Source organism: Okeania sp. KiyG1 (assembly GCF_014132355.1).
GTDB lineage: Bacteria > Cyanobacteriota > Cyanobacteriia > Cyanobacteriales > Microcoleaceae > Okeania.
In genome coordinates, this window is sequence record NZ_BLZO01000084.1 from 1 (window position 1) to 55,724 (window position 55,724).

Consider the following 55,724-nt stretch of genomic DNA (forward strand, 5'->3'; position numbering starts at 1 on the left):
GAAAGATTTACTGTTGAAGCAAGAGGATAAGTTTTTTGGTCGCGTCAGCGGAACGGAGTTCTATCGCTCATTATCCGGACATGATATTACATATTACAAATAAAGATTATTTTTTGTGCTTTTTTTCAGAAAATTTCTTGCCTGTTGTCTACTTCTGCAAAAAGTCTATTCTTTTTCAGAGATATCTAATAGCTCAAAAAGTTAGCATTTTGAGCAGACAAGGGTAGAAAAATTACCAAAAAATTGGGTTTAAAGCTTCGCCCTTCTAGGGCGACTTTTTAGTTGTTTTTTTTAATAAAAATGTTATCATACTGTTAGTTCAGATAGGAATTATGAAAGCTAGATTTAAGTATCGTATCTATCCAACACCAGGACAAAAATACCGAGAGCGCAAAGCTATTTGGTTCGGTCCGTGTAGTTTGGAATGATAGTCTAGTTTGCTGCCAAGAAAAGTATTCTTCAGGAGAAAAGAAACCCACTAATTCAGAACTACAAAAACAGTTTATCACATCTGCTAAAAAGACTGAACACAGAGAATGGTTATCAGAAGTTTCTGCTATACCATTACAGCAATCTTTGAATGATTTAAACCGTAGGGGCGATTTCCTGCGGAATGCTGCGCAAACGCGAATCGCCCCTACTAGGTATTTCTTGAGTTTTGTAGTAGAAATACAACCAGAAATCTTACCTCAAACTGATAATTCAGTAGGTGTGGATTTAGGTATCAAAACCTTTGCTACATTTAGTGATGGTACGAAGGTTGATGCACCAAAACCACTCAAAAACGAATTAAGAAATTAAGAAAGTTAAGTAAGTCATTATCTCATAAAACTAAAGGATCTAAAAGGTATGAAAAAGCAAGGGTTAGAGTTGCTAAGTTCCATGGCAAACTGAAAGATACGCTTAACAGATTTTCTGCATAAATTATCTACTAAAATAATTCGTGAAAACCAAACAGTTGTTTTAGAAGATTTGTTTGCGTTTGCGTAGCATCCCGTAGGGAAGCATCTCCGTTGGAAACGTTTCTGGTATGGTTAAGAACCGTAACCCACCCTCACCTCCCGGGAGGGGAGCAAGAGGGGTGGGTATCCGATTTAGGATGGAGACAATTCAGAACATTCCTAGATGGAATTGCTGAAAAATATGGTCGTGATTTTAGAGTAATTAATCGTTGGGAACCAACATCTCAAACCTGCTCATGCTGTGGGTTTAAAGAACACAGCAATAAATATATTAGTCGCGGGCGGGCAGTCCGAGACAAAAACGGACGTGGAGGCAAGTGTAACCCACCCCCATCCTCCCGGGAGGGGAGCAAGAGGGGTGGGTGCAGCAGCCTGTGAGACGTCAATCCGCCGAGGAGTTACGGCTCGGTAGAAATCCCCGTGCCTAACAGCCGGGGAGGATGTCAAAGGACTCTCATATCCGACCACATCCTCTGTAATTCCCGTGTATCCTGTCTCTCCTCCTCCACGGTCGGGGGGAGGGGCTAGGGGTGGGTTGGGAGGGGAGGGGCGAGGGGTTAGTTGTCTCCTGTCTCCTGACTCCTACCCTCACCCATAAGACTTATTGAGCAAACCCTATTTAAGGAGATAATTTTGTGAAAGCTTTTGAAATTCAGGAATTTGGTAATTTAGTTTTAACAGAAAAACCACAACCACAACCAAAATTTGGAGAAGTTTTAGTCAGGGTAAAAGCAGTCTCGGTTAACTATCGAGATATTTTAATGGTCAAAGGTCTTTACCACCCCCATCTACGTTTGCCTGCTATTCCCTGTTCGGATGGAGTGGGAGAAGTTGTGTCAGTAGGAGAAGGTGTGACTAAATTTCAACCTGGAGATAGAGTCGCGGGTATTTTTATGCAGAAATGGCGATCGGGTAATTTAACTAAGGAGGGATTTAAGTCAGCTTTGGGTGGTGAAGTTGACGGAATGTTGGCAGAATATGTGGTGCTGTCTGAAGATGGTTTAGTAAGTATTCCGTCTCACTTATCTGATACAGAAGCAGCTACTTTGCCTTGCGCTGCAGTAACAGCTTGGCACGCTTTAATGGAAGCAGGTTTAAAACCAGGGGAAACAGTGTTAGTGATGGGAACAGGTGGAGTTTCTTTGTTTGCTTTACAGTTTGCAGTTATGGCAGGAGCAAGGGTGATAGCAACTTCCAGTAGTGATGAAAAGTTGGAAAGGGTAAAGCAGTTAGGTGCATGTGATGTAATTAATTATAAGTCTGTACCGAAGTGGGAAAAACAGGTATTGGAGTTAACTGAGGGAGTTGGAGTTGATTATATTGTGGAAGTTGGTGGAGCAAATACTTTGAGTAAGTCTTTAAAAGCAGTCAAAATGGGAGGGCAAATTAGTTTAATAGGTGTATTAGCAGGAGCGCAAGCAGAATTTAATCCTTTACCTGCAGTGATGAAAGGAGTTCGGATACAAGGAATTTTTGTCGGTTCGCGCCAGATGTTTGAAGCGATGAATAAGGCCATAAATGTGAATAAATTGTATCCTGTATGCGATCGCGTTTTTCCATTTGAGTCAGCTCCAGAAGCACTAAGTTATATGGAAACAGGTTCCCATTTTGGCAAAATTACAATTCAACTTTAGGAGAGAAAAATGAAAGCATTGGTATTAGAAAAACCAGGAATTCCTGATAGTTTACTTATGGCAGAAATGCCCTTACCACAGCCAGAAGTAGATGAAATTAGGGTAAAAGTCCATGGGGTCGGGTTAAACCCTGTTGACTATAAAGTGGCTGCTTCTGGGTCTTCGAGGTGGAGCATTAACTTAATCAGAGAATAACGATATAATAGCTTTAAAAGCATACTATTTAGACTGGCTGCACTCACGCATACATGAAATCCATGATTAACAAAGCTCAAACTTAATAATAAACAGAAAACTCTGATGGCTCAACACGCGGGCTACTCTCGATGGTGCTATAACTGGGGTAAAAGGTCTGTGGAATGCTGCATACATTGATGGTTACAAACCCAATGCTTCCTGCGGAATGCTGCGCAAACGTAAGCTTAGAGAAGTATTTACTAATCACACAAAACCACTTTATCCTTGGATGAAAAACTTGTCATCTAAAGTTTATCAATATGCTTTTCCTTCGGAATGCTGCGCAAACATTAACTTGGGTGAAGCATTTAAGAGGTTCTTCCAAGGGTCCTTGTAAACGCCCAAAATTTAAGAAGAAGGGTAAATCTGATTCTTTTCCTTCGGAATGCTTCGCAAACACAATTGATAATTGTGGAAAGCCAATAGAGTTAAACGGATGGAGCCACAAGTTACCTTTTATTGGTATTGTCAAAACTTATGAACCTATTGAGGCAACAGTAAAAAAAATAACTATTAGCAGGCAAGCAGGAGATTGGTATATTAGCTGTGTGCGACTCGTTGGCTAGTAAAAATCGCCGTAATGCAGGTATAGCAAGCCTTTTAAGTCAAGACATGATGTAAAAACATCGACTTGAAAAACTCAGTAGATGGAAAAGTTTTTATTCAACAGCGATCGCTCAAAATTTAGTATTTTTTAATACAAAAATTTCAGGGAGTGACGGCTAATGAATTAGTAAAACTTATCATCGGATTCAGCAAAATATTGTTGTTATCAACCTGATGGAAGATAAATTGCATCAACAACATGGTAAAATTTATCAATAGACTGTTTAAGAAAAGCTAACATCTGTTTAAAAGTAAAGATTTCTTGATAAATTAATCTGCCTCCACGTCTGGTTGAACTAACTTTTTGCGCCTAGGAGATTGACCCAGATATTAACAAGAAGAAAGGAAATTCCTAGTAATAGTAATCTAATGATTGGCTTTTTATTAGTGGTTTTAATACGACAGATATTTTTAATTCTATAGCTGCTCTCAATCCCAAAACGTTTTCGGTAATCAGTCTGAATATAATTTAAGCTAACATCAGCTTTATAGACAACATAGACTAAATATTCAAGGCCATATTTATTTCTTTTTCCTTTCCTATATTTAACAATTATCCAGAGATCAAAGGTGACATAATCATCCAGACTTTTTTTCATGGTATAAGTCGTTTGATAACTTTTTCTCCCTTGAAGAAACTGATTAATTCCTCCTTGCTTACCCCGTCTGATTGCTGGCATAATAAAAGGAATATTTAAAGCTTTTAAGCATCGAATCACAGAAATACTAAAAACCTCTGTCTAAATAAAGAGTTTTAATTTTAATTTTTAGCGGTTCAATAAAAGCTAATAAATAAGTGATAATTGCTACATTTGTGTCTTGACAACGAATACCTTTGATGGCTAAGGTAAGACGTTTTCCTTTTTTTAAAACATATAGACTAGCATAAGCATAAAAGGAACAAGTCCCCGCCATACGCTTGACTTCTATAGATATAAGGTTTTTCTTCTTCTGTAGGATTCCCACACTGAAGGAATCAAGTTTAAGTCGATAGCAAATTTCAGTTTACCTTTTTTGATTCCTGGTAATTTTCGACTTCTTAAAGCTGAGTTAATTTGAACTTCTAACTCTTCAAAATTATCAATCTTGTCTAAATGATACCTAATATTTTTACCAGAAGGGGATTTCTTTAAGATTTTAGATGTGTTTTCAATACTATCACAGTTACTGGCTGCTCTTACTAATATTTGGAAGAGGTCTGATGAACTAAAAGCCCCTTGTGTTGATAGGGGAATATATTCGGTTAAACAATTAATGGTTTCTTGCAAGGTTTCTGATTCACTTAAAAGAATCTGATTTTCAACTTTAGCCAAAATTTCAACTTTTATCAGAATTTACTATCTTATATTTTAGCTTTTCTATTACTTTTTTGCTCTTCTGTTTTGGTTTGACTAATTAACATAAGTAAATCTTATTAATTTGCCTAGATTAGAACTTATGTATTGAGTAAAAGCTCCCTTTTTTGGTTTAGCGATCGCTGTTGAATAAAAACTTTTCCATCTACTGAAACTCTTATGACCTTGTAGGTGAGATTCCTACTGCCTCGTTGTTGGGTTGACAGCATAAGCCACAAGGTAGAGACTGAACATCAATCCCTGAAGCTGGCTTAAATGGGGTTAAAGCTTTAACTACCAAATAAGTGAGACCCCTAGCAAAGGCTGACAAGTGGACGAACAGGAAGGCAATCTAAACTCTCGTCAGATACAGCCATTCCAAAGGTAGCTATGGAATGTAGGACAAAAGTCAGGGGGTCAATGGATAATCTTATTGCAGCTGAGATTATCAACAACCATACCGAATCCTCCGAGGGATTTTGCCTCACTAAATCAGTCGCAATAAAGGCATAAGGGAACGAGAAAACCTCTTTAAGACACCTAAGAATACAGGTCGATTAACGAAGGTGCGCCATTCAAGGTCAATCTGCACAACGGTTGCAGGTCTTAAGGAGAGTAGGATTAGGTCCCAAGGTGGAATTTTAAGGATGTACCCATGACAAGGGACGTTTAGGAGAGGAGCCGATTTGGAGGTGAAAGTCTCACGTCCGGTTCTGAAGACGAGCAGACCCTATAAAGGATTACCCGGAAATGGGTTTGCTTAGTTTAACAGCTTTGAATTTCATCCTCACACCATACCCAAAAAAACTGATGTTATCGGTGTAGATTTAGGTGTAAAAACCTTAGCTACTTTAAGTGATGGCAAGGTGTTTCCTAGTATCAAACCATATAGAAAAGCTGAGAAAAAACTGACTAAGTTGCAACGTCAAGTTAGTAGAAAAGTCAAGTATTCAAATAATTGGTACAAAGCTGTAATCAAGTTAGCGATCGCAGCATAGACGAGTAGCTAATATCCGCAAAGATGCACTTGATAAACTGACAACTTACGCAAGCTTTGAACCACGGCAGTGTTGTCATTGAAGTATGACAATGTGTCTGGAATGCTAGCCAACCATAGGCTAGCTAAATCAGTTAGCAGATAGTGGTTTTATGAGTTTCACCAGACAGCTTAAATACAAGTGCCAATGGTACGGAAGTGAATTAGTAGTAGTAGATAGATTCTTTCCATCATCAAAGACTTGTTCTAACTGTGGTCATGTTCAAGACATGCCCTTGCATCTGAGAACTTATGACTGCAAGAAGTGTGGGTTGTCAATCTTCGCCAAGATTTAAACGCAAGTATAAATTTGAGAGATGCGGTCGGTTTGCTCCGCAACGCTAACGCGTTTCGCTCTAGCGTTGCGAAGCAAACGACCGTGAATGCCTGTGGATGAGTAACCGCCGACGGTAGGGACGTTGCATGCAACGTCCCTACAGCAGGAAGTAAACCTCAATTTGTAACGCTATGTAACGCTTTGTATCAGTTTTATAGAGCAGTTATCCATTTATTTTGGGGTTAGATGTGGCGGGAGTTATCGTTTAAAAGGCCGTCATGTCCGGGGTAAAATAGTTGCTAAAGTTGCAGAATAAAGTGTATTAGAGAAAAAAATACCTTTATAATATCATATCCTGATAATAGGGCGATGAAAAAAAATAAAGTTCCATATTTCAAGCCTCTGAATTCAGGCAAAGATACTGATAACTGATAACTGATAACTGAAATGACTCCTGACTCCTTAGAGATTACATTCTTGAACTTTAGAATATAATATCCGACGCAAACGTTTAGTAATCATAAATTCGGGAATATTCACAGTAGCATCTAGCTCTCTTAAAGCTATTGGCAAATGACCTTGAGGAGCATTTTCTGAAAAATTTAACTGCTCATATTTTTTCCATTTTCTGGCTTTTCTCCAACCTAATTGGTCACCGAATAGTTGGTAACTTTGTGGGTCGTATGCTTCCAAGTCATTGCCAGTTTCTAAGTAAATTGACATTTGAATACTAAGACCAAATTTATCTTCAGAATATTTCCGCCATAGTCTATCTATATTGCTAATTTCTTCACAAGAAATTTTTTCTTTTATTGCTCTTGTATTGATACCTCCTCCTCTCTTTCTTTGAGTTAAAGTTAAAATCAAATCGTATGTTTCTTCGTCTGCTTCTTGCCATTTATTATCTGCTAACAGATTTTCTAACTTAGCATAAGGAGAATTTTCTTGCTCTGGTGAAGTAATAGTTTGAGATTGAGAAATATCTGATTTATTGTGGGTTAATATTTCTAGATTATTAGAGTTCGCTAATGATGGGAGTGCTGCGAAAAAATCCATAATAAAATAGTTAAATTTTTTAATTTATACTTAATCATAAATTAACCTCCAAATTATTTATCATCATATTCTATAATTTATTCAATATATAGTAATCCTATTTAATGAAAATTTTAGAGAAAATATATTGGAATTAGCAGCCAACCCCTAAATATTTAGACTAAAATCCTCTGAATGCTTACAAATCCTCCTCTGAGATAGAGGGGGACTAATACCAATTTGAAAAAAGAATGTTACGAATAGTAAGAGGAATAAAAAGACAAATGCAGGATATGTCCTTTGACAAAAGAATGATTTATGACCTAAAAAATGGTATTAAAGCTATTAATTATGACTCCTGACTCCTGACTCCTGACTCCTAAGAAATATCCTAGCTATTTGTAGCAAATATTTATCAATTTGGTATAAGTTACGATAAACATTATCATACATTTTTAAATTGACTAACTTTTTGAAGTCAAATAATCGTAACCATTCAGCTATTAATAATAAAGTTTAAGGCGTTTCAGCAACATCAAGTTGAATTTTGCTTTAACTTATCAATCGCTTTTACCGAAAAATCGTGGTCTAAAGACTGCCCTTTTAAGGAGATAAAAAAAAAGAGAATTCCGTATTTTAAGCATCCTTATTACAGAGGTATTGATAACTGATAACTGATAACTGAAATTACCTCCTACAAAGCAATAGCTGATAGCTGATAGCTTACAAATAATCTTTCCACAAATGAAAATTAGTTGTCCTACCAAGTAAAAATACACCTTCTCCTTCTTTTCTTGATTGCCTCAATAAATTACACGCATTTGCTATAACATAATCTAGACAATCTCGATCTGCCAACAATACATCTTGTTCAGTTTCATACAATGAAACGCCTTCATTTCGCAAACATCTTCTTGCATAAAATACTGTCATATCTCGTCCTAATATTTGTTTAATCCATGCTCTTGCTCCAATGGCAAATCCTTGATTCGGATGACACATAAATACTAAACCACAAATACTGCTAATAATAGGTTTGATAAGTTCTCCCTTTTCATTAAAAGCCTGCTCTAATGGTAAATTTTTAAGTTCTAAATCTTTGGTAGTATAAATTTTTCCTTAATCTTTTTCAACTCTTCATTTGATAATTTAGTCCAAGGTATTGTAGCAAATTTTGATTTTTTAAATATTCGACCCACTCAGAATCTAAATTACATTCTTGAGCACCATAAATTAGAGTTTTTAAATATCTTTTAGAAGGCGGTATACCCTCTTTAATTATCAGACCTGGGAATTTAATTTTTTCTCTGTAAGCTATATATGTTAGAGCAGTAATAGTAGTATTTGAACCATAAGGCAAAACTCCTACAATTTCTTCTTGATATACTTGACCTTTACCTTCTAATCCATCAATTACTGCTTTACATTCTGGTGACATTTCATATAAACAACCATGTACAGTAGAATTTTTTGATAAACTAAATTAGCGTAACTTGGATCGACATTATTCGTCGGCACATATAAATTAAATTTCAATTCAAAATCTTTTAATATAGCGGGTTGAGAATGTAAAATCAGTGAGTTAGGTTCTGTATTGTATTTCTCCTTCGTTTGAGGATTTGATGATAATTTGAATTCTAGTAATGATTTAGATAAGTTGGAGCCATAAGCAAAGTATTTAATATTAGAAGTAGAGCTGGAAAATTGTGCCGAACTTGATTGCATATAGCCTCGATTAGTGAGTAATTAGTAATTTTCATTTTATCAATTTTTCTGAGTTAAGTTAAACTACTAATGTAATATAATTAAGTAATTTTGTTTGTAGTTTTGCTCTAGCAATAAGACAAGTATTAGGGCTAGAGCAAAACTACTATAAAAGTTGCACATCGCGTTACCGAAAAATTCAGGTCTAAAGCCTCTTCACAGGAACTCCGATCAAGAGTTTAAAAATCGCTATTGACCTGCTAAAGAATTAATATAATTCCAAATATTTCCCCCTGGGGAATAGTAAATAGTAGAGATAGGAGTAATTAGTTACTTAAATTTGAATTATGGTCGTGATTAATTACGCCATTCTCTACATAACATTCCACAGGATTTTTACCTAAATCCCAAATAGAAGGTGTTTTTTGATGCTGGTGATAATAATTTTCCCATTTTCTTGAATAATCTCAAATTCTTGGCTTTCTCCTAACAATTCTTTAGGTATTAATAAACCTTGTTCTGTTGCTGTTAATTTAATGTTTAATTACCTCAATTAATTTTGTAGATTAATTCATTAAAATTACTCATTCTCAGAATTGCAATACTTATGCTAAATTTTCAATTTCCTGCAATACCTCTATCAAAGAAGGAGCATTTGAGGATATAATATTATCTTCACTTCCATCATGTTTATGATGAGGAAAGTTTGGCAAATTTAGCTTTTTATGATGTCTAGTATTGTCATAACGAAAAATTATATTTTTGGAGGCAGTCATATATTGATATACGTACATACCACGATTGATGATTGTTTTTACATTTACAAATTCACGCCAATAAAGAATAGAACCATCTATAAAATTTATTTCACCTACAAGAAAACCTCGATCATCTGTTCGTTAATCAGATGTAATACTGAATGAAGTGACTAATGAACAAGAGTTAATTACTTCACGAATTTCCTGAACATAATCCTTAATTAACAAACTCAACCACCTTTAAATTTTCTACTTCTTCACAGAGATTTTTCAGCATCCAAGATTCTCCAATCCATTCGTCTAATTCTAGAGTTTCTGTAAATTCATCATTTTCATATCTTCTGAGAAATTCTTCTGTAGATAACTGATATTTAGTCTCAAATTTCTACAATCTTTGTTTGGTTCGTTCAATACCATCAGACAAAGACTGTAATTCTTTTTCTACTGCTGCTTTTAAAAAGATTTTTAATGATTCTGGGTGCTGGCATTTAATTTTGAGTTCTGGCATATTTATTATTTCCTTTAAAAATGATTTAATCTTGTACTAATCAGACTTCTCCTCTTTTCAGATTATTCATTTTCTGTTTCCCAATCTTCAGCAATCCTAACTAATAAAGGCAGAAGATCAAAATCTTAATACTGTCGCGATTTCTCACAAACAGCACAAAGCCTGCTGAGGTTATTGTCAGTTAAGCTATTAGAGCGAATAAATATTTTTTGGTGATGATATAGTCCTTTTGAAACCAGACTAGAAAATTTGTTTGCTAGATTGCCTTGCAGTGGCTGGATTGGATTTAGTATCTATGAATTGCACACAATCAAAAGTATTAATCCACAGATGAGCGCCACAACTTGCTGGTTTGTAAGGTCGATAGACTATTTGGCAAGGACCTGAAATATATAACTCATAACCATAATAGTTATGACCGCCGTGCTTAACTGACACTACAGCTTCCAATTCTGTTGGAGGCTTATTTTTATTACTTTGAATTTTGTTTTGATTGACATGAATCATTTTTGGTGTGGTAGATTCTCTCTTGCGCCATATACCTTTCGGACCGCGCCGAGCCGGAATTATTACAGGCATTCCACTTTCAGAAACTGGTATTTCCCAGAATCTACCTTTTTTCTGTGCTCCTTTGACTCTTCCTTGAGCTAATAAAACTAATAAACGTTGACGAGACATACCTAATAAAAAAGACGCTTCTCTAGTACCCATGATTTTTTCCTTAACTGTTGGACAATAGTTAAAAATTATAAAATACCTACTATTTATAAAGTTATTAGGACTTACACAGATACGCTATATATAGTACTCATAACTATTGTCCAATAGTTACTGGACTCTATACACAGTGTCTTTGCGTAAATCCTGGTTATTTAAAAACGAATATAAACAAAATTATTGGTTTTGTCTACCTAGAATTTGCTAAAAAAGTATGAGTGGTTAGCGTAGGAGTCAACTGAGACGGCCCAAACCTGAACCGAGAGGTTTCAAACCTCAACTTCTTCAAAAGATGTCAAATGGGTTCTATAGAATGAACAATGAAGAAAGGTGATCATATTGTCAACCTAAATTAAACTATCTCAAACTAGGCGCTAAGGTATTTGCCAAATGATTCTGGGTTCTGGCATTTAATTTTAAGTTCTGGCATATTTATTATTTCCTTTAAAAGTGATTTATTTTTGTACACTAATTCATTGAAATTGCTTTTCCGATAAATCTCTAGCAATATCTTTAGGAATCACATCATCACTTAAGCCAAAGTTTTCTAATGATATTCCCTCAGATTTTAAAGTGGGTATCCGCAAATTAAAAGCAATCACTAATTGATTATTTTCAATGTTGATATTAGTTACATTAACTACACTTTTTCTGTTAACAAACTATCAAGTGGTACTTGAGGAGATGACCGACATCTATATCCATCTATTTCCAACCATTCAGAAATATTTCTCCAATTTTCGATTCTGCGATCGCGCCTATCGACTAAACTTTTGACATACTTATATATGGTTGCACATAAATCAGTTTCTACACCTTTAGGATTTTTTTCTAGCTTTTCTGCTATTTCTCCAGGACTGTAGCCACAGAGTAAACCTCGTAGATGTAGCTTTTCAGTAGGAGTCAAACGCTTTCCTTTAGCAGAAGCAAGGTCTGTATAGAGGGTTTCTAAGTCCCAATTTTGGGCTGCTTCTGCAAATTGTTTGTCGATGGAGGCCATAGTTGAAAGAATTTTGAAAGTTCCTGATGTGATTCTAATATAAGTTCTAAGTTTTATCAGGTGTTAGTGTGAAATTGATTAAGCTATTATCATTATTATGATTGGACACTTTTTTTCAATCAAGTTAACTTCAGTAATTACTGATAATTATTAGTGGAGTAACCAACTAATGGCTTGGGATATTTTAATACAAGCTGCTGCTGGATTTCTTATCGGCGCTGCTGCTGTTTATGCTTTTGCTGCAATAGTTGAAGCTTTATCAAGAGCTTTTGCTAATGTGTGGGAACAATTTGTTGGTGGGATTAAACAGATATGGGGGTATGTAACAGAAGCTACTAAATATTATTTGGCCTTAGTAGCTCAATTCTTAGACAAAAACTGGCCAGAGATTGAATCTTATCTAAGACAAGAATTTGGCTATCGTAGCGAGTGGTTGCTAGCAGTTTTCAGGGATGGATTAGATGTAATAGTTGCATTTGTAGATCCAAAACGCTCAGATGTGCAGCCAGTTATGATTTCTCTAAAACCTTTAGAAGACCAAGATGTTCAGTTGCCAACGGTGCAAAACAAACCGATAGTTGCTGTCTTAAGTAGTTAGTTAATAGGAGGTAAAATAAATGGGTTTTTTTACATGGGTGGGTAGTCTAATAGATCAGTTTTTAGACTGGTTAGGAGAAGTTTTTAGACGCTTTATTCAAGCTTTGGTTGATGCTCTGCAAAAAATCTGGGAAACTTTCGTAGTTGCTGTTCTAATAGCAGCTTTTGGAGCTGGAGCAACTTTATACGTTATTTTTTATGCTGGTGCAGTTCTTGGGGAAACAATTATGGAAATTTGGGACCCCAGATATGCAAATAGTAAACCTTCAGAAGTTTTCAAACTACAGCAAGCGCCTCAAGATTCGCCTTTACCTGAATATCGTTCAGAAGCAAAGATACTGAAACTAGAAGATTGGAATTAATTCCAAAAAGGAGTCAATAATTATGTCACGAACACCACAAGAGAAAATCTATCTAGAAATTGGTTTTCGTTCTCCAGAAACCTATGGAAATTTAAAGACTATTGAGTTGTTAGGAGTTCCTGGGCAAAGATTAAACAATGGAGAGTGTATTGTTAATGAAAAAACACAAAAATTCTTTGATAAATTAATCATCAGAGAGCTATTTCGCCAGAATCGTTTCCTACCTAATTGCAATTTTGAATATCTCAAAATATGGCTGTATGACACAGAAATAGAAAACAATGAAAGAGGGTACAGTGTTCCTACAATTGATAGAGGTGATTTAGAAATTAGGTCTAATATTCCAGGTTCTAAGTTAGAACGAATTTATGTTCTAGATAATGAGTTAAGTGGTCAAGAATACCAAAGTTGGAAAAGAGATACTGAAAATCTTTTCAACCCTTTATTTAGAAAATTTATTGCACCACCAGAATTTCCATCACTTTTAACTGAAGAATCAATAGCTGACAATCCTTTGATTCAATTATTTAAGCCATTGGTAGAAGGGATAGACAAAATAACTGAAACTGCCGACCAATATGCCAAAATGAAACAAAGTTTGTTTTTTAATGCTTTGATTATTCAGATAGATTGACTGTTGAAATAGAGAGAAAGTTACTTGTTAATTTGAAGTAAAAATTTAGAGGTAGTTATAAATGCCACGAAACGATCCGCCTAGAGATAGAGAATCACAGTTCCGCCAATATAGTCAGGATAATTCTATGCCAAAAAGAAATAAGAGAAATTTTTTTGATTCGTTAAGTAAATTTTTTGGTGGTAATAGAAGTTCTACAACTGAAATGTTGTATAGAAAATTGGAGCCAATTTGGGATACAAATATTGCTCCAGTTTTAATTGAAGCATTTGGTAAAGGAACAACTTTACATTTGATACTTTACTTGGAAGGTTATTCTCACGAACTAACTATGGAAGTGTGGGACCCAAAGCACGTTGAAAGCAAACCATCCCAGGTGTTTAAATTATCAGGAATAAGTGGTAATGATATTAATAATTTTCCCAAAGATAGGTCAAAAGCCAAAATAATGACTTTGGAAAATTGGCATGACTAATTTCCTGAATACAATTTCAAGACCCCAGAAATAAACAGAGTTAAATCAGAGTAATTTATTTGGAGTATAACTGTTAGTTGCAATTTATAACTTAAAGGAAAAATTGTCATGCCAAGAGCTGATAAAATAGGAGCATTTCGGCAAGCAGGAGGAGAAAAAAACACCTCAGCTAATAATGCTGTTAATGATACTCTACACTCTCAGAATGATGTAAAATCTAGCGATTCAGAAAAACCAGAATCAAGTATAGATTATACCTCCTATCTAAGAGAGCCAAAATATACTCTTGAAGATGTTATTTTGCCTCAAACAACTAAAAATCAAATAGACTTAATTCTAGCAGAAATTGAGTATCAGGATTTAATCTACGATGAGTGGGGAATGGGTGAAAAACATAAGTTGGATAAAGCTCTTTCCATTAATTTTTCTGGTCTCCCAGGAACAGGAAAAACCTTGACTGCTGAAGCACTTGCTCATGCACTAAAACTGAAAATTCTAGGTGTTCCTTATCAGCAACTTGAATCTAAATATGTTGGTGAAACACCAAAGAATATTGCTAAAGCATTTGAATTTGCTAGTAGCAATAATGCAGTTTTATTCTTTGATGAAGCAGACTCTTTTTTAGGTAAACGTTTAGAAAATGTGACTCAAGCAACAGATACTGCAGTTAATTTGACTCGTAGTGTGATGTTGATGCAGCTTTCTTCTTACGAAGGAATAGTTATTTTCGCAACTAACCTAATTCGTAACTACGATCCAGCTTTTATTAGCAGAATTCGATGGAAAACTCAATTTGATTTACCTGATGAAGAGGCGAGGGCAAAAATTTGGCAAGCTCAAATTCCTAATAAACTTCCATTAGATAAAAATTCAGTAGATTTTTCTGAACTTGCGAAACAGTTTGATGAAATATCTGGTAGAGACATCAAAAATGCTGTGTTTAAAGCTGTAGTTGCTGCTGCTAGGGAAGACAAGCCTAAAGAAGAAAAATGTGTTACTCAATCTCACTTTGCTCAGGCAATAACTGAGATTATTGAAGCTAATAAGGCAGCATCTAAACAGGAAGTAAAATTAACGCCTGTTGATGGTACGGTAGAATTACCTCCTCCACCAAAGACAGAAGTTGATGGTACGGGAGAATCACCTCCTCCATCAAATACAGAAAATGATAGTTATACCATGAAACTTTAGGGAAATTTACAAGCGATCGCTTCTCCATCTCACAAAACAAATGAGGAGCATCGCTATTTTTTGCTACTGATACTTCAATATTTTAATGACATATTTATATATCTATAATTCAACTATCAACATGATAATCTATGCAAATAATTAAGCCTGCTAGTAATTCTTCAAGGATAGGATTGGAAACTTGCCCAAGATATTTAACAAATCTTTCATTCGCAATACTACGAACTTGAAGCACATTACCCGCATAGTCGTTATCTAAACTATTTTCATCAGTTTTCGGTATCGAAATCATACAAGGGCGGTTTTGAAATTTAGATTGCCATTTGGCTACAGGAATAATAATTCGGACACTGACTGAGCTAAAAAGGTTTGAGCTAATCACAACTGCTGGGCGAGTTTTTTTGATTTCTTGACCTCTAGTCGGGTCTAGTTGTACTAACCAAACTTCTCCTCTTTTAGGATTATTCATCTTCTGTTCCCCAATCTTCTCCATCAAGAATAGAAAACTCTGTTAATTCTGGGTCATTTAAAAAATCCTCAGCAGTTTTAGCTATTGATGCTGTTAATAATTTATGACGCTCTGCTATAGGCAAACGAGCAATTTATTTGAGAGATAACTTATTTTTAGAATCAACTTGAGATAGCTTCAATTTATGTTGAATAAACTGAATAAAGTCTAGCACTTCCTGTTGTTTTTCAGGTGGTAATAATTTCAGATTATCTAAAATTTCTTGTTGAATTTTATTATTTGTTATTGCTGTCATAAAAGTCATCTCCAACTCAGATAAGAAGTCATTTTAGCAAAAATATTAAGTTATCATGGTAACACTTCAAATCCAGCTTGAAGAAAATGGTTATCTAAAGTTAAAGCTGTAACTATCTTTCTTTCTTTCATAATGATAAATGATAAACAATCAGTAAGAGAATAGGATTTGTCTTGATGCTTTTGAAAATATTGCCATCCTTGATTAAATAGACTTTTATCAATATTAATCAATTCTATATCAGGACTTTCCAATAGTTGATTACCAACTTCAACTGCTTTATAATGAAGGTTTCTACTATTTAAGAAAGTTACTACTTCATCAAAAATATATGTTGTTGTTACTAACAAAGGCTGAGATTTGGCTAAAAAATTCCAATTTTGTAATACTTGTTGATGAGCATCTTCATTTTTTATTTCTAGAGCCAAAATATAGCTAGTATCCAAAAAATAGACTTCTCTCATTGTTGATTATACAGATAACGGTCGTGATTAATTGCGCCATCCTTTACATCACATTCCACAGGATTTTTACCTAAATCCCAAATAGAAGGTGTTTTTTTAATGCTGGTGATAATAATTTTCCCATTTTCTTGAATAATCTCAAATTCTTGGTTTTCTCCTAACAATTCTTTGGGTATTAATAACCCTTGTTCTGTTGCTGTTAATTTCATGTTTAATTACCTCAATTAATTTACAAAATTAATTCATTAAAATTACTATATTTCAAAATTGGAATACTTATCTCAAATTTTCAATTTCCTGTAATACCTCTATCAAAGAAGGAGCATTTGAGGAAATCACATTTTCTTGACTTCCATCATGTTTATGATTAGGAAAGTTGGGCAAGTTTAGCTTTTTATGATGCCTAGTATTGTCATAACGAAAAATCAAGTTTTTGGAAGCAGTCATATATTGATAGGAATACATATCACGTTCTACAGTTATTTTTACATCTACAAACTCGCGAAAGTAAAGAATTGAATTGTCTTTAAATCTAGCTTATCCCCGAATAAAACCTTGATAAGTACCTTGTTTTTGGGATTAAATGTAAAATTTTGAATTATTGAAAATGTCTGAAGAGCTTCATTAAGTAGTTGAAAATATTCTTCAATCAGCAAAATCAACTCCTTTATATATTTCTAATTCTTTCCTTAATCGCTCTAACATTATTGATTCTCCAATCCATTCGTCTAATTCTAAAGTTTCTTCAAATTCATCATTTTCATATTTTTGTAGAAATTCATTTGTGGATAAATGATATTTAGCTTCAAATTCTAAGAGTCGCTTTTCTGTACGTTGAATGCTACTGGATATTAAGTTTAATTCTTTTTTACCATATCCTGAAAAAATATCTTTAATGATTCTGGATGTTGACATTTAATTTTTAGTTCTGGCATATTTACCTCCTATAAAAGTTATTTTATAGAACCGATCGTCAATTTAAAAATTAAAGCGATCGCCAACTGATAACTGATTTTATGGTTCAATCCAACCTAGACAAGCTGCAATTAAAATATTAGCAACTGGATGATCGATAGCTTCTTTGAATGCTTCTGTTCTTCCTGATTTTAACTTATCTAATACAATAACGTTGTTAACATTATTATTAAACTTATCAGCTTCTAAAACTAAATGTCTAAGAGCTGAAGAAGCCAAAGGAATTTTTTTAGTAGATCGGTTCATAAATCCCGTCCAGAGAAAAGAGTTGTAGTAATTAAGACCACTCAACCGTTCAAGGAAACTTGGTCCTTTTCTAAGGAGCTTAAGACCATTTGCTCGAAGTTTACTCTTTTGTTCGATATTAAATATAGTACCAAATGTGAGACCACTACTGCTGCCAAAACCACGAATAGGAGGAGTGAGAAATTTAACTTCTTTCCAACCCATCAGCTCTATAATAAAATCATCGCTAATAAAAAGTTGTTTTGGATCGTAAGTCATAAAAATCAGCCTAAAACTAATAATTTAAAAACAGTTTATACCATACCAAATAGATGCTTTTTTTTACAACTTAAAGCTGATTTATAAAACAAAGATTTAAGATACCTAGAGTTATCAGCAAGTAGTAGCGCGTCAAGCTTGAAATAGTGTTTTAGAAAAATCCTCCAAAGCTTAGTCATAGCAAGAATTATACTAAAAAATTTAATACACCATTTTCAGCTTGACACGCCAGTAGGGTGGGTTACGCTGGCGCTAACCCACCAAAAAATTATAGATTTGGCGGTGCGTTACACTTTCCTGCGGAATGCGGAGCAAACGTTAACGCACCCTACTACTGACTCCTTCTTCCCTCCTGTCTCCTGACTCCTGTCTCCTGACTCCTTCTTCTCTAACTACGCACTAAAATATTTCGCCACTGGATGATAAGTAATGATCGCTGTCGTAGACTGTTCTGGATAAAGTTGCTCGCTCTCATCCATATACATATCAATTCTATCTACTTGCAACAAGTCTAACTGCTTAAACTGGTCCTGCATATTCGGACAAGCGGGATAACCAAAACTATAGCGCGACCCTTGATAACGCTGTTTCAGAATATCTTTAATATTGTCTGCATCTTCTGCACCGAAACCTAACTCCCGACGAATTCGAGCGTGTAACCATTCCGCCATTGCTTCGGCAGTTTGTACCGCCATACCGTGGAAATACAAATAATCTGTATACTGATCGGCAGCAAATAATTTCTGAGCAAACTCAGTCGCTATTTCTCCTACTGTTACAGCGTGCATCGGGAACACATCAATAATTCCGGAATCCTTGGGAGCAAAGAAGTCAGCAATACATAACCGTCGTCCTGACTTTTGTCGTGGAAATTCAAAACTGTTGACAACTGTTGTTGCTTTTCCAGTCTTATTCATTTCGTCGGAGTCATAAATGAAAAGTGTATTTCCTTCTGATTGACAAGGGAAATAACCATATATTGCTTGGGGATACAATAACTTCTCATCAACTACCCGTGACTTCCAAGTTTCTAGAATAGGATAAACTTTCTCCGCTAAGAACTCATTATATTCTTCCCGTGGTTGACCTTGGGGTTTGCGGAACTGCCATTGCCCTGCCATCAACGCTTGCAAGTCTAAATACCAGAATAATTCCTCGAATGGCATATCTTCTGGTTGTAATAACTTGGTTCCCCAGAATGGAGGAGTCGGGCGATGGATATCTACTGCTATATCATCGGAACGTCGAGTATCTACCACGACTGGTTCAGCAGGTTTAGTTTCCTGTTTTTCCTCAGACTTAACTTCTGGAGCAGCAACCTTACCATTACCATTACCGTTACCATTCTCTTCGGCAAACTCACCTAAGAACCCTTGAATGTCATCCCATTTCTCTCCTGCTTTTGCTGGCATCAACTTATCCATGAAATGCAAGTCGGAAAACGCATCCTTACCATAAACAACTTTACCTTTGTAGGTATTTTGACAATCTTGATGAACGAATTTAGGTGTTAGTGCAGCACCACCTAAAATCACCGGAACTGTAATACCTTCTTGGTTAAATGTTTCCAAGTTGTCTTTCATAAATGCGGTTGACTTCACCAATAAACCACTCATGGCGATGCAGTCAGCATTATGTTCTCGGTAGGCAGCAATAATATTATCAACTGGTTGTTTAATTCCTAAATTAATTACCCGATAACCGTTGTTGGAAAGAATGATATCCACAAGATTTTTACCAATATCGTGAACGTCTCCTTTAACAGTGGCAATAACGAAAGTTCCTTTAGAATTATCCTCACCTGACTCTTCTGCTTCCATGAAAGGTTGTAGATAGGCAACTGCTGCTTTCATAGTTTGAGCAGACTGTAATACAAATGGTAATTGCATTTGCCCGGAACCGAATAATTCTCCTACTACTTTCATGCCATCTAATAAATAGACGTTGATAATATCTAACGGCGGATATGTTTCCAAAGCTTTTGCCAAAGCATCCTCTAAACCGATACGTTCCCCATCAATAATATGTTGTTTTAAACGTTCTTCAATTGGTAAATTTTGTGTAGCAGAACGGTCTTTTTTAGTGGTTTTACCCTGGAACATTGTTGTTAACTCAGCCAGAGGATCGTAAGTACAAATATCCCCATCAAATTCCCGTTGGTCATATATTAGTTTTCGACAAACTTCTTGATGTTCTGGTTCAATTTTGGACATGGGTAAAATCTTACTAGCACTAACAATAGAACCATCCAAACCTACTGCCATTGCTTCATGCAAAAATACCGAGTTCAAAACTTGTCTTGCTGCGGGATTTAAACCAAATGAAATATTAGAAACCCCAAGCATTATATGACATTCTGGTAACTCTTCCCGAATCCTTTTAATAGATTCAATTGTAGCTTTTCCATTTTCCCTATCCTCTTCAATACCTGTAGAAACTGGCAAAGCTAAAGTATCAAAGAACAATTCACGGGCAGGAATCCCATATTCTACTGCTGCATCATAAGCTCGTTTTGCTATTTCAAATTTCTTATCCGCCGTCCGAGCCATTCCATCCTCATCGATGGTTCCAACTACCACACCAGCACCATATTTTTTCGCCAATTCTAATACTTTAAAAAAACGAGGTTCTCCATCTTCATAGTTAGTAGAATTGAGCAAACATTTACCGCCAGCAACTTTTAAACCAGCCTCCATTTTTTCCCATTCAGTCGAGTCTAACATCAGAGGCAAATTAACATTTGTGACTAAGCGAGATGCTAATTCATGCATATCTTTAACCCCATCGCGCCCCACATAATCAACGTTAACATCGAGAATATGTGCCCCTTCTTTTACCTGAGATTTTGCCAGGGCAACTAAACCATCCCAGTCTTCATTATTTAGTAAAGTTCGACATTTTTTAGAACCACTAGCATTAAGTCTTTCCCCAACAATTAAAAAGGAGTTATCTTGTTCGTAAGTTTCGGAAGAATAGATGGAAGCTGCTGAAGGAATATAGTTATATTTTCGTTCTTTTGGTGTGAGAGTTTCAGTAATTTCAGCTAATGATTTAATATGGTCTGGACGAGTACCGCAACAACCGCCGATAACTTGCACTCCTAGGTCTTCAACGAAGTGCATTAATGCCATTTTTAACTCTATAGGAGTTAATCTGTAGTGAGCTTGTCCGCCAATATTTTCTGGTAAACCAGCATTAGGAATACAGGAAATAACAAAAGGGGAATTTTCTGACAAATAACGAATATGTTCCTTCATTAAATCAGGTCCCGTGGCACAGTTTAATCCCAAAATATCAATAGAATAAGGTTCTAAAATTGTCAGAGCAGCATTAATCTCTGAACCGACTAACATAGTGCCAAAAGCTTCCATAGTTATTGACACCATGATAGGGCGACGTTCGCCTTTTTTAGCAAAGGTTTCTTCTATGCCATTTAATGCTGCTTTAATTTGTAAAACATCCTGACAAGTTTCTACAATAAATAAGTCTACTCCCCCATCAAAAAGACCTTCTGCTTGTTCGGCAAAACCATTTTTTAGGGTGTCAAAATCAATATGTCCGAGAGTAGGTAATTTTGTTCCTGGTCCCATTGACCCGGCAACAAATCGAGGCTTTTCTGCGGTAGAAAATTCCGCAGTAACAGACTTTGCTAATTCGGCCGCTGTTTTATTCAGTTCATAAGCTTTGTCCGCTAAATCGTATTCTGCCAAAACAATTTTTGTACCGCCAAAAGTATCAGTTTCAATCACATCGGCACCTGCTGCTAAGAACCCTCGGTGGACTGTAGCAACTGCTTCTGGTTTAGTATGGACAAGATATTCGTTACAACCTTCGTATTCTTTACCGCCAAAGTCTTCAGCAGTCAGGTTTTGGACTTGGAGATTAGTACCCATTGCGCCATCAAAGACGATAACTGGGCGTTCTGGGCTATGGAGACGATTCAAAAATGAGCTGTTCATAATCGAGTGTTTGGTTTTAGATATTAATATTAATTTTATAATACTATTTTCAGAGTTTAAGAGCAATTTCTTTTCTTTGCGATAATATGTATTAAGAGGTGCTATGGCAATTAGAACATAAATTGTCTACAGTTAAATAATAACTCAAATTAACTCAAAAAAATTGAAGTTATGACTCGGTGACTGATGACTTATATATCCTAAAATCTATCAAAATTTTATTAGTATTTATACGATAATCAGCAATAAATATAATTTAAAAAAGAGAAGGATATATCATCAACAATTATAGATTAATTAAGAATTTATTTATATGACAAAAAAATCAACTTCAGTATTTCAATCCCAATGCTTTGAGTGCATCTCAATGCGTGAATAAAGCCAAAAAATTATCGCTTTTAGGCAACAGCTCATCTGGCAACAGGGAATATATAGAAAAATAGTATTTTTGCAAATATGAGAGGCTTTGTTGCATGAATGTTGCGATCGCAACTTCTCCCCAGAAGAGAAGTTAATTAGTGAAGAGCGAATTCTACTTTGTAGCTTTCTGGCTGACAATTCTGTATCATAGGATGTTGAAAAAATGTTATACCCAGGGAATAAAAGTCGGTACGATAGTCAATTCCTCGGTTCATCCGTCCGGTTTGTTCTGGGGAAATGTAGGACAGAGTTCCTTCTAAGATGTTGGGGTTGATGAGTTGTTGTTGTTCAGTAGGTAGTAGACTAGAAATGCTAAAGTCGATGAGTTTGACTTGCTTGGTTTCAGGGTGAATAAGGATATTGCTTGGTTTGATATCTTTGTGGATAATCCGTTGTTGGCTGAGATAGTGGAGAACTGATGCTAGTTGGATAGCTATGTTGAGGAAGCTTATGAGGGAATAATCTGAGTGCTGTCAATAGTCCGAAAGGGCGATCGCTCCTGAGTCCGGCATCACCAAGGCGTAAGCATGACCGTAATGTTCTAAGACTACAGGTTGAACAATAGCTGGATGTTCGAGATGGCGAGTAATGATATATTGGTTGCGGAATTGGACTAACTCGTTGAATGTTGGGTGGTGGTTGCGTAAGACTTTGATGATGACTGGTTGCCGTTGGATAGCTTGGAACGCTCGATATACCATAGTGCGGGTTCCAGCATATATTTGCTTTGTTTGTTGATAACCACCTTCTTGAAAACTAGACAAAGCTAGACATTTGCCATCGGTGAGTGCAAATGATTTGATTACTCACCCGTTTCAATGTGTACTTGCTGTGAAAGTTGATGTTCCGCCCACAAACTATGGGTTAGGATACCCTCAAGGGCTTTCTGACCTTGAAAAAGTTGAGTCCTCCGGATACGATGTAGTTTAATAAAACTAGCAACTCGCCTCCAATGACTCCAATCATGTTTGTTGACATCCTCTGGTCTCAACAAACACTGTGGTATTTTTTCTGATAATTTTAAGGCTCTACGGCCAATTACTAAAGCAGCAGCAGTGCCACTATTTAGACCGTATTTAGCCATGTAATTAATCATTCCAATTACGCTAGTAAAAGCTGGATTTACTTTTATTAATTCAACCCCAAATCTTCTACAACGTGACAATATAGCTTCTCTAAACATTCCTGTAGACAATAAGACAAGCATCGCATTATAAACTTTACTTTCCTCGCCCATTTTGGATTTTTTCTTACTAAAGTCTAGAGACTCAATAGCAATAGCACATTCAAAAAATTCTGCTAAGAAAACAATTTGAGAAACAATATTTCTCATAGATGCTTGTCGTTGTCCTGTTGTTTGATTTTTCCATTTATACGGGATTTCTTCTAAATATTCAATGTTACCATCCCATTTTACATAAGCAACTGAAATTGATTCTGCATTAAAATCAATACCTAGACAACCATTTTTTCTAGTATGAACTACTGGTATTTCTTGTACATAAGTTGAAAGATGTATATACCAATTATCCTGTTTATGTTCTCTACGAAAAACTTGAATTGTGATTGGTTTTAAACTATTTATGGCATAATCTAAATCTGTTGCTCTATATCTGCCATTCCTATCTGAAACACTAAATTCTAACTGTATTTTCTGACCATATTTATTCTGTAATGGTCTCGGTAGTTGAACTTGTAATTGATATAACCCATCCTCTTGTAATGGGAAAACTTTGAGCATAGTTCCACCCCCTGGCTGAGATTTTCCTACACATAAAAATCTGCCTGAGCGTTTTTTTCTCCAATCTACACCCCATTCTTCTTCGGTTTTATATCCATTTTCTGCTAAATTATGTTGAGCATTAAATAATTTCTGTGAGCCAAAACAAATATGTAAACGTTCTGTGTTTTTTAACTTCTTTAATTTTCGTTTCAGACTAGCTATTTTCTGAATTTGACTTTTTAAACCTAGCAATTGATGAAAAAATTTATTTCGGGCTTGTAGATGCGGAAAACCTTTCTTTGTTGCTAATTTTAAGGTTTTTTCTAGTTTAGTGATGAGTTTTTTTGCAGCAGTTGTTTTAGCTTGAATTTGTAACTCTAATTTAGTGATATTGTTATTCTTAGCTGTTTTTAATTGGTTTAAACATTGAGCTGCTTCAGTAGCGATTGAGTCAGCCCATGCCCATTGGATGTTAAACTTTTTCATTACTTCGCTTTTCTAGTTCAGATTCTGATAATTTCTCTGTTTGCATCCAGTTAATAGCAGAGCGTTTCCAGGATTCATATAATGCTCCGAGTTCTTCAAATACAGGATGGTATTCAATTTTGGCTTCTATCCCTATTAAGGAACCGTGAGATTTGGCCATTACTTGCATTGAATTACTTCACTCTAAGGTTAGCAGAGCAAGTCTTTGGGTGTCAATCATATTTGTGATAGCTTTGACATGAACTCAAGTTTCGTGTCAGGTTCCTAATTTTTCTGCTTTAGATTGTCTCACATCCTAGACATTTTGTAGATGTTTGTCCAGGATAGTCTATATTTTTTGGTGTTAGTAAACAACAGTTAACAGGAATAGAATTTTGTCAGTGTCGTAGGCGCAAAAATTCAAAAAAACAGAAAAGCTTGCGCTATGTTGGTCTGGAATCATTTGAAAAAAATAGCTTACATTCTAGGAAAAACTATTTATCGACTCAAACATCAATTATTATCTAAATATCTAGTATCTGAACTCAAATATCCTGCAATTAAAATGACGGCTATTTAAGTTTTTATCAATAGAGAAATGTTTGGCGTTCGCTCTCTAAAAATTATAGCGCTCGCTCGGTTTACCAGTAACTATATATAGTGTCTTGGTATAAGTTATCATATTTTAGTTGTTTAGGCGATAACTTCAAAAATTATAGCGTTAGCGGAGCTTTGCGGAGCGCAATCGCTCTATTTGGCATACGCTACATATAGTGTCTTTGCGTAAGTCCTGGGTAATATTAGTTTTCAGGAAACTATTAGACATAAGAATATTTTTTCACTTAAATTGCTATCTTAACACAGAAAAATTTTAAGATATATGATATGTATACAACTTGAGATTAAACTTCTCTGCTCAAATTATCAAAAGACTTCTCCAAAAAAAGGAGTAGGGATGTTGCATGCAACGTCTCTACGATTTATAACAAACACTTATAATAAGAAAATACTATGAAATTTTACATTGTAGATGTATTTGCTGAAACTAAATATGCTGGTAATCAACTGGCTGTATTTACAGGTTCTGAAGTTGAGAATATTTCTGATAATGAAATGTTGCAAATTGCCAGAGAGATGAACTACTCAGAAACTACTTTTATTTTATCTTCAACACAACGAAATAATGGTTATGATGTGCGGATATTTACTCCTACTCAAGAATTACCTTTTGCGGGACACCCAACATTAGGAACTGCCTATATTATTCAACGAGAAATTATTAAAATTTCGGTGGAACAAGTGATTTTAAATCTGGGTGTAGGACAAATTACTGTGAGTTGGAAAGGTGAAGTTTTATGGATGGGTCAGAATATGCCTACTTTTGCTCAAAAATATCAAATTGAATCTTTAGCAGAGGTATTAAATCTAGAGGTGGGTGATATAGATATGAGGTTTCCTATTCAGGAAGTTTCGACAGGAATGCCTTTTATAATTGTGCCTTTGAAAAGTCTTAAAGCATTGAAGAAAGCTCAAGTAAATTTGGATAAATATTATCAGTTTATTCAGACAGCAAAAGTGACAGAAATTTTAATATTTTGCCCAGAGACATACAATAGTATTAATAATTTAAGTGTGAGAATGTTTGCACCATATTTAGGAATTACTGAAGACCCGGCAACTGGCAGTGCTAATGGTTGTTTGGCAGGATATTTAGCCGAGTATAATTATTTTGGTGAGGCAAAAATTAATATTAGGGTAGAGCAGGGATATGAAATTAATAGACCTTCTTTATTATTGTTACAAGCAGAGAAAAAACTAGAAGGAATAGAAGTATTTGTTGGCGGTAAAGTTATCATGGTGGCTCAAGGAGAATTTGTTGTTTAAATTAAGGAAGAAGGAAGAAGGAAGAGGGAAGAAGGAAGAAGAAAGAAGTGGATGGGGAAATCCCAACAAGCTTGTCAATACCCTGTAGACGGCGGAGTATTAAACCCAAAATAAAAAGATAAATCATTTAATATTAAGTCCGGATAATTAGTAATGAAAAAACCTATCCTTTTACACAAGGTAAAAATGCGCTTAATAACTGTTGATCGGACCTGACAACCAAAATATTGTATCTTTTATGTAATATCATATTAAGTAGAACAGTTATAATTAAGATCGTAGTTTTGTTCTAGCAATAAGACAAGTATTTAAAGAGCTAGAGCAAAACTACAGAAAAAATTTCTATTATAACAAATTATCTGCTAGCATAACTTCCTCGGAGGGAGCAAATAATATAACTAATCTAAATTATGAGTCAATGTTTAAATCCTGAATGTCTAAATCAAAATCCTTCTGATACAAAATTTTGTCAGCAATGCGGGTCGAAATTACTTTTAGCAGAACGTTATCGCGCCATTAAAATTATCGGTCAAGGTGGTTTTGGTAGAACTTTTCAAGCAGTAGATGAATTTAAACCATCTCAAGCTTTTTGTGTAATCAAGCAGTTTTTCCCTGAAGTTCAAGACCGACAAAATATGGAAAAAACTGCAGAATTATTTGCTCAAGAAGCAGTTAGATTAGAAGGTTTAGGAAAACATCCTCAAATTCCTGAATTATTGGCATTTTTTACTCAAGATAATCGTCAATATAGCAATATGATTTGAGTTGTGAGATATTGGAAACTTTTAGGCAACAGGCAACAGGCAACAGGCAACAGAGAAGAAGAAAAAACGTATCATATGAATGTAATAATTCCTATATTCTGTACTTTTAAGGAATACTTCAATTCTCACAACTGATTCCTGATTGCTATATTTAGTTCAAGAATTTATTGAGGGGCAAAATTTACAGTAGGAGTTAGAAACAGTAGGTGCGTTTAATGAAACTCAGATTTGGGAGTTATTAAATGATTTATTACCAGTATTAGAATTTATTCATTCTCAAGAGGTAATTCATCGGGATATTAAACCGGATAATATTATTAAGCGACCTCTATCTTCCCAGAAAAAAGGTGAATTAGTATTAGTGGATTTTGGGGCAGCCAAATTTGCAACTCGTACTGCTTTGGCGGTGACGGGAACAGTTATTGGGTCTGCTGGATATGCTGCGCCAGAACAAGCTATTGGGAAGTCAGTTTTTGCTAGCGATATTTATAGTTTGGGTGTGACTTGTATTCATTTATTGACTCAAGTTGAACCTTTTAAATTATTTGATGTAAGTGAAAATGATTGGGTCTGGCGATATTTTTTAACCTCTCCTATTAGCGATAATTTGGGTGATTTATTAGACCGGATGATTGTCGGAGCAACGAAGAAAAGGTTTCAGTCTGTGGCAGAAATTATGGCATTGATTAAACTTAATGATGTTGATGTTTCACTGCCAGAAAAACAGGTAAGTGATTTTGTAGATTCTTCATCTATTCCAGAAGTAAACTTAAATTCAGAAAGGGGGGTAGATTATAGTAAATTGTGCGATATATTGACTCACAAAAAGTGGCGAGAAGCAGATATAGAAACAGCAAAGTTAATGTTAAAAATCGCTAATAGAGAAAATAGAAAGAAATTAAATGTTAATTCAATTAATAATTTACCTTGCACCGATCTACGGACTATTAATCAACTTTGGGTAAAATATTCCAATGGTAAGTTTGGTTTTTCTGCACAAAAAGAGATTTGGGAAAATTTGCCCGCTCAAACATTTTTTTTAACTTATGAAAAATTCGGCGATCGCTTGGGTTGGCATTCAATAATTGGTTGGACTAACTACGATAACTTAGATATTTGATTTAGAAAAAGTACCCCATGGTCATTTACCTGCAATGTTTGCTATGAGTGGAAACTGGGTATGGTTTATGGAGTTAGAAAAGTTATTTTCTACTATGGTAAAAAGACTTAATATTTGTCAAATCTAAGGGAGTAGGGGAGCAGAGGAGTGAGGGAGTAGAGGAGTGAGGGAGTGGAGGAGCGGGGGAGTAGGGAGTAGAAAAATGCTTTTTAAGCTTTAACTAACCAAGAAGTGCTATTAACTTTTTCACGAATTTCTATCGCTTGTTGATGATAATTCTTAGCTTGCTGCTCTTGCCCTATATTTTGGTAAACTTTTTCGATCAAATCAAGAGTTTTTACTAAATTGTTACCATATTCAGCAAAAATACTTCTGCAAAATCCATCTTTTTCTTTCTGTTCATAAGTTGCCATTTTGTGAGGATATACATGGCGAGAATGAAGATTTTTTTCTACTTTAGGAAGATTATTTACTGTTAGTGCTAACCGATCTAGAGAATCTTCCCATAGCTTTTGCCGAATCTCTAAAGCAAGTTCTAAAAATGCTTTAGCTTGACGAGGTCTACTGATGAGAAAATATGCTTCTCCCATGTTATGTAGTGCAATTGATTCGTTGATTTGGATTGTCAATTTATCATTTTTTGCTGATTGAGCAAGCTTTTGGAAAATATTTAAAGATTTACGAGAATACTCTAGGGCTTTAGCTGATAATTCAGTTAAATTATAAATCGTACTAATGTGATTAATTGTTTTGCCCATACCCACTACATCTTTTATTTTCTTGAATATTATTAGAGCTTGTGAATAACATTTTAAAGCAGTAGAATACTCTTGCAAAAAATGATGAATTTCTCCTTTTTTATTATATATAGCGGCAATTTTTGCTTCATTTTCTATTTTTTTTGCTAGTTCTAAAGCAAGTTCTATATATTTAAGAGCATTAGCATATTCTCCTATTTTATAGTGAACTAATCCAATCCGATAAACAAGATCGAGCCTTTGTTCTTTGTTATTAATTAATCTCGCAATTTCTAAGGCTTTTTGAAATATTTTTAATGCAGTTTCTAGTTGACCGATACTATAAAAGCGATCGCCTGTTTGAGATAGATGTTGTAATTCATTTTGATGGCTAGGATAAGATTTAAGAGTATTGTTCCCTATCATAGTATTGCTTCCTGATTAAAGTTCATTTTTTGAGCGATGCACTGGTTAATTACAAAGTAGTTATCCTACTATATTTTTTTGGAAAAAAACAACCACTTACAAACTATATTTTATGAAATTTGTCTGAAAAATATTGCCAAATAATCTGATAATTTATTTTCACGCATAATGACAACGAAATCTTAAATAAAAGGGCAAAATATAGGTATTGTAGATTACATACTTTTCACCACAACTTTGCCAAATTTCAAGTTTTTGTTGACTATACTTCTCTGCTTTTCGCAGTTGACCCATAAGGCGATAAACTTTCTCAATTAAATTCATGGTATTGGCTAAGTCTGCTTCATATTGGGAGATAATACTTTGACTCAAGCAAATTTTTTCTTGTTGAAGTAGCTGGTTTGTTTGAGATGATTTTTTACTGTTAGGATAATTATTGTGGAAAATCTTTTTATCTAAAGAATCTGGAGTTTTACTAAATTTATTCAAAGTTACTTTGCAAATTTTCTGACGAATAGCTAAAGTAAGTTCTAGAATTTCTTTTGCTTGGCTATATCGACCGATCCATAAGTAAGCTTCTCCTATATTGTGAAGAGCTGTAGCAATATTAATTTGGCTAGCTAATTTATCTAATTCTGATTTTCTTTCAAATTGCTGGAAAATTTCTAGAGATTTTTGACAACAGTTAAGAGTTTTTTCAAATAACCCTAATAAATTGTATACTTCGCCTAAATGATTAAGAACTATACCAATGCCTAATAAATTAGAAAAATATTGGGCAATTTCTAAAGCTTGAGCATAGTATCTTAAGGCAGTACTGTATTCTATAGACAAACAATAAGTTTCACCAATATCATTCAAAATCATTACAACTTGATTTTGGTCGCCAATTTCTTGAGCAAGTTCCAAGGCTAAATTGAGATATTTTAAGGCACAATCATATTTTTCTAGACGACGATAAACTAATCCAATGCGGTTTAAAATATTTATTTGTTGCTCAAATGTAAGGACAATTTTTAACGCTTCCTGAAAAGTATTTAATGCAATTTCAAATTGTCCCAGATCGAATAAGCGATCGCCTGCTTGAGATAGTTGTTTTAATTCTGCGAAATGGATAGCAGTGGACACCATAAGTAGTTTCTCCAGAAGAATGATGATAATTTTCCGGTTGTAAACTACTCTATTTCTCAAAGTTGTCAGGTTATGCAGGCTGGAAGTCAAAAGTCAAAAGTTAAAAATTAAAAGTCAAAAGTCAAAAGTTAAAAGTTAAAAGTTAAAAGTTAGAATTTATCAGCTCAAAACATGGAAGTTAAAAGTTAAAAGTTATAAGTTAAAAGTTATAAGTTAAAAGTTATAAGTCAATTGAGCATTATTGTTGCCAAATTGGATAATGCCAAACCGAGCAAAATTATCTTTTCTGTAGCGGGTTCAATACCCCACAGTCTAAACAGTGCTTAAAATTATTTGGGGTTTGTAGAAAAGTCAAAAGTTAAAAGTTATAAGTTAAAAGTTATAAGTTAAAAGTTATAAGTCAATTGAGCATTATTGTTGCCAAATTGGATAATGCCAAACCGAGCAAAATTATCTTTTCTGTAGCGGGTTCAATACCCCACAGTCTAAACAGTTCTTAAAATTATTTGGGGTTTGTAGAAAAGTCAAAAGTTAAAAGTTATAAGTTAAAAGTTATAAGTTAAAAGTTATAAGTCAATTGAGCATTATTGTTGCCAAATTGGATAATGCCAAACCGAGCAAAATTATCTTTTCTGTAGCGGGTTCAATACCCCACAGTCTAAACAGTTCTTAAAATTATTTGGGGTTTGTAGAAAAGTCAAAAGTTAAAAGTTATAAGTTAAAAGTTATAAGTTATAAGTTAAAAGTTATAAGTCAATTGAGCATTATTGTTGCCAAATTGGATAATGCCAAACCGAGCAAAATTATCTTTTCTGTAGCGGGTTCAATACCCCACAGTCTAAACAGTGCTTAAAATTATTTGGGGTTTGTAGAAAAGTCAAAAGTCAAAAGTCAAAAGTTAAAAATTATAAGTTAAAAGTTATAAGTCAATTGAGCATTATTGTTGCCAAATTGGATAATGCCAAACCGAGCAAAATTATCTTTTCTGTAGCGGGTTCAATACCCCACAGTCTAAACAGTGCTTAAAATTATTTGGGGTTTGTAGAAAAGTCAAAAGTCAAAAGTCAAAAGTTAAAAATTATAAGTTAAAAGTTATAAGTCAATTGAGCATTATTGTTGCCAAATTGGATAATGCCAAACCGAGCAAAATTATCTTTTCTGTAGCGGGTTCAATACCCCACAGTCTAAACAGTGCTTAAAATTATTTGGGGTTTGTAGAAAAGTCAAAAGTCAAAAGTTATAAGTTAAAAGTTATAAGTTAAAAGTTATAAGTCAATTGAGCATTATTGTTGCCAAATTGGATAATGCCAAACCGAGCAAAATTATCTTTTCTGTAGCGGGTTCAATACCCCACAGTCTAAACAGTGCTTAAAATTATTTGGGGTTTGTAGAAAAGTCAAAAATTATAAGTCAAAAGTCAAAAGTTAAAAATTATAAGTTAAAAGTTAAAAGTTATAAGTCAATTGAGCATTATTATTGCCAAATTGGATAATGCCAAACCGAGCAAAATTATCTTTTCTGTAGCGGGTTCAATACCCCACAGTCTAAACAGTGCTTAAAATTATTTGGGGTTTGTAGAAAAGTCAAAAGTCAAAAGTTATAAGTTAAAAGTTATAAGTTAAAAGTTATAAGTCAATTGAGCATTATTGTTGCCAAATTGGATAATGCCAAACCGAGCAAAATTATCTTTTCTGTAGCGGGTTCAATACCCCACAGTCTAAACAGTGCTTAAAATTATTTGGGGTTTGTAGAAAAGTCAAAAGTTAAAAGTTATAAGTTAAAAGTTATAAGTTAAAAGTTATAAGTCAATTGAGCATTATTGTTGCCAAATTGGATAATGCCAAGTAGAAAAGTCAAAAGTCAAAAGTTAAAAGTTATAAGTTAAAAGTTATAAGTCAATTGAGCATTATTATTGCCAAATTGGATAATGCCAAACCGAGCAAAATTATCTTTTCTGTAGCGGTTTCAATACCCCACAGTCTAAACAGTGCTTAAAATTGTATGGGGTTTGTAGAAAAGTCAAAAATTATAAGTCAAAAGTCAAAAGTTAAAAATTATAAGTTAAAAGTTAAAAGTTATAAGTCAATTGAGCATTATTATTGCCAAATTGGATAATGCCAAACCGAGCAAAATTATCTTTTCTGTAGCGGTTTCAATACCCCACAGTCTAAACAGTGCTTAAAATTGTATGGGGTTTGTAGAAAAGTCAAAAATTATAAGTCAAAAGTCAAAAGTTAAAAATTATAAGTTAAAAGTTAAAAGTTATAAGTCAATTGAGCATTATTATTGCCAAATGGGATAATGCCAAACCGATCCTCTTAACTTTATAAGAAGAAGTAATTCTAAATTCTAAATTCTAAATTCTAAATTCTTGAACTTCTTCAAGGATTAAATTCAAAAGGGGGAAAAGTTTCCTGATTTTCTGGTGTTAAATAAACTGTAGCAATAAACTTCTCATTCCAGCCTCCTACAACATTAGTAAATATATAAAAATCATCCTCATTAGAATTTAACTTCTGCTCAACTAAAATACCCGTTGCATCACTAACCCGTAATTTTATTTTTTCCGGTAAACCCATCCCTGTAGGTGTACTTAATATTAATAGCAACATCCATTCTAATGTTGAATTTGAGACTAGAGACCAAGTTAAAGCATACAATCTTAAAGGAATTCCAGCTAATAATAAATCGTGATAACCAACCCTAGCATGAGGAGGAATATATACACCATTTTTGGGCAACTCTCTGATAATTCCGGCAATTTCTTCTGTAGGACAAGATATTCCCCTCATGGGAGATAGTACCGATAATTCTGGTAATAAAACCCAGGATAATTCATTCGCAAAATCATCTAATTCATTCTTTAACCAACGCCCCACATTAATTGTTGGTTCAGTCAAGAGACTAAGTAAATCTGGTAAATATTTACTCAGATTACTTAAAGAGTTTTCTGAACTTTCTGTAATTTCTACTAAATTATTCGGCATATTCCCCTGCTCTATTTCTACTTGCAATTGCCAATTATATATCCAATTCAATAAATCCAAATTAGTGAGGATAGTTTTTCCCTGTTCCCAGTCAAAAAATTCCCATAAACTTTGTTCCGATAGCTGAGGTAATAATTTTGTTAATTCAGCTTTAACTAAAGCTAAATTATTTGACTTAGGTTCTACCTCCGGCAAGGGAATTCCTGCTACATCCAAACAACGAAGATAAAGTAATAAATTATCTATTTCTGTATCAAAGCAACTCCAGGGTATTTGATAATCCCAATCTTCATCTGGCATTAGATTAAGTTGTGTTTTTTTGCGTATTAAATCTGCATAAGAAATAAAACTATTAATCACAACTGTTTCTAGCTCTTCTTGTACTTCTACCAGTACATATAAATGATGAGCGAACTCTGGTAAATCTACTACTGCTTTAGGTAAACCAACTTCTTCATCTATAAAACTACCTTGAGTAATTAGACAAACTTTAAACTGATTAATATTCAGATGACAAACGGCTGGAATTGAGTTAGAAAGAGCTGGATTAAAAATAGAAGCATCAGCAAAATTAACTGTTAAATTATCTGTGCCTCGTTCTTCTAACCATTGTTCAAATCCGAACAAAGCTAACCCATTCAAATAAGTTTGCCATTGTCGCAATTCGTTAGGGATTTGATTGCTAATTTTGATGGCTTGCTCAACTTTATCTAATGATAAATGAATAGATTCTGTAGCAATACCTTGAAAATCTAGCAAGTCTTCTAATGTATTAGTTAGTTCATTCTTCATTTAATGTTTTCCTTAATAATAAGTTTTATATTTTCTTTTGCGGGTTTAATACTCCACCGTCATTTCAGTTATCAGTTATCAGTTATCAGTTATCAGTACCTCTAGCTTTTTGCGCAGCATGACAAACAGAAAGTATTGGGATTGAACGACGGAATATCCTTTTTTTTATCTCCTTAAAAGAGGAGGCTTCATTAATTGATAATGGATAATGGATAATTGATAATTACCTCTGGTTAAAACCGTTACGGAATTGAATATAAGGAATATTGTCTTTTTTTTCCCCTTAAAAGGGGAGGCTTTAAACCTGAATTATTTAATTATTAATAATTAATAATTAATTATTCGGTAACTACTCAATTTTTCGGTCAATGGGGGCGCTTAAAATTGTTTGGGGTTTGAATTGATCGGCAATTCTCCCTACTGCCTACTGCCTACTGCCTACTACCTTCTTCAAGATAAATTACAATAACCAAATCGGTCTAGATGATGACAAACTCTTTGAGCAAATAAATTTGCTTGAGGACTAGATTGAGACTTATAACCCTCTGATTCTACCTCTTGAAATACTCTATTTATTTGTTCATCTAGAGCAACTTCTATTTTTTTGTCTATAGTTTTTAGATGTTGTGGATCTGCATAATCTTGAGCAATATCTAATATCCGACCACGCAAACTAATTAATAATTCCTGTCTAATATCAGCCCGAAAAGACTTTAATTTTAGTAAGCGAGTTACTTGATATTGAGCTTTTAAACCCACATTTTGAGCAATTTCTGTCATTGATTTTCCCTGACAATGATATAGGTGTAACGCTTGGATAAATTGTTCCAATTTTTGTTTTTTTCTTCTCTTTAGTAATTGCAGCCAAGTATCAGTCACTTTCGCTATAGCATCATCTAAACTTAAAAGAAATTGCTTTCTATAATCGCTCAAAAATTCATTCTGTTCATCCATAGTATCAGCCTCTTGTTCTTGAACAAGAGAAATCTGATTCTCTAAAGATTTATGGTTAGAAGTATCTAGCGGTATTGTCGGTAGAGAACCACTTCTCACAGAAATTCGATATTCTCGTACTTGAGAAGCCAGGCATTGCAATTTAGTCAATACTTGCTTGGAAGAAATATTTTTACCAGTTTTAGTTTTGATTAATTGAGAAATTTGTTCTAATTGTTCTGTAGTTGGTTGTAAGCATTTTCTCCCCGTCATTGACAAACTTTTTTGGCGACGTTGTGCCCGATAAATAGCATGATAACTTGATAAAATATCGATACTTTCCCGAGTTTCAAAAGCAGTAAAATTATAAAATACGGAGAAGATTTTCTCTAGTTGTTTGGCAGGAGTATCATTCAGAATTGCCCAATCACTAATTAAATAGACTCCACATTCTAGTAAGAAACTATTAAGTTCGGGATGCTGTTTAACTTTTCTAGTTGCCCAGCTAGCTAAATTGCTTTGATTTGGATTAAAACTTTGGAGAATTTCTTGGGCAAAAGAACAACAAGAAGTTTGATTTTTTTGACTAGAGATTCTGCCGTCATCAGTCAAAACATAAGGAAATAAATTTTGGCTAGTAAAGCCATAATTTTTACCAAAATTAGCCGCTAATTGTTGACAAATTCGGTCAATTTGCCAAGATATAAAACAGAGAAGACAGCGTTCTGCTAATAAAGAATCTCTCTCTAGATTAGTATCTGAATTATCTTGCACCCATGCTAAAAGTTTACGCTGAATATTAATGTCCGAAATATCACTATCTGTTACATACTCTGGAAAATTTAAGGTAAAAAATTGTTTTGCCTCTGTAATTTCCAGGATTTGACGAGACCCGGAACTATTAATTTTAATCTGTTTCCAGTATTTAGAAGCAGTACCCATTCACTTTTAGATTTGAGATGAATAAAAATGGACAATTATCCAGATATATTAGCTTATAGCAGAAGAAAGAATTTAGAATTAAGAATTTAGAATTTAGAATTACCTCTTCTTAATAAATAAGAGGATTGGATCGATGGATTTTTTTTCTTCTCTTGGTTTCATGGATATGGTGAGGAAACCCGCTCTTGAGAGAGTCGCTCCGAATTGCGCCATCCCACCCTACGGGAAGCTGCGCTTTTTCCTACGGAATGCTCCGCAAACATGTCGCGCAGCGTTAACGTAGTTATGCGAAGCAAAACGACCGCTTTTTTCTCCATGAATGGAGAGGCTTTAAACCTTAATTATTCGGTAAGAAAGAAGAAGGAAAAGTATTACGTTGTCTTAGTTTTAAACTCTCGATCTGTCCTAACCTTTGCTTCGACTGCTATAAAACATTAATCTGTAAGATGTTCAATCAACAATAGTGATTATTGTTGATTGTATAATCATTTTTCCTGGTCAAAAGTTTGCTCTAATATCAGGATATTTATCCCGTCAATTGGAACATATTTCTATATTCCTAGAGGTTATGCAATATTTGTTGAGGGAAGAAAGAAGAAGTGAAGAGACAAGAAGGAATAGGGAAATGCTTTTTCCGTTGTTGTTTGTTATACAATTTTGAAAAAGAATACTATAACTTATGCAAAATTTGAATGATTAATATCATGTCCGGTTGAACAGTTATAAATAAATGACGGAGGAGTCAGGAGTCAACCCACCCCTAACCCCTCCCAGGAGGGGAACTCAGGAGTCAGGAGGAAATAAAGAAGAAGAGAAGGAGAAAGTTTTTTTATCACTAATTAGGGTTTGCTGAATAAAGCATGAGTGGTAGGGGTAGGAGACAGGAGACAGGAGACAGGAGACAGGAGATAGGAGACAGGAGGAACGGGGAATTGAGAGGAGCTAGGAGTAAGAATTGTCCTGAGATTTTTCTGTCCGAAGGTTTGCCTTTTATGCGCTCCATGCATGAGGGTTTTAGACTAAAACAAGCGCACCCCGTGAGGAATCCAATAAAACTAAAACCAAAACCAGTCAATGGTTTGAGGATTAATCAGCAAACCCTAATTATCCGGACATCATATAAGTAATTAGTAGGATTCAATAACGTTTTGAGCGATTATTAGCTAGTAGGAGAGAACAGGGAATAGGCAGGGACGCCCTTATGCAACGTCCCTACAGATGACACGGGGACACACCGGACACGGGGACACGGGGATTATGGTTTCTGCTTTCCAAGTGAGGTTGGGGGGGATCGTAGCGTTGGGTTTTACTCACAATTTTACTTTAGACGAGCTAGTAGAGACGCTCCATGGAATGTCTCTACTGTGGTCTACCCAATGAATACCTCTGTAATTCATAGTTCGATTCACCAACGCCGATTTTTCTTTCTTTCTTCTTCTTCCTTCTTTCTTTCTTCTTCTTCCTTCTTCTTCCTTCTTTCCTTCTTCTTTCCTTCTTCCTTCTTCCTTCTTCTTCCTTCTTTCTTCTTTCTTCCTTCTTCCTTCTTCCTTCTTCCCTCTTCCCTCTTCCTTCTTCCTTCTTCCCTAAACTATAACTTGATTAGGATTAGCTGTATCGGTAATTATATATTCCACTTGGTCGGGAGTTAAAAAAGGATTAGCACTCAAAGCTAAAGCAGCTACACCAGCAACATGAGGAGCTGCCATTGATGTACCACTTAGATTTCCAAAATCATTATTAGGAAAAGTTGAATAAATATTATCTCCAGGAGCAACAACATAATTTAGTGTTGTTGACCCAGCACGGTTAGAAAAGTCACTAATTCTGCCTGTAATATCTGTTGACCCAACAGGAATTCCCCATTGTTGTAGATTATTAGCTGGATATTCAGGAAAACTACTACCGTCATTACCTGCTGACATAACTACCACAACTCCTCTTTCTGTTGCGTAACGGATGGCATCATTCACTACAGAAGAATAAAAACTTCTCCCAAAACTCATGTTAATCACATGGGCACCATTATTAACTGCATAGTAAACGCCAGCAGCAGCATCATCAGGGGCAATTGTCTCAAAATTTCCTACTTTAACAGGCATAATTTTAGCATTAGGAGCAATTCCTGTAATTCCTAAGCCATTCTGTTGAGCGGCGATCGTACCTGCAATATGAGTACCGTGACCGAAAATATCCATCGGGCTATTATCATTATTGATAAAATCCCATCCTCTAACATCATCTACATATCCATTACCATCATCATCAAAACCATTGTTAGGAATTTCATTGATGTTAGTCCAGATATTACCTGCTAAATCAAAATGATTGTAATCAACCCCACTATCTATCACTGCTACTACAATACCTTGCCCGGTATAACCTTGATTCCAGACTTCGGGAGCATTAATTGTTTCGACATTCCAATTATTAAAATCAAAAGCTTCAGGAAAAGGAGTTGGTGCGTTGATAGTTTGAGCTACTGCTGCATTTGCATCAACTAAACCATATCCATAGGTACTATTATAACCACCAGAATTAAATGAAGGTCCAGAATTAAATGAGGGTGTCGCTGACAAACTCAGATTATAATTTGTATTTCCACTGTATTGACTTACTTTAACGTAATAAGTACCGGGGTTTAAATTAGACACATTAATTTCTTCGGGAGTGCTGCCATAAGCAAGGGAAAAATCAATTGTTTCTCCAAAACCATCGTTATTTCTGTCTTCGAGCAAGTCTACATCAGCATCTGCACTCAAACCAGATAAAAATAAGTTAAAGTCACTGGTTGTATTCAAATAGAAACGATAATAGTCTACGGAGTCGAAGTCACCTACAAAATCACTCCAAGTTTGATTGGTATTCAAAACCCCAATATCGCGAGCGTTTATCAAGGTGTCATCTGACTGTGGGAATTGGTTGATTTGACTTGCTATTCTCTGAGAGTCAATTAATTCACCAGTTAGTAAATCTGTTCCGGAATGGTTTTCGATAACTTCAGTGTGATATTTTAGGTCAGGAGTAATATTACTGTTTATTTGTGAGGGGAAATTTATTTCATCTGTCACAATTTGCTGTTTTATTAAGATATTATTAACAGATGAAATTGCTTCTTCATAATTATTTAACTGTTCGGGTTCGGGTATGATAGAAATGTTATTCACATCAATAACTGGAAGAAGATTATCGGCGGAATTTTCAGGATAGTTTGAAGGAAACATAGTTTTTTTGGGTAGAAAGTACGGCGTTGCACAGTGACGAATGATTTGAGATTTTTGATGAACAAGATTTTGGATTTGAGAATTGGTAGAATGATTAATTAATGGTTTTTTTTAGTCAAAATCTAAAGCAATTTTTTGCAGTATCATTCCATAATGTGCAACCCCGAAAGTACAAATATTTTTATGTCTATGAAGGAGTCAGGAGGTAAGCATTTCCTGCGGAATGCTGCGCAAACAGCGGTCAGCGGTCAGCGGTCAGCGGTCAGCTAGCCTCCTACCGGAGGAACTGCGGACTTCAGCTTTATTACCTTTAGTGGACAATTTAAGCTCGTTGTTCTTGTGCTTCAATTCTTTGTTCAAAAATGCAGTAGAAGTTAAGCAAATACTTGGTTCATTCATTTCTATTGCGCTCGAGCTGACTGCTAATAGCTAAATGCTTACGTCAGGAGTCAGAAGTCAGGAGGAAAGAAAGAAGAAGAAAGAGAAAGTTTTTTTATCGCGCTCTTATCCAGATATGATATAAGTCCTGAAAGGGAAAAAGTAGATATTTCCCAAATTTTTACACAAACGATACGAATAGAAATCTCCGGAAATTACACATATAGATCATTTTTTGTGTCTTTTTTCAGAAATTTTCTTCCCTGTTGCCTGTTGCCTGTTCCCTGTTGCCTGTTGCCTACTTTTGCAAAAAGTCTATTCTTTTTCACCAGATGTCTAATAGACATCTCCAAAAATTAAAAATAAAATCAATTATTATCCAGAAATTATCAATTATTCCCCTCCAGGGAGGGGTTAGGGGTGGGTTCCCTGTTGCCTGTTCCCTGTTCCCTCTTTTCTGGAGATGTCTAATGAGAAATGATATGAAAGGAAACCTCAACCTCTATCATATCAACATATATCTGATTGATTAGAGGTTATGCACAAAAAGGCGTTGCTGAATAAATGTATGATTTCACAAGAGTCAGGACTCAATAGGTAGCTATATCAAGTATTTATGCTTAATTTATTCTCTAGTAGTGGACTGTTTCATCTTAAATGTTGCATTAGAAAATGGGGTGATGGGAACCCACCCTCGCCCCTCCCTCCCTGGAGGGGAATTTGGGGGTGATGGGGGGATGGGGTGACGAAAAAAGCGCTCTGCACTATTTTAGGTGAAACAGTCCAGTAGGGTGCGTTAATGAAATGTAATGTACCTATCTAGATTTTACAGCGGTTTTCATTTCAGTAGACCATAGTAGGGACGCCCTTATGCAACGTCCCTACAGGGTTTTGGTTATGGCGATGTAGTTCATCAATGAACAAAAGCACTGTAATTTTCTGTGTGTTATATCAAATCAGCAACACCCACAAAAAAACTCGGTTAATTTCAGTAACCGGGTTTCTAATTGATATTGATATAGCAGTCGTCATTACTGCATTTGACTTATGAAATAGCTCAAACAGCAGGATATTACCGAATAATTAATTATTAATTATTAAATAATTCTGGTTTAAAGCCTCCCCTTTTAAGGTAATTATCCATTATCCATTAATGAATAATCAAGCTTTTTCTTCTTCCTTCTTCTTCTTTATTCCCTCCTGACTCCTGACTTCCCCTCCCCTCCACGGTCGGGGTTAGGGGTGGGTTTACTCCTAAGTAATTAAGATTAATACCATACACGCGCTTCAACAACGCCTAAAATCCATTTCCTATCAAGATAAATGATGACCAATAGTAAGGATTATTTGCTTCTTTATCCTTTCCAGTAATCATATTTATTTGAGCTTGCCGCAATGCTTCTGTTCTGCTTTTTCCTTCTTGTAATACTGTGTAAAAAGTATTCATTAATTGAGCTGAATCATCATTAACTCGCCACAAGGAGGTAACTATTGCTTCAACTCCGGCATTTTGCATTTGATAACCAAAACCTACTATTTCTTCTCCATTACCTATTTGTCCGCCAATGTTAGTTTCGGAAGCACTTAATACGACTAAATCTACATCGGGTAATGACCAACTTTCCATATCGCGCAGAGTTACACGATCGCCATCTCCAAATAATATGAAAGAGTCTTCTGGTTTCCCATTTCCTGTTTCTCCATTTAATAAGACAACGGGGGTATCTAAATGCACAATATTGTAGTCATTAAAACTACTAATTGTTGTTTCAGAACTAAATTCGTTGTTAACAAGTTTACGAGAGTCAGGAATTGTTTCTGTTAAATTTTCGACTAATTTTACTGTTGTTGGTGTTAATTCAACTTGGCGAGTTCCGACCTGAACTTGATAATTACCTTCGGTTAAAGCTGCTGCCAATACACGGGGTTGATTCTTCGGTTGAGGCTCAAAATTAGTTAGACTAGCTGCAATTATATTATTCACACCAAAATTTTCTACTAACCATTTTTCTCCGTCATAAAGTGCTGCTAAAGGAAGATAATGTAGTTGATTATCTGGTGCATAAATAATAGTATTGGCATTTGCTTTAATTAACTCATCTTCTATTGGTTTGATTAACCAATTATAGAGTTTTTCCGCAGAACCTTTGACATCTCCAACAGGAGTCAAAATTGTTAGCCGAAACTCAGCGATCGCTTGTTCTATTTCTTCTGCTTTTACTTCTACGGTTTTGTGTATTGGGTCGCCTTCTGCTTTGATTAATACTAATTCTAATTTATCTGCCAAAATTAACGGATAAAATAGCACTGTTCCAGGTAATTTTTGTAATTTTGCTTGTAAATCCTTAAATTCTGGAAAATCCTCTTTTAAATTATTTTTATCAATCTCCCGTTCTAAAATATCTGTTATATCTTCAGTCAGTATTTGTTCTTCAGCAGCTAATAGTTTAACTCCGGTTGCTGTTGCTTCATTCCCCTTAATATTCCCTAGATAATTATCTAATTCTTGAATTTTCAACAAATCTAATACTTGTTGAGCTTCCACAATACGTTCTTGTTGTAATAGTAAACCTGCTAAATTTCGATAAATTTCTTCAGGCTTTTCTAAGAAACTTTTCTCGCTTTCCTGACTCCGTATAGTTTCATTCAAATTAACAGCTTGCTTATAAAAAACCACTGCCAATTCTGGTTTTTCCTGAGCTACTAATATTGTGCCTAACTGCTCATAAATTTTACCCTCCTTAAACCTTTCCTCACTCTCTTTATATATTGCCAATGCTTCTACTAAATTTTCTAAAGCTTGAGGATATTGTCTGAGCTGAAACATAGAATCTCCTATTCCTTCATAAGCCACAGCAACAGCATTTTTATCCTCCTTATCTGGTAAATTATTCAAAGCAAGTTTATGATAATTCAGAGCAATAGAATAATCACCAGAACTATAATAAGCTTCACCCAAAGCATTAAAATTGGCAGCAATAACCGACTTTTCTCCTGCTTCCTTATTCATAGGCAAAGCCTTTAATAAAACTTGCTTGGCTTTATCATTTTCTCCCAAACGGTTATAAACTTTACCTAAACCAAGAGTGGCTTTACCTTCCCCCGCCTTATCTTCTGCTTCTTGATAAAAAGCTAAACTTTGTTCATAAATTGATTGTGCTTTAACATCTTCTCCTATTTCATAATAAGCATCACCCAAATAATCCAAAGCCTCTAATTGAGCAGTCTTATCCTCCGCAGCTTTAGCAGCTTCTAACCCTTTTTCATAAACCTCCAATGCTTTAGTTTCTTCTCCTTGCTTTTCATAAAGTTCCCCCATAAAACCATAAATTCGCCCCACACTTCTTTGGTCGCCAATACCTTCTAACATCGCCACAGCTTGCCGAAAATATTTCAGAGCTTCAGAGTCTTCACCCTTTTCCCGATAGACAAAACCTATATTATTTAATAAACGACCAACCCCAGCATTATCATTAATTTCCCTACGCACAGTTAAAGCTTTTTGATATGTTTCCAAAGCCTTCTCATAATTACCCATCCGAAAGTAGACCACCCCCATATTATTGAGAGTACGTCCTCTATTTCGGCGATCGCCCACCTCTTCTCGAATAGTCAGCGCCTGTTCGTAAAATTCCAGTGCTTGGTCAAGTTGTCCCTGACTTGCCTTAACCGCAGCAATATTATGCAATGACTCTCCTTCATTAGGACGGTCCTTCACCGCTTGAGAAATATCTAAAGCCTCTTGATGCAAATTTAACGCTTGGGAAAATTCCCTCTGTCGTTGATAGGTAAAACCAATCAAGTTTAGAGTCTCCGATATCCCAGGGCGGTCATTTATTTTTCGGCGAATAGTTAAAGCTTGTTGCAAAACATCTAAAGCTTGTTCATATTCCCTTTGGTTAACATAAACATCCCCCATATTATTCAGGGTTTGGGCAATTCCGGCCTGGTCCCCCAGCTCCTTACGAATTGCTAAAACTTTTTCGTAGCTTTCCAGGGCCTCATCAAACTTTCCTGTCCGAAATTTTTCCACACCTGTTTCAAATAACTTATCTGCTTCAGCCTTGGAGGCAGAAGGTTCTGGCGAACTTTCCGCTTCAGGAGTTTGGGCCAAGACATTCGGGATATTTGTGATGGTGTGTACTGGAAAAAGAATAATAGCGATCGCGCTCAAGTAACTAAGGTAGAGATAGGAATTCTTCACTGTAGGAGTCCTCTAAAAAAGTCAAAAGTCAAAAGTCAAAATTAAAAAGTCAAAAGTATTGATTTGTAATTGTTTTAGGATTTTGTAACTGGTCAGTTATTTCCGCCATCCTGCACTAGCTAAAGACCATATCATCTTAATCTGGCCATTTAGCATTATGGGTCTTACTATATATCCTCTTAAAAGATATTTTGTACTATTTTGTCTATCGGAGATTCTACTTACTAGAGAATTTTGTGTATGAGGAGAGTTGATTTAGGATGAGTAAGACCTATACTATTTTTAATAAAAAAATTTCCGTGTAAAATAAGAACTAAGAAACTATATAAATAGATGAAATGATAGATATTTTTACCCTTTTATCTTGTTTTTTCAGAAAAATCATTCATAAAAATGTATTTTGACATTGCCAATAAATTTTACTGAAAAATAGGAAATTATTTTGATTGTCATGAGAATACTGCACTCAATAATTGTCTACAAGATTTTTTTATAAATTTATATTCTATGGCTGTAAATCTTGATTTACCTAATTCTTTATTCAATTCGTATTAAAAATGAACAGTAATGAAAATCGGAAAAATAAACTTTTTAATTTGTTGATCAATGAGCTTCCCGATCAATTTACAGGGAAGTTAGAAGTAAAGGGTTCTCAGAAAAGTTGGATGATCTTCTTTTGTGTTGGTCGTCTGGTTTGGGCTGCTGGTGGCGAACATCCTAACCGCAGGTTTCATAGGATTTGGAATCAATTTTGCCCGAATATTTCTCTGGCTAATATGAAGTTACGAGAGCAGAACGATATTAATAATTATTACTATCATCTTCTTTCTATTTTGTATAGAAAAAAAGTCTCAAGTGTCAGCCAACTTAAAGCAGTTGTTATTGAAAATATCAAAGAAGTTTTGTTTGATATTTTACTACAGCAATCACAAGAACTATTAGCTTATAATCTATCTCCAAGAGGATTAGAAAAATCATTAATTTTAATGTCTGCAATTATTCCTCCTGAAGCTATAATTCCTTCTCTTCATAAATCATTTTTAGCATGGCAGCAGTCTAATTTAACTGAATATTCTCCTAATTTAGTTCCTGAAATTATTAAACAAAAATTATTACAACAAATAGCTAAACCCAACTCTTATAAAGCGATCGTTAAATTAGTGGATGGTCAAAGAACTCTCCGAGAGATAGCTATTTTGATGAATAAAGATTTGCGTCAATTAACTTTATTTTTAATGCCTTATGTGCGTAATGAATTAATTATTCTTAAATCAGTTCCAGATAAACAACGTATTGAAGGAAGCCCAGGATTACAGCCAGAACTGAATCAAAAGAAACCTCCAACAAAAATCAAAGAATTAATTATTTGCGTAGATGATAGTAAACAAGTTTGTTATATGTTAGAGAGAATTCTTAAAAGTGCAGATTATAGATTTATCGCAATTAAAGATTCTATTAAAGCATTACCAATAATTATTGAAAATAAACCCGATCTAATTTTTTTAGACTTAATGATGCCAATTGCTAATGGTTATGAAATTTGTACTCAATTGCGACGAGTACCCATTTTTGAGAATACACCCATAATTATCATCACTGGAAACGATGGAGTAGTCGATAGAGTTCGCGCTAAAATGGTGGGAGCCACAGGGTATATAACCAAGCCTCTTGAGCCGAAAAAAATATTGGCAATAGTAAAGCGATATTTACATAATTATCCTCCTAAGTCACCACCTAAGTCGCCAGAAAAACCAGATCAAACAAGCTTATAAGTTATTTGCAATTGTTTAGCTAGATCGAAATTTAACGACCGTAATAGTACTAATCTAAAACTGACTTTGAGGCTAATCTCACTTGATAATCAGCTTTTGGTGGCAACGAACGAAGGAATAGAAGTTTCAGTTTAGCCCAAACTAATATTATTTGAATTGACCATTACATCTACAAAACTGTCAGTATTTTATTGTTATAAAATTAAAAATATCTTAAATGCCAGTATCAAAAAATTATACTATGTATACTATATTTTATAGTATAAAATATCTGTTACAAATCTTATTATTTTAGACAACTTATGTTATCCACTACAAATATTAATAATCTGAGTCTAACTAATCGACTAATCGCTATTAGTAGAAAACAATTTACAGGTGGTTTAAATGTAGTAGCTAGCTCCACAGATAAGTGGAGTCTTTACTTTTTTAGAGGTCGTATAGTCTGGGGTTGTAGTGAACAATATTCTCGACGACAATTACGACAACATATCATACGGTATCAAGTTAAAATTAATCCGATAAATTTACACCCCTTTCAAATTAATAATAATCATAATTTCTGGATTTATCAATTATTGTGTAGTTTACTGCAAGAACAGCAAATTACTAGAGAAAAGTTTGACAAGATAATTAAATCAATAGTTTTAGAAGTACTATTCGATATATTACAACAGGAAAATCAGAGAAAAATAATTTACAAAATTGAACCAAATACTAAGAAAAACATCCTGCATTGGCCAATAGTTTTAATTGACACAAAAAGTATTCTTAAAAAAGCAGTAGAAAACTGGTGTAATTGGAGTAATTCAGGGTTGAAAAATTTATCTCCTAACTTTGGGATAATTTTATCTCAACCAGAACAATTCCAAGCACAAATATCACCCATTCTCTATAATAAATTAGGAAAATTAATCAACAGTCAACGTAGTTTAAGAGATATCGCGAGTAAAATAAAATCAGACCAGTTTCGTCTAGCAAAATTTCTCTTGCCTCATATTCAAAAAGGATTAATTAAGCTGAGAAAACTACCAGATATTCCCGTAATTTTTCCCCACTTACAAAAAACAAATCCACAGTTATATAAACAAAGAGAATGTAGCCAAGAGAAAAAAAATCAACCTTTAATTGCTTGTATAGATGATAGCCTAATAGTTTGCCATCAAATGAAACAAATTGTGACTGCTAATAGTCTTGATTTTGTTGGTATTAACAGCTCAGTCCAAGCCATCATAACCTTGATAGAAAGAAAACCAGATTTGATTTTTTTAGACTTAATCATGCCCATAGCAAACGGTTATGAAATTTGTGCTCAGATTCGTCGTATTTCAGAATTAAAAGAAACACCAGTAATAATTTTAACAAGCAGTAATAGGTTAATAGATAGAGTTCGAGCAACAATGGTAGGATGTTCGGATTATCTGATTAAACCAGTTACAGAAAAACAAGTTCTAGAAATAGTTAATAAATATGTAACTTCTAGTTCTTGCTTGCCTCAAAAACCTATGTCTGACACCCTAGCTCTACAGTTTTCTTAATTGCAATATGAGAATTTAGAATTCTGAATTCAGAATTCAGGAGTCAGGAGAGGAGAGTCATACCAAGGGTGAAAAAAGAATGTTTTAATCTATAATATAGAATCCGGTTATACAGTATATGTTTATAATTCTATCCACACTTTCTCGCCTTAAATCTCCCCATCCCCCCATCCCCCCATCTCCCCATCTCCCCATCTCCCCATCCCCCATCTCATATAATAAGTATTTAACCGGATTTGATATAATCTGATGCCACAAGAATTTATCGTATATGCTTGCCCAGTAGGCAAACTAAATAATCAACTAGAACAATATTTCACCACTACTCGTGCAGAATGTAGCGAAAATGCTGCACATAAATATATGCCCCACTGCACCTTAACAGGTTTTTTTCACGACCAATTAACCGCAGTTCCAATATATATTCAAGCTTTAGATACTGCCTTAAAAAATGCTCGTCATAACAGCCCATCCCCACCTATAGTTGTTGTAAATATGGAGTTAAAAACAGACTTTCATTATCTCCAATTAAAATCAATTTGGCTAGAAAAATTAATTTCTAATTTTGCCGATATTGCCAATTCAACAACTCGTATTGATGAATTACGCCTCAAAAATAATTTACATCTCAGTTTAGCCTACAAATTCCCATCAGAACAACAACAAACACTAGCAAAAATAGCAAAAAAAATTATCAATCCCCAAGCAGAAGTATCATGGGAATTACGATTTTATGAACGCTACCCCAATAACTCTTGGACTTGTCATCAATCTTGGAAACTCTAGTCATTTCAGTTATCAGTTAGCCTCCTATGGTCGTAACTGCGTTAACAGTTATCAGTTATCAGTACCTTCTGCTGTTAGTTCCGCATTCCGGACCGAAAGCAGGAGGCTACGAAAATACGGAATATTCTTAGGACTTACGCAGATACGCTATATATAGCGCTCAAAACTATTGTCCAATAGTACTTTAACTCTATAAATAGTGCCTTTGCGTAAGTCCTGATTCTTTTTCTCTTAGGAGCAATGTAAGAATAAGTTGTACAAATTTTATCTGGGATAAATTGTGAAATATAGCTTTCATTAAAAAAACTGTTCAAGTTATTTTTACACGACTACTTAGTCTCATAGATATGGCGAGGAGACCATCGACCAAGAGAAAAGAAATAATATTTCCTTATATTCAATTCCGTAACGATTAAAACCCGAGGTAATTATCAATTATCCATTATCAATTATCCATTAATGAAAAATATCTCCAACCTTTGGCAAAAAATACCCGGACAAATTTACTTACTATTAGCGATCGTTATTTTCGGTGCTTCTAACGCAATTACAAAACAATTAACAGAAATTGGTGCCGAAAAATTTCCTGGCGAAAATCCCATTTCATTTTGTAATGTTTTATTTGTGGGAAATATCTGCGCCTTATTAATTTTAATTATTATCTATAGAAAACAACTAAATCTACGTTATTTTCAACAATTTTCAAGTCAAGATTGGGCAAGTATGTTAGCCGTTGCATTCCTAGCTGGCGCTCTATCTCCTGCTGCCTCATTTGAAGCACTTTCTCGCACAATGGTTAACAATGTAATATTAATCGGACGTATTGAACCACCCTTAACTTTAGCATTAGCTATTTTTTTACTAGGAGAAAAAGTTAATCGGTGGAAAATTACTGGAGCAATTATTTCATTTGCCGGAGTTATTCTAATTATAGTTTTGCAAAATTTTGGGCAAAACTCAGTTGATTCTACAAATATGATATCTATCAGTTCAGGAGAAATTTTAGCAGCAATTGGAGCGATAGGTGCGGCAATTTCTAATACTATTAGCAAAGCACGTCTTCATCGAATTCCCGTAGGATTTTTTAATATTATTCGTAATGGTTTTGGAAGTTTTATCTTCTTTATAACTGCATTATATTTTTATGGCAGCGGTCATTTTATGGAACTATTTTCACCTTTTTTATGGCAATGGATGTTAATTTATAGTGCAGTTATTATCGTAATAGGTCAAATTCTGTGGTTAAAAGGATTAAGTAAAACCAGTAGTTCTGATGCTTCTATTGCCAGTGCATTTAATCCCATTGCTGGAGTCATAGCAGCCTATTTAATTTTAGGAGAAAAACCCATCGCTGCTCACTATATCGGGGAGCTATTATTTTAGTTGGAATTATCTTGAGCCAAGTCGGGAATAAAAACGAAACTGCTATTAATCAACTTACTGAAAGAGTTCATCCTCAGCAAAGAGAAACAGGTTTAGGATTTAAAGGTTTTTAACTATAGTCAGAATTTAGAATTCAGAATTGAGAATTTAGAATTTAGAATTCAGGAGAAAATAATAGTAGTCAGAATTTAGAATTCAGAATTCAGAATTTAGAATTTAGAATTCAGGAGAAAATAATAGTAGTCAGAATTTAGAATTGAGAATTGAGAATTTAGAATTTAGAATTCAGGAGAAAATAATAGTAGTCAGAATTTAGAATTTAGAATTCAGAATTGAGAATTTAGAATTCAGGAGAAAATAATAGTAGTCAGAATTGAGAATTTAGAATTCAGGAGAAAATAATAGTAGTCAGAATTTAGAATTGAGAATTGAGAATTGAGAATTTAGAATTCAGGAGAAAATAATAGTAGTCAGAATTTAGAATTCAGAATTCAGAATTGAGAATTTAGAATTTAGAATTCAGGAGAAAATAATAGTAGTCAGAATTTAGAATTTAGAATTGAGAATTTAGAATTTAGAATTCAGGAGAAAATAATAGTAGTCAGAATTTAGAATTCAGAATTCAGAATTGAGAATTCAGGAGAAAATAATAGTAGTCAGAATTTAGAATTTAGAATTCAGAATTGAGAATTTAGAATTCAGGAGAAAATAATAGTAGTCAGAATTTAGAATTCAGAATTCAGAATTTAGAATTTAGAATTTAGAATTCAGGAGAAAATAATAGTAGTCAGAATTTAGAATTTAGAATTCAGAATTGAGAATTTAGAATTCAGGAGAAAATAATAGTAGTCAGAATTTAGAATTCAGAATTCAGAATTTAGAATTTAGAATTTAGAATTCAGGAGAAAATAATAGTAGTCAGAATTTAGAATTTAGAATTCAGAATTGAGAATTTAGAATTCAGAATTGAGAATTTAGAATTCAGGAGAAAATAATAGTAGTCAGAATTTAGAATTTAGGATTCAGAATTGAGAATTTAGAATTCAGGAGAAAATAATAGTAGTCAGAATTTAGAATTCAGAATTCAGAATTGAGAATTTAGAATTCAGGAGAAAATAATAGACATCTCCAAAAATCAAAAATAAAATCAATTATTATCCATAAATTATCAATTATTTCTCCCTACTGGACTGTTTCATCTAAAATGGTGCAATAGATTTTTTGTTTGTAGATGTCTTTTTCTCCCCACACTTCCCACCCTTCCCATCTAATGGACAGTTTTAGCTGAAACGCGCCACTACTGCCTACTGCCTACTGCCTACTGCCTCTTTTCTGGAGATGTCTAATAGTAGTCAGAATTTAGAATTCAGAATTCAGATGTGTCCGGTGTCTCCGATGTGTCCGGTGTGTAGCGCCGAAATCATCCCAGTATTCAGCAACGCCCTTTTTTTTAGCCTGCTCTACTTATATAAGCTATTCTTACTGACTCCTAACTCCTGACTCCTGACTCCTATTCATCTTATCTCCCGTTTGACTTTAAATAATAGACTTTTGACTTAATGACCAATACTCCTCTGAATTTGATACTCTAACTAAAATGGTCTATGGTCTTGGGAATAGGTAAAAGTAGTGGATATATATATTGGACGTGGAAAAACAGCTCGCAGAGCTTACGGAATCGATGAAATTGCCCTAGTTCCTGGGGGACGAACACTCGATCCAAGTTTAGCAGACACTAGATGGAACATCGGTGGCATTGAAAGAGAAATTCCCATTATTGCCAGCGCAATGGATGGAGTAATTGATGTCAAAATGGCCGTTCTATTATCTGAGTTAGGAGCTATGGGAGTTCTCAACTTAGAAGGTATTCAAACTCGCTATGCTGACCCAGCGCCAATATTAGAAAAAATTAGCTCTGTGGGTAAAGATGAATTTGTGGGTTTAATGCAAGAGCTTTATGCCGCTCCAATTCAACCAGAATTAATTTCTCAGAGAATTAAGGAAATAAAAAGTCAAGGTGGCATTGCAGCAGTAAGCTTCACCCCTGCGGGAGCACTGAAATATGGAAAAGTAGTCGCTGATACTGGAGCAGACTTATTTTTTGTCCAGGCCACAGTTGTTTCCACTGCATTTCTTTCGCCTGAGTCAGTGGAAAACCTGGATTTGGTTAAGCTTTGTCAAGAAATGCCTATGCCTGTGGTTTTAGGTAATTGTGTTACTTATGAAGTGGCCTTAAATTTAATGAAAGTAGGAGCTGCAGGGGTGCTAGTAGGTATTGGCCCTGGTGCTGCTTGTACATCTCGTGGTGTTTTAGGTGTAGGAGTTCCTCAAGCTACTGCTGTAGCTGACTGTGCAGCAGCACGAAATGATTATTACCAAGAAACGGGGAATTATGTCCCAGTTATTGCGGACGGGGGCTTAATTACTGGGGGAGATATTTGTAAATGTATTGCTTGTGGCGCTGATGGGGTGATGATTGGTTCCCCTATAGCTAGGGCCGCAGAAGCACCTGGGCGTGACTACCATTGGGGTATGGCTACTCCTAGTCCCGTTTTGCCACGAGGTACTCGGATCAAGGTTGGTACTACTGGTACCATCAAACAAATTCTGCGTGGTCCAGCACTATTGGACGATGGTACACATAATTTATTGGGCGCTCTCAAAACGAGCATGGGCACTTTGGGAGCTAAAAATTTGAAAGAAATGCAGGAGGTTGAGGTAGTTATTGCTCCCTCATTGTTGACTGAGGGTAAGGTTTATCAAAAAGCTCAACAATTAGGTATGGGCAAGTAAATTTACCGAAAAGCGACGTTGAAGGCCCCCGTGTTTTAACCGGGAGATGAAAACAAGGGAGTCGTTTAGACTAGACAACTTTAGTTGTCCTGCGCTATTTTTGCTAACAAAAAGTAAGCAGAACGCTAGGTATTGGTCTTAGCCGACTGCGTAGGGGCACAATGACATCGTCCCCAAAGAATATATCTTTGGTCAGCGCTCGAATAGACGAAGCAACACAAATTTATCCTGTTGCCTAGTATCTACTTAGAATCCCCGTGGCTCTAGTCCGGGGAATAGTCAATCTAGTATTATCTGAAAAGAAATGCTGGTATTATCTGAAAAGAAATGTCAGAATAGAAATAGCGGAGATGCATGTTTCCGTTCACTCCTCACACCACACTCCGCCCAAGCTCAAAAAGTTTGGGCGGTTTCTTATGGCCATTCCATGAGCGAGTGACCACTTGAGGCTTGATAGGACAAAATTTTTTTGGTAGTGACTAGGGTATCACAGATTCGGCATAAGCTACTCAGTTAATTGCTTCATTGTGTATATCACATTTATCGTGCAAATCAAGTAAGGTACACACAAATTATAGTTACCGAAAAGCTGGGCCAAAAGCCTCGCCATTTCAGGGCGACTTTGTGTTAAGCTAGGACTGGTTGCAGTACCCGACTCCCTACTCCGTAGGCTAGATAAATTATCTAGAGGCCAAGAGTCCAAGAAGGTCAAAACTAAGAACCTGTGGTGGCGAAAGCACAGTCAAATTTTGCGTAAGTACTTTTGAATGTAAAATGTTATATGATAATTTGTTAACCTTGATACCAGTTTATACTATACTCTTTTATAGATACATTGGTAGGATTAAAACCTACCATATTTTTCAGGATTTTATCTTAAATTTTTCCCAAATATTTAAACTAAAATAAATTTAGTGTTTTATGGGAAAAGTTAACTTGCTACAATCAAAAAACACCAAATTAAAATAAAGGTGTTTTGAAACAGATGTAACTGGCAACTGATGAACTGTATAAAAAAAATTGAGTTGCACTAAGCCTAGTAAATAGGCACACCTTTGCGGTCAGGCAGACCGTGGCTTGGACTAGCAACCAAGTCTGGAAAGCTTTTGAAGCCAGTCTGGCTGATATACTTGGGAGAAATTCTCGGCTTTCGTTAGTACCAAGTTAAGTTTAGTCAAGAGGCAATCTGAAAGAAGCAAGAATTCTACGCCATACCATAAAGATTAATATTGAAGGATTAGTAAAGAATGACAGCAGCAACTCCAGTCACCGATAGCAGTTTTCAGCAAGAAGTGCTTAACAGTAACGTTCCAGTTTTAGTAGATTTCTGGGCACCTTGGTGCGGGCCATGTCGGATGGTGGCTCCTGTAGTTGAAGAAATTGCAGATCAATACAAAGAAAAAATAAAAGTAGTTAAAGTAAATACGGACGAAAATCCTAATGTAGCAAGTCAGTACGGCATTCGCAGTATTCCTACCTTGATGATTTTTAAGGGAGGCCAAAGAGTTGATATGGTGGTTGGAGCTGTTCCTAAAACTACATTGGCTCAAACTTTAGAAAAGTATGTGGATAATGATTGAGAACTTTTGAAACAGATATGTAGAAAGTTGTAGAAAACTGTTTGTGTCCATAAATTTTTAGAACTAATTAAGATACACTGAACATTTGATGAAGTGTCTCTAGAACAACAGAAAAAACGACCATTACTGAGATATTTTTATGTTTAGAAGCAGAAAGTAATTCTCAGTTATACTTTCAATTAGAGCATTATGCTCCGTAAAGTTTCTAGTGAACTAATATCAATAATTAAACTGTTTTCTTTCTACAGTCTTAGTTCTCAAGCAAGTAAGGTAGAATTAACCTATTTTATGACTTAGCCGAGATTCTCAGTGGTCTCGGAAATTTTGTATATTTATAAATTAAGTAAGCCCCAACTTTGATGTCGGCAAGGGGTCTGCCGTTATACGAATGTTAACGGGAGGGGAATTGCCGACAAACAAATAAACTGCGAAGCATCCGCCCGACAGGAGTTTCACCCCTAAAAGCATTGAGTCTATGGGACAAACCTTGTTCCTATTTGCATTCATTGGTATTATCCAAAATTTTGGGATACTTGGGAATAAATTCCCACAACTTGTTTTCATCCAAGGGCTAAAGCCACTTGGCTTTCAACTGCACAGTTTTTTTGTAAATTGTTACTTAACTTACTCCTAAAACCGTTCAAATAAATCTGGACATATCTACCAATAAGTAGTCATATCTAGACAAATTCATTCTTAGTCCATAATTTCAGAACTAAAGGCATAAACGGCAATGCCTCTATCCCATCCATAAAGTTTGGGATTACTTTTCTTGCTATGTTCAAACTTCCATTAGTATCAGCATTGATTGTTTTACCAGCAGAAGCCTTGTATAAACCTCTGTTGGTTCTTCTCCCACTAAAGGTATGCTTGCTATTAGGCTTGTATTTAGGCAATGTATCACCGTCTAAAGCACTTGCCTTACTGGTATAGGACTCTTCCGTTACAATAACTTGAATCCCTGCTAGTTCGCCTTTATAAATCAACATATTGATTAATTTTGAATGAGGTATTTTAGTGAACTGCTGATTATTTCGTTTACCTATTTTTATGCTTTGTTTCCAACCTTGGTTGTTGCCTATTACCAAGGTTGTTATGTCATTAGCAATGCACCAATTAATGACTCTACGGCTTGCTGTGTGCAGGTAATTATCAATTCGGTTGTCACGCTTGCTATTGAGTTCTTTTATCTGTCTGCATGCCTCTTTTGATTGGGCTTTAGAGAGTCTTTTGTTGAAAAATTGATTGATACTTTTTAACGGTCTACCATTAACCAACAGAGGTTTCAATCCTGGTCGGTTTGAAGTTACAGCCATTAAATTAGTTAGTCCTAAATCAACTCCAGCAGCGTACTGAGACTGCTTTTTATCAACATCTGGGACAGTGTAAACAACCTCGATAACGTAACAGTTAAGTCTTGGAACAATGCGAACCTGATTAATGTTAGTAGCTTTGCTGGAGAACTCAATATTGGATTGAGACAGTTTAACAATTCCTTTTTTTAACAATGGTTTTGACAGAGCATCTGAAGGATATATAACAGTATTTCTCCCGTGTTCTTTATGCTTATACTTAGGGATTTTAGGCTTACCTAAATATTTGCCAGGATACTTTGACCAGTCCTTAAGTGCTGCTTTCCAGCCCTTCCAAGCCTCCGAAACTCGTCTAACTATTTGCTTACTTACTTTTGTTGGTAAGTATCTAAAATCGCTTCATGATTCTTGGTTTGATGGTAAATATCTATTGAGTTGTAATACTTACCTTCAGCAAAAAAGTATTGTCTTTGAGTGTAATTAGCTGCATTGTACAAGTGTTTTGATTGCAATGCTAGATAATCACATTCTTTCCAAAACTTATGCTGTCTATTGATTGTATGCTTTTCTACTAATTGCATTGTTCGACCTCCAATGCTTGACTACTTCTTTAATATATCCCCATATCTACCTATTTGTCAACTAAATGGGTAGATTCCCATCCGGATTTTGTACAGCTTTGGTCATATTATCTATAAG

The 55,724-nt window shown here is 34.9% G+C and carries 52 protein-coding genes and 4 pseudogenes; 24 read left to right on the top strand and 32 right to left on the bottom strand.

Translation table 11 applies throughout. The features are described 5' to 3' along the window. Window positions 1-332: 332 nt before the first annotated feature. From SAGCYANO_RS47685 to SAGCYANO_RS18070, 6 genes and pseudogenes are all read left to right on the top strand, one after another. Window positions 333-428, top strand: coding sequence for a helix-turn-helix domain-containing protein (locus tag SAGCYANO_RS47685; protein WP_202221337.1), 96 nt, complete (start codon window positions 333-335; stop codon window positions 426-428). A gap of 148 nt (window positions 429-576) precedes the next feature. Then, entirely contained in the window at window positions 577-801 is a 225-nt protein-coding gene (locus tag SAGCYANO_RS18050) for a transposase (protein ID WP_202221338.1), read from the top strand. Between the two features lie 212 nt (window positions 802-1,013). After that, entirely contained in the window at window positions 1,014-1,340 is a 327-nt protein-coding gene (locus SAGCYANO_RS18055; protein ID WP_202221339.1) for a zinc ribbon domain-containing protein, read from the top strand. 257 nt (window positions 1,341-1,597) lie between these two features. Further along, complete coding sequence (locus SAGCYANO_RS18060; RefSeq protein WP_202221340.1) at window positions 1,598-2,596, top strand: NAD(P)-dependent alcohol dehydrogenase; 999 nt, start codon at window positions 1,598-1,600, stop codon at window positions 2,594-2,596. A gap of 9 nt (window positions 2,597-2,605) precedes the next feature. Next, the gene (locus SAGCYANO_RS18065) at window positions 2,606-2,791 is read left to right on the top strand and encodes a hypothetical protein (RefSeq protein ID WP_202221341.1); all 186 of its coding nucleotides are present in this window, start codon (window positions 2,606-2,608) and stop codon (window positions 2,789-2,791) included. Window positions 2,792-2,896: 105 nt separating this feature from the next. Continuing rightward, window positions 2,897-3,378 (top strand): annotated as a pseudogene (locus SAGCYANO_RS18070) (hypothetical protein); the annotation flags it as partial. A 357-nt stretch (window positions 3,379-3,735) separates the two neighbouring features. Here the strand turns inward: SAGCYANO_RS18070 and SAGCYANO_RS18075 are convergent. Genes SAGCYANO_RS18075 through SAGCYANO_RS18085 form a run of 3 tightly spaced genes read right to left on the bottom strand, consistent with a single transcriptional unit; the run spans window position 3,736 to window position 4,752 of the window. Beyond that, window positions 3,736-4,158 carry a hypothetical protein gene (locus SAGCYANO_RS18075; protein ID WP_237396298.1) on the bottom strand — a complete coding sequence of 141 codons (423 nt, stop codon included), beginning with the start codon at window positions 4,156-4,158 and terminating at the stop codon, window positions 3,736-3,738. 7 nt (window positions 4,159-4,165) lie between these two features. Further along, window positions 4,166-4,354: a hypothetical protein gene (locus SAGCYANO_RS18080; protein WP_202221343.1), complete on the bottom strand. Its 189-nt coding sequence runs from the start codon at window positions 4,352-4,354 to the stop codon at window positions 4,166-4,168. 11 nt (window positions 4,355-4,365) lie between these two features. Continuing rightward, window positions 4,366-4,752, bottom strand: coding sequence for a hypothetical protein (locus tag SAGCYANO_RS18085; RefSeq protein WP_202221344.1), 387 nt, complete (start codon window positions 4,750-4,752; stop codon window positions 4,366-4,368). An 815-nt stretch (window positions 4,753-5,567) separates the two neighbouring features. Here SAGCYANO_RS18085 and SAGCYANO_RS18090 point away from each other — a divergent pair. Next, complete coding sequence (locus SAGCYANO_RS18090; protein WP_202221379.1) at window positions 5,568-5,771, top strand: transposase; 204 nt, start codon at window positions 5,568-5,570, stop codon at window positions 5,769-5,771. 151 nt (window positions 5,772-5,922) lie between these two features. Beyond that, window positions 5,923-6,105 carry a zinc ribbon domain-containing protein gene (locus SAGCYANO_RS50450; protein WP_202221345.1) on the top strand — a complete coding sequence of 61 codons (183 nt, stop codon included), beginning with the start codon at window positions 5,923-5,925 and terminating at the stop codon, window positions 6,103-6,105. Between the two features lie 443 nt (window positions 6,106-6,548). Here SAGCYANO_RS50450 and SAGCYANO_RS18100 read toward each other — a convergent pair whose 3' ends face one another. The 9 genes from SAGCYANO_RS18100 to SAGCYANO_RS18135 all read right to left on the bottom strand — a co-directional run bounded on the left by SAGCYANO_RS18100 (window position 6,549) and on the right by SAGCYANO_RS18135 (window position 11,808). After that, a complete protein-coding gene (locus SAGCYANO_RS18100) occupies window positions 6,549-7,142 on the bottom strand; it encodes a GUN4 domain-containing protein (protein WP_202221346.1) in 594 nt (197 codons plus the stop codon). Window positions 7,143-7,844: 702 nt separating this feature from the next. Further along, window positions 7,845-8,123: a hypothetical protein gene (locus SAGCYANO_RS18105; protein ID WP_202221347.1), complete on the bottom strand. Its 279-nt coding sequence runs from the start codon at window positions 8,121-8,123 to the stop codon at window positions 7,845-7,847. A gap of 127 nt (window positions 8,124-8,250) precedes the next feature. After that, a complete protein-coding gene (locus tag SAGCYANO_RS18110; protein WP_202221348.1) occupies window positions 8,251-8,559 on the bottom strand; it encodes a gamma-glutamylcyclotransferase in 309 nt (102 codons plus the stop codon). Then, a complete protein-coding gene (locus SAGCYANO_RS18115) occupies window positions 8,535-8,846 on the bottom strand; it encodes a hypothetical protein (RefSeq protein ID WP_202221349.1) in 312 nt (103 codons plus the stop codon). The genes SAGCYANO_RS18110 and SAGCYANO_RS18115 overlap by 25 nt, the downstream gene beginning before the upstream one ends. Window positions 8,847-9,430: 584 nt before the next feature. Further along, window positions 9,431-9,691, bottom strand: a complete 261-nt coding sequence (locus tag SAGCYANO_RS44875) for a DUF6516 family protein (protein WP_307785921.1) — start codon at window positions 9,689-9,691, stop codon at window positions 9,431-9,433. Between the two features lie 277 nt (window positions 9,692-9,968). Beyond that, window positions 9,969-10,091, bottom strand: coding sequence for a hypothetical protein (locus SAGCYANO_RS47690; protein ID WP_255502594.1), 123 nt, complete (start codon window positions 10,089-10,091; stop codon window positions 9,969-9,971). Between the two features lie 240 nt (window positions 10,092-10,331). Further along, window positions 10,332-10,802 (bottom strand): hypothetical protein, encoded by a 471-nt coding sequence (locus SAGCYANO_RS18130; protein WP_202221350.1) that lies wholly within the window; start codon window positions 10,800-10,802, stop codon window positions 10,332-10,334. Between the two features lie 479 nt (window positions 10,803-11,281). Next, window positions 11,282-11,410 (bottom strand): hypothetical protein, encoded by a 129-nt coding sequence (locus tag SAGCYANO_RS47695; protein ID WP_255502595.1) that lies wholly within the window; start codon window positions 11,408-11,410, stop codon window positions 11,282-11,284. Between the two features lie 38 nt (window positions 11,411-11,448). After that, window positions 11,449-11,808, bottom strand: a complete 360-nt coding sequence (locus tag SAGCYANO_RS18135) for a helix-turn-helix domain-containing protein (protein WP_237396299.1) — start codon at window positions 11,806-11,808, stop codon at window positions 11,449-11,451. A gap of 169 nt (window positions 11,809-11,977) precedes the next feature. Between SAGCYANO_RS18135 and SAGCYANO_RS18140 the strand changes: the two genes are divergently transcribed. The 5 genes from SAGCYANO_RS18140 to SAGCYANO_RS18160 all read left to right on the top strand — a co-directional run bounded on the left by SAGCYANO_RS18140 (window position 11,978) and on the right by SAGCYANO_RS18160 (window position 15,067). Next, window positions 11,978-12,406, top strand: coding sequence for a hypothetical protein (locus tag SAGCYANO_RS18140; protein ID WP_202221351.1), 429 nt, complete (start codon window positions 11,978-11,980; stop codon window positions 12,404-12,406). Window positions 12,407-12,425: 19 nt separating this feature from the next. Further along, entirely contained in the window at window positions 12,426-12,767 is a 342-nt protein-coding gene (locus SAGCYANO_RS18145) for a hypothetical protein (RefSeq protein WP_202221352.1), read from the top strand. A 22-nt stretch (window positions 12,768-12,789) separates the two neighbouring features. After that, complete coding sequence (locus SAGCYANO_RS18150; protein WP_202221353.1) at window positions 12,790-13,401, top strand: hypothetical protein; 612 nt, start codon at window positions 12,790-12,792, stop codon at window positions 13,399-13,401. Between the two features lie 61 nt (window positions 13,402-13,462). After that, window positions 13,463-13,876 carry a hypothetical protein gene (locus SAGCYANO_RS18155; protein ID WP_202221354.1) on the top strand — a complete coding sequence of 138 codons (414 nt, stop codon included), beginning with the start codon at window positions 13,463-13,465 and terminating at the stop codon, window positions 13,874-13,876. A gap of 108 nt (window positions 13,877-13,984) precedes the next feature. Further along, complete coding sequence (locus SAGCYANO_RS18160; protein ID WP_202221355.1) at window positions 13,985-15,067, top strand: ATP-binding protein; 1,083 nt, start codon at window positions 13,985-13,987, stop codon at window positions 15,065-15,067. Window positions 15,068-15,176: 109 nt separating this feature from the next. On the opposite strand, the gene SAGCYANO_RS18165 is transcribed toward SAGCYANO_RS18160, so the two are convergent. The 12 genes and pseudogenes from SAGCYANO_RS18165 to SAGCYANO_RS18215 form a co-directional block, all read right to left on the bottom strand. Continuing rightward, a complete protein-coding gene (locus SAGCYANO_RS18165; protein WP_202221356.1) occupies window positions 15,177-15,536 on the bottom strand; it encodes a type II toxin-antitoxin system PemK/MazF family toxin in 360 nt (119 codons plus the stop codon). Further along, complete coding sequence (locus SAGCYANO_RS47700; RefSeq protein ID WP_255502596.1) at window positions 15,529-15,660, bottom strand: hypothetical protein; 132 nt, start codon at window positions 15,658-15,660, stop codon at window positions 15,529-15,531. Before SAGCYANO_RS47700 ends, SAGCYANO_RS18165 begins: the two co-directional genes overlap by 8 nt. 9 nt (window positions 15,661-15,669) lie before the next feature. Then, entirely contained in the window at window positions 15,670-15,831 is a 162-nt protein-coding gene (locus SAGCYANO_RS44880) for a DUF2281 domain-containing protein (RefSeq protein WP_237396300.1), read from the bottom strand. A gap of 53 nt (window positions 15,832-15,884) precedes the next feature. Further along, window positions 15,885-16,277 (bottom strand): type II toxin-antitoxin system VapC family toxin, encoded by a 393-nt coding sequence (locus SAGCYANO_RS18175; protein WP_237396301.1) that lies wholly within the window; start codon window positions 16,275-16,277, stop codon window positions 15,885-15,887. A 14-nt stretch (window positions 16,278-16,291) separates the two neighbouring features. Next, window positions 16,292-16,504: a hypothetical protein gene (locus SAGCYANO_RS18180; protein WP_202221358.1), complete on the bottom strand. Its 213-nt coding sequence runs from the start codon at window positions 16,502-16,504 to the stop codon at window positions 16,292-16,294. Window positions 16,505-16,571: 67 nt separating this feature from the next. Continuing rightward, window positions 16,572-16,811, bottom strand: coding sequence for a DUF6516 family protein (locus tag SAGCYANO_RS44885; RefSeq protein ID WP_307785922.1), 240 nt, complete (start codon window positions 16,809-16,811; stop codon window positions 16,572-16,574). Window positions 16,812-16,940: 129 nt separating this feature from the next. After that, window positions 16,941-17,210 (bottom strand): hypothetical protein, encoded by a 270-nt coding sequence (locus SAGCYANO_RS18190; RefSeq protein ID WP_237396302.1) that lies wholly within the window; start codon window positions 17,208-17,210, stop codon window positions 16,941-16,943. A 99-nt stretch (window positions 17,211-17,309) separates the two neighbouring features. Further along, window positions 17,310-17,774: a hypothetical protein gene (locus tag SAGCYANO_RS18195; protein WP_202221359.1), complete on the bottom strand. Its 465-nt coding sequence runs from the start codon at window positions 17,772-17,774 to the stop codon at window positions 17,310-17,312. A 392-nt stretch (window positions 17,775-18,166) separates the two neighbouring features. After that, window positions 18,167-21,733, bottom strand: a complete 3,567-nt coding sequence (gene metH / locus SAGCYANO_RS18200) for a methionine synthase (RefSeq protein ID WP_202221360.1) — start codon at window positions 21,731-21,733, stop codon at window positions 18,167-18,169. A 575-nt stretch (window positions 21,734-22,308) separates the two neighbouring features. Next, window positions 22,309-22,854 (bottom strand): annotated as a pseudogene (locus tag SAGCYANO_RS18205) (serine/threonine protein kinase); the annotation flags it as partial. Between the two features lie 101 nt (window positions 22,855-22,955). Beyond that, complete coding sequence (locus SAGCYANO_RS18210) at window positions 22,956-24,362, bottom strand: IS200/IS605 family accessory protein TnpB-related protein (protein ID WP_202221361.1); 1,407 nt, start codon at window positions 24,360-24,362, stop codon at window positions 22,956-22,958. Further along, window positions 24,349-24,522 carry a hypothetical protein gene (locus tag SAGCYANO_RS18215; protein ID WP_202221362.1) on the bottom strand — a complete coding sequence of 58 codons (174 nt, stop codon included), beginning with the start codon at window positions 24,520-24,522 and terminating at the stop codon, window positions 24,349-24,351. Before SAGCYANO_RS18215 ends, SAGCYANO_RS18210 begins: the two co-directional genes overlap by 14 nt. Window positions 24,523-24,786: 264 nt before the next feature. Here SAGCYANO_RS18215 and SAGCYANO_RS47705 point away from each other — a divergent pair, with 264 nt between their 5' ends. The 5 genes and pseudogenes from SAGCYANO_RS47705 to SAGCYANO_RS47715 all read left to right on the top strand — a co-directional run bounded on the left by SAGCYANO_RS47705 (window position 24,787) and on the right by SAGCYANO_RS47715 (window position 28,109). Then, entirely contained in the window at window positions 24,787-24,921 is a 135-nt protein-coding gene (locus tag SAGCYANO_RS47705) for a hypothetical protein (protein WP_255502597.1), read from the top strand. A 431-nt stretch (window positions 24,922-25,352) separates the two neighbouring features. Continuing rightward, on the top strand, window positions 25,353-26,225 hold the full coding sequence (locus SAGCYANO_RS18220; protein WP_202221363.1) for a PhzF family phenazine biosynthesis protein: 873 nt from the start codon (window positions 25,353-25,355) through the stop codon (window positions 26,223-26,225). A 410-nt stretch (window positions 26,226-26,635) separates the two neighbouring features. Beyond that, a pseudogene (locus SAGCYANO_RS18225) lies at window positions 26,636-26,974 on the top strand (4-Cys prefix domain-containing protein); the annotation flags it as partial. Window positions 26,975-27,203: 229 nt separating this feature from the next. Beyond that, window positions 27,204-27,638, top strand: a pseudogene (locus SAGCYANO_RS47710) (protein kinase); the annotation flags it as partial. Between the two features lie 27 nt (window positions 27,639-27,665). Further along, complete coding sequence (locus tag SAGCYANO_RS47715; protein WP_255502599.1) at window positions 27,666-28,109, top strand: GUN4 domain-containing protein; 444 nt, start codon at window positions 27,666-27,668, stop codon at window positions 28,107-28,109. Between the two features lie 209 nt (window positions 28,110-28,318). On the opposite strand, the gene SAGCYANO_RS18235 is transcribed toward SAGCYANO_RS47715, so the two are convergent. From SAGCYANO_RS18235 to SAGCYANO_RS18260, 6 genes are all read right to left on the bottom strand, one after another. Further along, on the bottom strand, window positions 28,319-29,272 hold the full coding sequence (locus SAGCYANO_RS18235) for a tetratricopeptide repeat protein (RefSeq protein WP_202221364.1): 954 nt from the start codon (window positions 29,270-29,272) through the stop codon (window positions 28,319-28,321). A 159-nt stretch (window positions 29,273-29,431) separates the two neighbouring features. Beyond that, window positions 29,432-30,403, bottom strand: a complete 972-nt coding sequence (locus SAGCYANO_RS18240; protein WP_202221365.1) for a tetratricopeptide repeat protein — start codon at window positions 30,401-30,403, stop codon at window positions 29,432-29,434. 2,381 nt (window positions 30,404-32,784) lie between these two features. Further along, window positions 32,785-34,182, bottom strand: coding sequence for a DUF1822 family protein (locus SAGCYANO_RS18245; protein ID WP_202221366.1), 1,398 nt, complete (start codon window positions 34,180-34,182; stop codon window positions 32,785-32,787). Window positions 34,183-34,632: 450 nt separating this feature from the next. Then, window positions 34,633-36,057 carry a hypothetical protein gene (locus tag SAGCYANO_RS18250; RefSeq protein WP_202221367.1) on the bottom strand — a complete coding sequence of 475 codons (1,425 nt, stop codon included), beginning with the start codon at window positions 36,055-36,057 and terminating at the stop codon, window positions 34,633-34,635. A 1,583-nt stretch (window positions 36,058-37,640) separates the two neighbouring features. Further along, on the bottom strand, window positions 37,641-39,278 hold the full coding sequence (locus SAGCYANO_RS18255; protein ID WP_202221368.1) for a S8 family serine peptidase: 1,638 nt from the start codon (window positions 39,276-39,278) through the stop codon (window positions 37,641-37,643). 1,675 nt (window positions 39,279-40,953) lie between these two features. Next, a complete protein-coding gene (locus tag SAGCYANO_RS18260; protein WP_202221369.1) occupies window positions 40,954-43,860 on the bottom strand; it encodes a tetratricopeptide repeat protein in 2,907 nt (968 codons plus the stop codon). 596 nt (window positions 43,861-44,456) lie between these two features. Here SAGCYANO_RS18260 and SAGCYANO_RS18265 point away from each other — a divergent pair. The 6 genes from SAGCYANO_RS18265 to trxA all read left to right on the top strand — a co-directional run bounded on the left by SAGCYANO_RS18265 (window position 44,457) and on the right by trxA (window position 53,712). Beyond that, window positions 44,457-45,632 carry a response regulator gene (locus tag SAGCYANO_RS18265; protein WP_237396303.1) on the top strand — a complete coding sequence of 392 codons (1,176 nt, stop codon included), beginning with the start codon at window positions 44,457-44,459 and terminating at the stop codon, window positions 45,630-45,632. Window positions 45,633-45,934: 302 nt separating this feature from the next. Beyond that, window positions 45,935-47,170 carry a response regulator gene (locus tag SAGCYANO_RS18270; RefSeq protein ID WP_202221371.1) on the top strand — a complete coding sequence of 412 codons (1,236 nt, stop codon included), beginning with the start codon at window positions 45,935-45,937 and terminating at the stop codon, window positions 47,168-47,170. Window positions 47,171-47,419: 249 nt separating this feature from the next. Beyond that, window positions 47,420-47,956, top strand: a complete 537-nt coding sequence (locus SAGCYANO_RS18280) for a hypothetical protein (protein WP_202221373.1) — start codon at window positions 47,420-47,422, stop codon at window positions 47,954-47,956. A 459-nt stretch (window positions 47,957-48,415) separates the two neighbouring features. Next, window positions 48,416-49,339 carry a DMT family transporter gene (locus SAGCYANO_RS18285; protein ID WP_202221374.1) on the top strand — a complete coding sequence of 308 codons (924 nt, stop codon included), beginning with the start codon at window positions 48,416-48,418 and terminating at the stop codon, window positions 49,337-49,339. A gap of 1,629 nt (window positions 49,340-50,968) precedes the next feature. Further along, window positions 50,969-52,132 carry a GuaB3 family IMP dehydrogenase-related protein gene (locus SAGCYANO_RS18290; RefSeq protein ID WP_202221375.1) on the top strand — a complete coding sequence of 388 codons (1,164 nt, stop codon included), beginning with the start codon at window positions 50,969-50,971 and terminating at the stop codon, window positions 52,130-52,132. Between the two features lie 1,247 nt (window positions 52,133-53,379). Further along, a complete protein-coding gene (gene trxA, locus SAGCYANO_RS18295; protein WP_202221376.1) occupies window positions 53,380-53,712 on the top strand; it encodes a thioredoxin in 333 nt (110 codons plus the stop codon). A gap of 680 nt (window positions 53,713-54,392) precedes the next feature. Here trxA and SAGCYANO_RS18300 read toward each other — a convergent pair. After that, the gene (locus tag SAGCYANO_RS18300) at window positions 54,393-55,385 is read right to left on the bottom strand and encodes a transposase (RefSeq protein ID WP_237396313.1); all 993 of its coding nucleotides are present in this window, start codon (window positions 55,383-55,385) and stop codon (window positions 54,393-54,395) included. 8 nt (window positions 55,386-55,393) lie between these two features. Next, on the bottom strand, window positions 55,394-55,606 hold the full coding sequence (locus tag SAGCYANO_RS18305; RefSeq protein WP_202221378.1) for a hypothetical protein: 213 nt from the start codon (window positions 55,604-55,606) through the stop codon (window positions 55,394-55,396). Window positions 55,607-55,724: the final 118 nt, after the last annotated feature.

Coding starts and splice junctions, on each gene's coding strand:
- SAGCYANO_RS18135 (WP_237396299.1), bottom strand. CDS start 11,808: ATGGCCTCCATCGACAAACAATTTGCAGAAGCAGCCCAAAATTGGGAC.
- SAGCYANO_RS44880 (WP_237396300.1), bottom strand. CDS start 15,831: ATGACAGCAATAACAAATAATAAAATTCAACAAGAAATTTTAGATAAT.
- SAGCYANO_RS18165 (WP_202221356.1), bottom strand. CDS start 15,536: ATGAATAATCCTAAAAGAGGAGAAGTTTGGTTAGTACAACTAGACCCG.
- SAGCYANO_RS18195 (WP_202221359.1), bottom strand. CDS start 17,774: ATGACTTACGATCCAAAACAACTTTTTATTAGCGATGATTTTATTATA.
- SAGCYANO_RS18115 (WP_202221349.1), bottom strand. CDS start 8,846: ATGCAATCAAGTTCGGCACAATTTTCCAGCTCTACTTCTAATATTAAA.
- SAGCYANO_RS18150 (WP_202221353.1), top strand. CDS start 12,790: ATGTCACGAACACCACAAGAGAAAATCTATCTAGAAATTGGTTTTCGT.
- SAGCYANO_RS18215 (WP_202221362.1), bottom strand. CDS start 24,522: ATGGCCAAATCTCACGGTTCCTTAATAGGGATAGAAGCCAAAATTGAA.
- SAGCYANO_RS18305 (WP_202221378.1), bottom strand. CDS start 55,606: ATGCAATTAGTAGAAAAGCATACAATCAATAGACAGCATAAGTTTTGG.
- SAGCYANO_RS18100 (WP_202221346.1), bottom strand. CDS start 7,142: ATGGATTTTTTCGCAGCACTCCCATCATTAGCGAACTCTAATAATCTA.
- SAGCYANO_RS18180 (WP_202221358.1), bottom strand. CDS start 16,504: ATGAAATTAACAGCAACAGAACAAGGGTTATTAATACCCAAAGAATTG.
- metH (WP_202221360.1), bottom strand. CDS start 21,733: ATGAACAGCTCATTTTTGAATCGTCTCCATAGCCCAGAACGCCCAGTT.
- SAGCYANO_RS18190 (WP_237396302.1), bottom strand. CDS start 17,210: ATGTCAACATCCAGAATCATTAAAGATATTTTTTCAGGATATGGTAAA.
- SAGCYANO_RS18145 (WP_202221352.1), top strand. CDS start 12,426: ATGGGTTTTTTTACATGGGTGGGTAGTCTAATAGATCAGTTTTTAGAC.
- SAGCYANO_RS18235 (WP_202221364.1), bottom strand. CDS start 29,272: ATGATAGGGAACAATACTCTTAAATCTTATCCTAGCCATCAAAATGAA.
- SAGCYANO_RS47715 (WP_255502599.1), top strand. CDS start 27,666: ATGGCATTGATTAAACTTAATGATGTTGATGTTTCACTGCCAGAAAAA.
- SAGCYANO_RS18245 (WP_202221366.1), bottom strand. CDS start 34,182: ATGAAGAATGAACTAACTAATACATTAGAAGACTTGCTAGATTTTCAA.
- SAGCYANO_RS18255 (WP_202221368.1), bottom strand. CDS start 39,278: ATGTTTCCTTCAAACTATCCTGAAAATTCCGCCGATAATCTTCTTCCA.
- SAGCYANO_RS18105 (WP_202221347.1), bottom strand. CDS start 8,123: ATGTGTCATCCGAATCAAGGATTTGCCATTGGAGCAAGAGCATGGATT.
- SAGCYANO_RS18220 (WP_202221363.1), top strand. CDS start 25,353: ATGAAATTTTACATTGTAGATGTATTTGCTGAAACTAAATATGCTGGT.
- SAGCYANO_RS18240 (WP_202221365.1), bottom strand. CDS start 30,403: ATGGTGTCCACTGCTATCCATTTCGCAGAATTAAAACAACTATCTCAA.
- SAGCYANO_RS50450 (WP_202221345.1), top strand. CDS start 5,923: ATGAGTTTCACCAGACAGCTTAAATACAAGTGCCAATGGTACGGAAGT.
- SAGCYANO_RS18285 (WP_202221374.1), top strand. CDS start 48,416: ATGAAAAATATCTCCAACCTTTGGCAAAAAATACCCGGACAAATTTAC.
- SAGCYANO_RS18080 (WP_202221343.1), bottom strand. CDS start 4,354: ATGGCGGGGACTTGTTCCTTTTATGCTTATGCTAGTCTATATGTTTTA.
- SAGCYANO_RS47685 (WP_202221337.1), top strand. CDS start 333: ATGAAAGCTAGATTTAAGTATCGTATCTATCCAACACCAGGACAAAAA.
- SAGCYANO_RS47690 (WP_255502594.1), bottom strand. CDS start 10,091: ATGCCAGAACTCAAAATTAAATGCCAGCACCCAGAATCATTAAAAATC.
- trxA (WP_202221376.1), top strand. CDS start 53,380: ATGACAGCAGCAACTCCAGTCACCGATAGCAGTTTTCAGCAAGAAGTG.
- SAGCYANO_RS18130 (WP_202221350.1), bottom strand. CDS start 10,802: ATGGGTACTAGAGAAGCGTCTTTTTTATTAGGTATGTCTCGTCAACGT.
- SAGCYANO_RS18110 (WP_202221348.1), bottom strand. CDS start 8,559: ATGTCACCAGAATGTAAAGCAGTAATTGATGGATTAGAAGGTAAAGGT.
- SAGCYANO_RS18250 (WP_202221367.1), bottom strand. CDS start 36,057: ATGGGTACTGCTTCTAAATACTGGAAACAGATTAAAATTAATAGTTCC.
- SAGCYANO_RS18210 (WP_202221361.1), bottom strand. CDS start 24,362: ATGAAAAAGTTTAACATCCAATGGGCATGGGCTGACTCAATCGCTACT.
- SAGCYANO_RS18270 (WP_202221371.1), top strand. CDS start 45,935: ATGTTATCCACTACAAATATTAATAATCTGAGTCTAACTAATCGACTA.
- SAGCYANO_RS47705 (WP_255502597.1), top strand. CDS start 24,787: ATGTTGGTCTGGAATCATTTGAAAAAAATAGCTTACATTCTAGGAAAA.
- SAGCYANO_RS18280 (WP_202221373.1), top strand. CDS start 47,420: ATGCCACAAGAATTTATCGTATATGCTTGCCCAGTAGGCAAACTAAAT.
- SAGCYANO_RS18160 (WP_202221355.1), top strand. CDS start 13,985: ATGCCAAGAGCTGATAAAATAGGAGCATTTCGGCAAGCAGGAGGAGAA.
- SAGCYANO_RS18140 (WP_202221351.1), top strand. CDS start 11,978: ATGGCTTGGGATATTTTAATACAAGCTGCTGCTGGATTTCTTATCGGC.
- SAGCYANO_RS18155 (WP_202221354.1), top strand. CDS start 13,463: ATGCCACGAAACGATCCGCCTAGAGATAGAGAATCACAGTTCCGCCAA.
- SAGCYANO_RS18065 (WP_202221341.1), top strand. CDS start 2,606: ATGAAAGCATTGGTATTAGAAAAACCAGGAATTCCTGATAGTTTACTT.